56 protein-coding genes (2 of these 56 running past the window's edge) are annotated in these 57,671 nt (G+C 46.5%); 10 read left to right on the forward strand and 46 right to left on the reverse strand.

Annotation, left to right across the window (positions count from 1 at the left end; genetic code table 11):
• Positions 1-642, reverse strand: the beginning of a protein-coding gene (locus ACQCVH_RS13030; RefSeq protein ID WP_426836091.1) for a PAS domain S-box protein. 783 nt of this gene lie to the left of the window's left edge; 642 of the gene's 1,425 nt are visible here — the first part of the coding sequence; the start codon lies at positions 640-642; its stop codon lies beyond the left edge, outside the window.
• Between the two features lie 157 nt (positions 643-799).
• Here ACQCVH_RS13030 and ACQCVH_RS13035 point away from each other — a divergent pair, with 157 nt between their 5' ends.
• Entirely contained in the window at positions 800-1,849 is a 1,050-nt protein-coding gene (locus ACQCVH_RS13035; protein WP_426836092.1) for a M42 family metallopeptidase, read from the forward strand.
• A 38-nt stretch (positions 1,850-1,887) separates the two neighbouring features.
• On the opposite strand, the gene ACQCVH_RS13040 is transcribed toward ACQCVH_RS13035, so the two are convergent.
• Positions 1,888-2,382, reverse strand: a complete 495-nt coding sequence (locus tag ACQCVH_RS13040) for a M15 family metallopeptidase (RefSeq protein WP_426836162.1) — start codon at positions 2,380-2,382, stop codon at positions 1,888-1,890.
• Between the two features lie 240 nt (positions 2,383-2,622).
• Between ACQCVH_RS13040 and ACQCVH_RS13045 the strand changes: the two genes are divergently transcribed.
• A complete protein-coding gene (locus tag ACQCVH_RS13045; protein WP_426836093.1) occupies positions 2,623-4,605 on the forward strand; it encodes a hypothetical protein in 1,983 nt (660 codons plus the stop codon).
• A gap of 82 nt (positions 4,606-4,687) precedes the next feature.
• Here the strand turns inward: ACQCVH_RS13045 and ACQCVH_RS13050 are convergent, their stop codons facing one another.
• The 13 genes from ACQCVH_RS13050 to ACQCVH_RS13110 all read right to left on the reverse strand — a co-directional run bounded on the left by ACQCVH_RS13050 (position 4,688) and on the right by ACQCVH_RS13110 (position 18,511).
• Positions 4,688-5,770, reverse strand: a complete 1,083-nt coding sequence (locus ACQCVH_RS13050; protein WP_426836095.1) for a tetratricopeptide repeat-containing glycosyltransferase family 2 protein — start codon at positions 5,768-5,770, stop codon at positions 4,688-4,690.
• Positions 5,771-5,792: 22 nt separating this feature from the next.
• Positions 5,793-7,949 carry a collagen-like protein gene (locus ACQCVH_RS13055; RefSeq protein ID WP_426836096.1) on the reverse strand — a complete coding sequence of 719 codons (2,157 nt, stop codon included), beginning with the start codon at positions 7,947-7,949 and terminating at the stop codon, positions 5,793-5,795.
• A 169-nt stretch (positions 7,950-8,118) separates the two neighbouring features.
• Positions 8,119-8,877 carry an N-acetylmuramoyl-L-alanine amidase gene (locus ACQCVH_RS13060; RefSeq protein WP_426836097.1) on the reverse strand — a complete coding sequence of 253 codons (759 nt, stop codon included), beginning with the start codon at positions 8,875-8,877 and terminating at the stop codon, positions 8,119-8,121.
• A 164-nt stretch (positions 8,878-9,041) separates the two neighbouring features.
• Positions 9,042-9,638 carry an adenylyl-sulfate kinase gene (gene cysC, locus ACQCVH_RS13065; RefSeq protein ID WP_426836098.1) on the reverse strand — a complete coding sequence of 199 codons (597 nt, stop codon included), beginning with the start codon at positions 9,636-9,638 and terminating at the stop codon, positions 9,042-9,044.
• Between the two features lie 12 nt (positions 9,639-9,650).
• On the reverse strand, positions 9,651-11,423 hold the full coding sequence (locus tag ACQCVH_RS13070; protein ID WP_426836099.1) for a sodium:proton antiporter: 1,773 nt from the start codon (positions 11,421-11,423) through the stop codon (positions 9,651-9,653).
• Positions 11,423-12,571: a sulfate adenylyltransferase gene (gene sat, locus ACQCVH_RS13075; protein ID WP_426836100.1), complete on the reverse strand. Its 1,149-nt coding sequence runs from the start codon at positions 12,569-12,571 to the stop codon at positions 11,423-11,425. The genes ACQCVH_RS13070 and sat overlap by 1 nt, the downstream gene beginning before the upstream one ends.
• 16 nt (positions 12,572-12,587) lie before the next feature.
• A complete protein-coding gene (locus ACQCVH_RS13080; protein ID WP_426836101.1) occupies positions 12,588-13,325 on the reverse strand; it encodes a glycosyltransferase in 738 nt (245 codons plus the stop codon).
• On the reverse strand, positions 13,288-14,244 hold the full coding sequence (locus ACQCVH_RS13085; protein ID WP_426836102.1) for an NAD-dependent epimerase/dehydratase family protein: 957 nt from the start codon (positions 14,242-14,244) through the stop codon (positions 13,288-13,290). Before ACQCVH_RS13085 ends, ACQCVH_RS13080 begins: the two co-directional genes overlap by 38 nt.
• Entirely contained in the window at positions 14,237-15,067 is an 831-nt protein-coding gene (locus ACQCVH_RS13090) for a dTDP-4-dehydrorhamnose reductase family protein (RefSeq protein WP_426836103.1), read from the reverse strand. Before ACQCVH_RS13090 ends, ACQCVH_RS13085 begins: the two co-directional genes overlap by 8 nt.
• Positions 15,064-16,050, reverse strand: a complete 987-nt coding sequence (locus ACQCVH_RS13095) for a polysaccharide biosynthesis protein (protein ID WP_426836104.1) — start codon at positions 16,048-16,050, stop codon at positions 15,064-15,066. The genes ACQCVH_RS13090 and ACQCVH_RS13095 overlap by 4 nt, the downstream gene beginning before the upstream one ends.
• Positions 16,043-17,128, reverse strand: coding sequence for a non-hydrolyzing UDP-N-acetylglucosamine 2-epimerase (gene wecB, locus ACQCVH_RS13100; protein ID WP_426836105.1), 1,086 nt, complete (start codon positions 17,126-17,128; stop codon positions 16,043-16,045). The genes ACQCVH_RS13095 and wecB overlap by 8 nt, the downstream gene beginning before the upstream one ends.
• A gap of 168 nt (positions 17,129-17,296) precedes the next feature.
• A complete protein-coding gene (locus tag ACQCVH_RS13105) occupies positions 17,297-18,220 on the reverse strand; it encodes a glycosyltransferase family protein (RefSeq protein ID WP_426836106.1) in 924 nt (307 codons plus the stop codon).
• A gap of 60 nt (positions 18,221-18,280) precedes the next feature.
• Positions 18,281-18,511: a hypothetical protein gene (locus ACQCVH_RS13110; RefSeq protein WP_426836107.1), complete on the reverse strand. Its 231-nt coding sequence runs from the start codon at positions 18,509-18,511 to the stop codon at positions 18,281-18,283.
• A 228-nt stretch (positions 18,512-18,739) separates the two neighbouring features.
• Here ACQCVH_RS13110 and ACQCVH_RS13115 point away from each other — a divergent pair, with 228 nt between their 5' ends.
• Entirely contained in the window at positions 18,740-19,516 is a 777-nt protein-coding gene (locus tag ACQCVH_RS13115) for a sulfotransferase domain-containing protein (protein WP_426836108.1), read from the forward strand.
• Positions 19,517-19,561: 45 nt separating this feature from the next.
• Here the strand turns inward: ACQCVH_RS13115 and ACQCVH_RS13120 are convergent, their stop codons facing one another.
• A complete protein-coding gene (locus tag ACQCVH_RS13120) occupies positions 19,562-21,301 on the reverse strand; it encodes a glycosyltransferase (protein WP_426836109.1) in 1,740 nt (579 codons plus the stop codon).
• Positions 21,302-21,442: 141 nt separating this feature from the next.
• On the opposite strand from ACQCVH_RS13120, the gene ACQCVH_RS13125 reads away from it, so the two are divergent.
• The 3 genes from ACQCVH_RS13125 to ACQCVH_RS13135 all read left to right on the forward strand — a co-directional run bounded on the left by ACQCVH_RS13125 (position 21,443) and on the right by ACQCVH_RS13135 (position 23,999).
• Positions 21,443-22,519: a glycosyltransferase family 4 protein gene (locus tag ACQCVH_RS13125; RefSeq protein WP_426836110.1), complete on the forward strand. Its 1,077-nt coding sequence runs from the start codon at positions 21,443-21,445 to the stop codon at positions 22,517-22,519.
• Between the two features lie 238 nt (positions 22,520-22,757).
• Complete coding sequence (locus ACQCVH_RS13130; protein WP_426836111.1) at positions 22,758-23,300, forward strand: hypothetical protein; 543 nt, start codon at positions 22,758-22,760, stop codon at positions 23,298-23,300.
• 147 nt (positions 23,301-23,447) lie between these two features.
• Positions 23,448-23,999 carry a CotY/CotZ family spore coat protein gene (locus ACQCVH_RS13135; protein ID WP_426836112.1) on the forward strand — a complete coding sequence of 184 codons (552 nt, stop codon included), beginning with the start codon at positions 23,448-23,450 and terminating at the stop codon, positions 23,997-23,999.
• 63 nt (positions 24,000-24,062) lie between these two features.
• Here ACQCVH_RS13135 and ACQCVH_RS13140 read toward each other — a convergent pair whose 3' ends face one another.
• The 9 genes from ACQCVH_RS13140 to ACQCVH_RS13180 form a co-directional block, all read right to left on the reverse strand.
• Complete coding sequence (locus ACQCVH_RS13140; protein ID WP_426836113.1) at positions 24,063-24,761, reverse strand: CotO family spore coat protein; 699 nt, start codon at positions 24,759-24,761, stop codon at positions 24,063-24,065.
• Positions 24,762-24,943: 182 nt separating this feature from the next.
• A complete protein-coding gene (locus ACQCVH_RS13145) occupies positions 24,944-25,915 on the reverse strand; it encodes a C40 family peptidase (RefSeq protein ID WP_426836114.1) in 972 nt (323 codons plus the stop codon).
• Positions 25,916-26,204: 289 nt separating this feature from the next.
• Entirely contained in the window at positions 26,205-28,091 is a 1,887-nt protein-coding gene (gene selB / locus ACQCVH_RS13150; RefSeq protein ID WP_426836115.1) for a selenocysteine-specific translation elongation factor, read from the reverse strand.
• A gap of 45 nt (positions 28,092-28,136) precedes the next feature.
• Positions 28,137-28,610 (reverse strand): hypothetical protein, encoded by a 474-nt coding sequence (locus ACQCVH_RS13155; RefSeq protein ID WP_426836116.1) that lies wholly within the window; start codon positions 28,608-28,610, stop codon positions 28,137-28,139.
• A gap of 9 nt (positions 28,611-28,619) precedes the next feature.
• The gene (locus tag ACQCVH_RS13160) at positions 28,620-28,982 is read right to left on the reverse strand and encodes a hypothetical protein (RefSeq protein WP_426836117.1); all 363 of its coding nucleotides are present in this window, start codon (positions 28,980-28,982) and stop codon (positions 28,620-28,622) included.
• A 134-nt stretch (positions 28,983-29,116) separates the two neighbouring features.
• A complete protein-coding gene (locus ACQCVH_RS13165) occupies positions 29,117-29,338 on the reverse strand; it encodes a hypothetical protein (protein ID WP_426836118.1) in 222 nt (73 codons plus the stop codon).
• 94 nt (positions 29,339-29,432) lie between these two features.
• Positions 29,433-30,140 carry a YwaF family protein gene (locus ACQCVH_RS13170; protein ID WP_426836119.1) on the reverse strand — a complete coding sequence of 236 codons (708 nt, stop codon included), beginning with the start codon at positions 30,138-30,140 and terminating at the stop codon, positions 29,433-29,435.
• A gap of 22 nt (positions 30,141-30,162) precedes the next feature.
• A complete protein-coding gene (locus tag ACQCVH_RS13175) occupies positions 30,163-30,840 on the reverse strand; it encodes a Dph6-related ATP pyrophosphatase (protein WP_426836120.1) in 678 nt (225 codons plus the stop codon).
• A gap of 93 nt (positions 30,841-30,933) precedes the next feature.
• Positions 30,934-31,815 carry a TetR/AcrR family transcriptional regulator gene (locus ACQCVH_RS13180; protein ID WP_426836121.1) on the reverse strand — a complete coding sequence of 294 codons (882 nt, stop codon included), beginning with the start codon at positions 31,813-31,815 and terminating at the stop codon, positions 30,934-30,936.
• 174 nt (positions 31,816-31,989) lie between these two features.
• Between ACQCVH_RS13180 and ACQCVH_RS13185 the strand changes: the two genes are divergently transcribed.
• Positions 31,990-35,043, forward strand: a complete 3,054-nt coding sequence (locus tag ACQCVH_RS13185) for an efflux RND transporter permease subunit (protein ID WP_426836122.1) — start codon at positions 31,990-31,992, stop codon at positions 35,041-35,043.
• Positions 35,044-35,701: 658 nt separating this feature from the next.
• Here the strand turns inward: ACQCVH_RS13185 and ACQCVH_RS13190 are convergent.
• Positions 35,702-38,842, reverse strand: coding sequence for an AAA family ATPase (locus ACQCVH_RS13190; protein ID WP_426836123.1), 3,141 nt, complete (start codon positions 38,840-38,842; stop codon positions 35,702-35,704).
• Positions 38,839-39,984, reverse strand: a complete 1,146-nt coding sequence (locus ACQCVH_RS13195; RefSeq protein ID WP_426836124.1) for an exonuclease SbcCD subunit D — start codon at positions 39,982-39,984, stop codon at positions 38,839-38,841. The genes ACQCVH_RS13190 and ACQCVH_RS13195 overlap by 4 nt, the downstream gene beginning before the upstream one ends.
• Before the next feature lie 255 nt (positions 39,985-40,239).
• On the opposite strand from ACQCVH_RS13195, the gene ACQCVH_RS13200 reads away from it, so the two are divergent.
• Positions 40,240-40,395: a hypothetical protein gene (locus tag ACQCVH_RS13200; RefSeq protein ID WP_426836125.1), complete on the forward strand. Its 156-nt coding sequence runs from the start codon at positions 40,240-40,242 to the stop codon at positions 40,393-40,395.
• 69 nt (positions 40,396-40,464) lie between these two features.
• On the opposite strand, the gene ACQCVH_RS13205 is transcribed toward ACQCVH_RS13200, so the two are convergent.
• The 8 genes from ACQCVH_RS13205 to ACQCVH_RS13240 form a co-directional block, all read right to left on the reverse strand.
• On the reverse strand, positions 40,465-40,665 hold the full coding sequence (locus tag ACQCVH_RS13205; RefSeq protein ID WP_009791059.1) for a cold-shock protein: 201 nt from the start codon (positions 40,663-40,665) through the stop codon (positions 40,465-40,467).
• Positions 40,666-40,865: 200 nt separating this feature from the next.
• Positions 40,866-41,033: a YvrJ family protein gene (locus ACQCVH_RS13210; RefSeq protein ID WP_224896696.1), complete on the reverse strand. Its 168-nt coding sequence runs from the start codon at positions 41,031-41,033 to the stop codon at positions 40,866-40,868.
• A gap of 93 nt (positions 41,034-41,126) precedes the next feature.
• Positions 41,127-41,345 (reverse strand): DUF2922 domain-containing protein, encoded by a 219-nt coding sequence (locus tag ACQCVH_RS13215; protein WP_426836163.1) that lies wholly within the window; start codon positions 41,343-41,345, stop codon positions 41,127-41,129.
• 30 nt (positions 41,346-41,375) lie between these two features.
• On the reverse strand, positions 41,376-41,594 hold the full coding sequence (locus ACQCVH_RS13220) for a DUF1659 domain-containing protein (RefSeq protein ID WP_224896692.1): 219 nt from the start codon (positions 41,592-41,594) through the stop codon (positions 41,376-41,378).
• 515 nt (positions 41,595-42,109) lie between these two features.
• A complete protein-coding gene (locus tag ACQCVH_RS13225; RefSeq protein ID WP_022543779.1) occupies positions 42,110-42,403 on the reverse strand; it encodes a DUF3817 domain-containing protein in 294 nt (97 codons plus the stop codon).
• Positions 42,404-42,499: 96 nt separating this feature from the next.
• Entirely contained in the window at positions 42,500-43,453 is a 954-nt protein-coding gene (locus tag ACQCVH_RS13230; RefSeq protein ID WP_426836126.1) for an ArsA family ATPase, read from the reverse strand.
• A gap of 10 nt (positions 43,454-43,463) precedes the next feature.
• A complete protein-coding gene (locus tag ACQCVH_RS13235; RefSeq protein WP_257990801.1) occupies positions 43,464-43,727 on the reverse strand; it encodes a cory-CC-star protein in 264 nt (87 codons plus the stop codon).
• A gap of 55 nt (positions 43,728-43,782) precedes the next feature.
• Positions 43,783-45,528, reverse strand: coding sequence for a carbon starvation CstA family protein (locus ACQCVH_RS13240; protein WP_426836127.1), 1,746 nt, complete (start codon positions 45,526-45,528; stop codon positions 43,783-43,785).
• A gap of 204 nt (positions 45,529-45,732) precedes the next feature.
• Between ACQCVH_RS13240 and ACQCVH_RS13245 the strand changes: the two genes are divergently transcribed.
• Positions 45,733-46,026, forward strand: coding sequence for a phage holin family protein (locus ACQCVH_RS13245; protein WP_426836164.1), 294 nt, complete (start codon positions 45,733-45,735; stop codon positions 46,024-46,026).
• Between the two features lie 321 nt (positions 46,027-46,347).
• Positions 46,348-46,587 (forward strand): hypothetical protein, encoded by a 240-nt coding sequence (locus ACQCVH_RS13250; protein WP_426836129.1) that lies wholly within the window; start codon positions 46,348-46,350, stop codon positions 46,585-46,587.
• A gap of 50 nt (positions 46,588-46,637) precedes the next feature.
• Here ACQCVH_RS13250 and ACQCVH_RS13255 read toward each other — a convergent pair whose 3' ends face one another.
• From ACQCVH_RS13255 to uxaC, 11 genes are all read right to left on the reverse strand, one after another.
• A complete protein-coding gene (locus ACQCVH_RS13255) occupies positions 46,638-46,943 on the reverse strand; it encodes a DUF3219 family protein (RefSeq protein ID WP_426836130.1) in 306 nt (101 codons plus the stop codon).
• A 354-nt stretch (positions 46,944-47,297) separates the two neighbouring features.
• On the reverse strand, positions 47,298-48,308 hold the full coding sequence (locus ACQCVH_RS13260; protein WP_426836131.1) for a VanW family protein: 1,011 nt from the start codon (positions 48,306-48,308) through the stop codon (positions 47,298-47,300).
• Positions 48,309-48,540: 232 nt separating this feature from the next.
• The gene (locus ACQCVH_RS13265) at positions 48,541-49,395 is read right to left on the reverse strand and encodes a sugar phosphate isomerase/epimerase family protein (RefSeq protein WP_426836132.1); all 855 of its coding nucleotides are present in this window, start codon (positions 49,393-49,395) and stop codon (positions 48,541-48,543) included.
• Between the two features lie 265 nt (positions 49,396-49,660).
• The gene (gene kduD / locus ACQCVH_RS13270) at positions 49,661-50,443 is read right to left on the reverse strand and encodes a 2-dehydro-3-deoxy-D-gluconate 5-dehydrogenase KduD (protein ID WP_426836133.1); all 783 of its coding nucleotides are present in this window, start codon (positions 50,441-50,443) and stop codon (positions 49,661-49,663) included.
• 27 nt (positions 50,444-50,470) lie between these two features.
• Positions 50,471-51,301 (reverse strand): 5-dehydro-4-deoxy-D-glucuronate isomerase, encoded by an 831-nt coding sequence (gene kduI, locus ACQCVH_RS13275; RefSeq protein ID WP_426836134.1) that lies wholly within the window; start codon positions 51,299-51,301, stop codon positions 50,471-50,473.
• 28 nt (positions 51,302-51,329) lie between these two features.
• Complete coding sequence (locus ACQCVH_RS13280) at positions 51,330-52,340, reverse strand: PfkB family carbohydrate kinase (RefSeq protein WP_426836135.1); 1,011 nt, start codon at positions 52,338-52,340, stop codon at positions 51,330-51,332.
• Positions 52,340-52,996 carry a bifunctional 4-hydroxy-2-oxoglutarate aldolase/2-dehydro-3-deoxy-phosphogluconate aldolase gene (locus ACQCVH_RS13285; RefSeq protein WP_426836136.1) on the reverse strand — a complete coding sequence of 219 codons (657 nt, stop codon included), beginning with the start codon at positions 52,994-52,996 and terminating at the stop codon, positions 52,340-52,342. Before ACQCVH_RS13285 ends, ACQCVH_RS13280 begins: the two co-directional genes overlap by 1 nt.
• A gap of 38 nt (positions 52,997-53,034) precedes the next feature.
• Positions 53,035-54,528 (reverse strand): UxaA family hydrolase, encoded by a 1,494-nt coding sequence (locus ACQCVH_RS13290; RefSeq protein ID WP_426836137.1) that lies wholly within the window; start codon positions 54,526-54,528, stop codon positions 53,035-53,037.
• Positions 54,525-55,988: a tagaturonate reductase gene (locus ACQCVH_RS13295; protein WP_426836138.1), complete on the reverse strand. Its 1,464-nt coding sequence runs from the start codon at positions 55,986-55,988 to the stop codon at positions 54,525-54,527. Before ACQCVH_RS13295 ends, ACQCVH_RS13290 begins: the two co-directional genes overlap by 4 nt.
• 71 nt (positions 55,989-56,059) lie before the next feature.
• Positions 56,060-57,055 (reverse strand): LacI family DNA-binding transcriptional regulator, encoded by a 996-nt coding sequence (locus ACQCVH_RS13300; protein WP_426836139.1) that lies wholly within the window; start codon positions 57,053-57,055, stop codon positions 56,060-56,062.
• A 92-nt stretch (positions 57,056-57,147) separates the two neighbouring features.
• Positions 57,148-57,671: the end of a glucuronate isomerase gene (gene uxaC / locus ACQCVH_RS13305; protein WP_426836140.1), read on the reverse strand. The gene runs 913 nt beyond the window's last position; the window shows 524 of its 1,437 coding nt (coding positions 914-1,437); its start codon lies off the right edge, out of view — the gene reads right to left on this strand; its stop codon occupies positions 57,148-57,150.

Raw genomic sequence — 57,671 nt, forward strand, 5'->3', positions numbered from 1 at the left:
TCCATCTTTCTTTTTTATTCTATGCGTAACCAAAACAGGCTCGCCGAATTTTTGTATCTGCTGATGTTTTCTTTTCACTTCTTCAATATCTTCAGGGTGTATGAGCTGAAAAGCGTTCAGCTTCAGCATTTCCTCCGGCTCATATCCCAGGATCCGCTTAACCGATGGAGACGCATATAAATACGTAATATCCTCTTTGTGCAGGATAATCAAATCAGAGATATTGTCTGCCAAAAGCCTGTAATTCTGCTCGCTTTCTTCCCTTTTCATTTTCATCTGCTTTTGTTCGGTAATGTCGACGACCTGACCGAACATATATTTATCATCCTCACGATCTCCTTTGACAAGGGACAGATTCAGCAAGCCAATCTTTTGTGAGCCATCTCTGCAGATATACCGCTTTTCCAATTCATATTCCGTCCGTTTTCCATTCAATATTTCTTTGCTAAGCTCCAAAACTTTTTTATATTCGTCCGGGAGGCTTACATCCTCAATAGTGATGCCGGCCCATTCTTCCATTGAGTAGCCGAGGAATTTGCAGAAAGCCTCATTGGCGATTACGTGATCTATACTTCCAATCACCACAGTCTGCGGGATTCTTGATTGATAAAACAGCTGCATAAACATGTTTGAGTTCTTCATTTTGCCTCCGATAAAGCTGAAAACGTTAATTCCATCTTACTAGAGTTTTCCTTTTTAATGCAATAAATATTGGCATACTCAAAAAACACTGTGATTTAATATTCGATTTTTTCCTAGTATAATGAGTAGGAGACCAAACAAATTTAGGAGTGATCTTTTGACTGAAAGCAAAGTAAAGCACACGGTAGATTTGATCAAAAAACTTGTATCCATTCCCAGTCCCTCCGGAAATACAAGTACAGTTATTTCGTTCGTGCAGGACTATCTCGAGCAGGTTGGCGTACAAACATACCAAAACAGGAAAGGCGGCCTGATTGCCACTCTTCCAGGAAAAGACGACAAGCAGCATCGTATGCTTACCGCTCATGTCGACACACTTGGGGCAATTGTAAAGGAAATCAAACCGAATGGCAGACTGAGAATTGATCTGATCGGAGGATTTACATACAACTCGATTGAAGGCGAATATTGCGAAATTGAAACATCAGGCGGGGAAAAATATACCGGCACCATCCTGATGAAGCAGACCTCTGTCCATGTGTATAAGGATGCGGCAAAGGCAGAAAGAAACCAGCAGAACATGGAAGTACGGATAGACGAAAAGGTTCACAGCAAGGATCAAGTGCTGGCTCTTGGAATAGAAGTCGGAGATTTTGTTTCCTTTGACCCCCGTGTACAGGAGACAGCTTCGGGATATATTAAATCCCGCCATCTGGATGATAAAGCAAGCGTAGCAATCCTGCTTCAGCTGATCAGAACGCTGAAGGAAGAGAATATTGAGCTTCCATACACCACCCACTTCCTGATCTCCAACAATGAAGAAATCGGCTATGGCGGAAACTCGAATATCACTCCTGAAACAGTTGAATACCTGGCTGTCGACATGGGCGCCATGGGTGAAGGCCAGTCCACGGATGAATATACTGTCTCCATTTGCGTAAAGGACGCAAGCGGCCCATATCATTACGGACTGAGGAAAAACCTCGTTAAGATTGCCAAGGAAAATAATATTGAATACAGGCTCGACATCTATCCCTATTATGGATCGGATGCTTCTGCTGCGATCCGCTCAGGCCATGACATTGTCCACGGACTCATCGGTCCCGGGATTGATTCGTCCCATGCCTATGAGAGGACACATCAGGCATCCCTTGACAATACCGCGAAGCTATTGTTCCACTATGTACAGTCAGATTTAGCATTATAAAAATGCAAAAGGAGGATGCCATTGCCGCATCCTCCTTTCTATTTTTCTTCAGGCGGCCTTTTCCCTCTCTGAAGCTCCCATATGCTTAGCCCGAAGTCATACTGTAGATGGGGATAATCCTTGAAGCTGCGCCAATCACCGCCCCATTCAAATCCGAGTCCCTTCGCTATTTCAACTACTTCATCCCAATCCGGGCGGGAGTTTCCATTTCCGTCGTATTCCATGTCCCAAATCACAGCCCCGTCGATTGATAATAAGGCAAAATCTATTGCCAGTCCGAAATTGTGATACGATTCCCCTCCTTTAGCATTCGTCACAATTTCACCTTCAGATGATCTCCCCTTTGCATAAAGCTCATCCTGCTCCTCTACGCTCCGGAAATCCTGAGTGATCACGATTTGGATTCCCTGATCGGCAGCCAGGCTAATCAGCTGATCTTTTTTAGCACGTACAATGGGATGGAGCCGGTCTGGAAGAGGGGCATTCTCATCAAAGCCGCTGTCTAACAGCCCTCCTAAGTCAGGTGCATTTATGTGATTTATATGGGTATAAAGATATCCGGCTAAACAACACAGCAAAATGATAAATATCCATTTTTTAAAAGACTGCAAGGATTCTGCACTTCCTTTTCCTTTAAAGCATCATTACATGATAAAAAAATAATTGTATTATAGATTTGCCAAACAAGCAAAATATAAAACAGGGTAAAAATCCCACGGAATGAACACCATTTGCAGCTATTAGGCATAAATTGCAATATTGGAGGTGCATCAATGGGAAAAAGTGAGAGGATATCCAATCTGGAGCATGGATTTAAACATTTGAAGGAAGAAGGCAATAGTCAAAAGGAAGGCATTAAAACCTTGAATCGGATCTTGCAGGAATTTCAAACAAAGCTTAAAAGCATAGAAGAAATATCAGCTCCAAAAGAACTGAATAAACCGGCTGGAAAGTCCGAAGCAGGGCAGGATACACAGCAAAAGCTGGCGGAACAAGATCAGAAGCTGATGGCCCAGGAACAGAAAATTCTAAAGCTGGAGGCACAGCTTGATAAGCTTTTAGAGGTAAAGGAATCCAAACAGACTTTGGATTCAACCATAGCAGTAAAGCTTAAAGACGATATCAATCAAGTAATTGGCAGCATGAGTACTATTCAACGAACGCTTGACGGACAGGTGGAAAAAGTCAAAGCACTGGAAGACGCATTCAGCCGTTTGGATGGTTTAGAAAGCCGCTTTGAAGATCTTCCCAATAACAGTACTATCAAACATAACTTGGAAGAAAAGCTATCTGATCAGGCGCAATTGCTTAATGATCTTCAGGAACAGATTGCCCGGCTGTCAGACCAGGATTCAGTATTAAAGGCTGCCTTGGGATCATTGGATAACTTAGAGCTGATAGAGAATGATATTGCCGGACTCCAAAGGAATTTTGCGGAGCTGAATGCAAAACAGAGCAGCCTTTCTAAAAAAATTCAGCATGAGGAAGCAAAAGAAGATTCCCAGGATGAGAAGATTGCAGAACTCAGAGAAGAAATCTCCGGGATAGAAACCCATATCCGAGACACAAAGCATCAGCTCCATTCTATTCCTGAAAATATAAAGGGTAAACTGACTGAATTGAGCTCTTTCAACCATGATCTTAAAGAAAAACTTGAAAGTCATCATATGCTTTACAGTAAATTAGAAGAGCAGATCTACCAGCTGTCAGAGCAGGGCTCGGTTTTGGAGGCTAAGGTGGGATCCTTCGACAACCTGGAACAGCTGGCGAGCGATATTGCCGGACTCCAGAGGAATTTTGCGGAGCTGAATGAAAAACAGCGGAGCATCTCTGAGGTATTACAGAATGAACAAGCAAAAGAAGAGTTCCAGAAGGAAAAACTCGAGGCGCTTGCTGAAGAGCTTCAGCGAGTCGCCGAAATGGAAACAGATTACCTAGAAAAGCAGCGGGACTTCCAGTCTATTATTGAGAAAATAGAAAATAGATTAGCTGATGTCAGCTCGGATAACCATAAACTGGAATCTGAACTTAAGGAACAGATCTCCCAGTTAACAGAACGGGATTCAGCTATAGAAGCTCAGCTCGAAAAACTGGAGCAGCCTGGGATGCTGGCAAATGATGTTGAAGGTCTGCAAAAGGGGTTTGCGGAGCTTCGTCAACAGCAAAGCATACTTTCTGAGAGAATCCAGAAAGAAGGAGCAAAAGGAGATAAACTGGAGAAAAAAATAAATGATTTAGTAAAGATGCAAACCGCAATAAAAGAAGCGGAAAAATCAATAAGCCAGTTGGCTCACAAGCTGCAATTGCATTCTAAGGCTATAAAGGAATTAGACCCTATTTTAACCAGCCAGCAGGAAGAGTTCAGCAGCTATAAAAACATTCTCAATGAATTTAAAGAAGAGCTGGCTGGCCAGAAGCTCACTGTAACTAATTTGGCAAGGAACGAGCAGTCAATCATTGAGGACATGGAGGAATTAGAATCGAGTTTTTCAGAAAAATTCCATAGTCATGTTTTACTGATAGAAGAACTCCAGCATGTCATTGAACATCATTCCCTTTCCGAAAAGGATTTTCAGGAAGAAATGAAGGTCAGCACACAAAGCCTGGAGGAAAGCAGCCTGAAGATATTAGGCGATCTGCAAATGATTGAGAACGATTATAAAAAAGTGAATGAAGAACTGATGAAGAAGATTGAAGTAATGGAAAAGCAAATCCGCAAACATAGATATTCCCATTATAACAGCAGAACGAGATGAATATCATGAGTGATCATGGATAAATTATCAGTACAAAAGCCAGCCGATTTCTACCGGCTGGCTTAATCTCAATGCATGCATTTTACTGCGTTTCTTTGAAGACAGATTTTAAATAACTCTTATTATGCAGGACGAGCGGATTCTCCGGTATATAGGCGGATGCTTGTTCAATGTGCTGCTGTGCCTTCTGAAAGTTTCCTTGCATGGCAAAGCACACACACAGCTGAAGATGCGGAAGCCATGTCCTGCAGGCATGGTTGACGATCCCTGGCGGCTCCGGCCTTCCAGCAGCCTTAAGGGCTTCTGAGTACCAGTAAACAGCCGCTTCGAGTCTGCCCTGCTGCAGAAAATCATAACCGAGCCTGCAGCAGAACTCCTCTCTTGGAATGCCATACTCAAATGATTTGAATATCCATTTCCTCATTTTCTCCAGATCATTCAAATAGTGATAACAGTCTGCCAGCTTGCTGCAGGCAGCAATATGATCCTCGATCCAGCCCTCCCCTCCTGCCAGGAAAGCTTCATAGTTCAGGATGGCCTTTTCGTACATGCCGTGGTCAAAGCATTCATTTGCATAATAAAACTGATCCCTTGGAGAGAGGTGTTTATCCTCTTTGATCATTTTTTCATAGATGTCGAGATTGCGATAGGATTTCTCTTGTTTGGCAGATTTATGGGTAACTGATATTTCACTGTGTAATATATGGCCGGATACCTCCAGATACTCATGGACCGCCCCATGCCACTTGAAACCCCTCTCCCTTTTCACTAACCGGTGTCTAGTAAGGGTATAGGCGGGATTTCCGTCAGCATCCTCTGCTAAAAGATAATTCATGGATACAGCATCCACAGCTTTGCTAAGGCTTTCCTTCAAAAGCAGGAACTTTTTCCTGTCATCTTCTTTTATTACATCATCAGCATCCAGCCAGAGTATATACTCTTTTGCGGCTTTGCTGAAAGAATAGTTGCGTGCTCTGGCAAAATGGTCCTCCCAAGGGTAATCAAAGATTTTGTCAGTATATTGGCCGGCGATTTGCTTTGTTTTGTCTTTGGACCCTGTATCGACAATAACGATTTCATCCGCTATCCCGCTGACCGAATCCAGGCAGCGCTCCAAAACTTTTTCTTCATCTTTGACAATCAAGCATAAGCTTATTGAAACCAAGAAGTCACCTCCCATTATGACCTTACACAGGCAGCCTTGCATGCAAGGCCCTTGATGAAGCAGAAGCTGAGGCAATGCTGCTTATTGAGGTTATTTGGATGGTAACTGTGTAGGTATAAGTGCCTGCCCCCGGAGCATCTGCCCAGATCGTCACAGGATTCAATCCCGCAGTGATTATGGTGGCGCCCGGTTTAGATGCTCCACCCGCCAATCTTAGTTCATTTAACAAGGTCCCGTTCCGGCGGAGTCTCTGCACTGCCTCATAGGCGTATTGAGCGCTTCCCGGGGAAGTAAGAATGCTTAAGTTGGTGAAAGCCTCAAGCTGGATGGTCTGTGCAGCAGCTGCAGAGAGGGTTAGCGTGTTCACTGTCGTTTCCGTTTCCAAAGGAATGGCCAGCGTTGTTTGAAGCAGGTTCACTGCCAATGCCGTACCTGGCCCTGCAGGTCCGGCCGGTCCTGTTGGACCAGCCGGGCCCTGTAACCCCTGCGGCCCTTGAATTCCTTGCGGGCCTGTTGCCCCGGTTGGACCGGTTTGACCGGCTGGCCCAGTACTTCCCTGAGGCCCCTGCAATCCCTGCGGCCCTTGGATTCCCTGCGGGCCGGTCGCGCCGGTCGGGCCAACGCTGCCTTGCTGGCCCTGTATTCCCTGTGGGCCTGTCGGGCCTGTTGGTCCCGCTATCCCTTGCGGTCCTTGCACACCAGCAGGACCTTGGATTCCCTGGGAGCCGGTCGGGCCTGTCGGACCTCCTGGACCAGTAGGGCCTGTCACTCCTTGCAGACCTTGAGGCCCCTGGATTCCCTGCGGACCTGTACCGCCGGTCGGACCCTGGATCCCTTGTGGCCCCTGAAGGCCTTGCGGGCCCGTCGGACCGCCAGCGCCTGTCGGTCCTGTCGGACCCTGCACTCCCTGAGGTCCTTGTTCACCCTGCGGTCCGGCCGCCCCGGTTGCCCCAGCAGGGCCTTGCGGGCCGGTTATTCCTTGCAGGCCAGTCGGTCCTGTTGCCCCCTGTGGCCCTTGAGGTCCCTGGAGCCCTTGAGTTCCTTGTGGCCCGGTCGGCCCCTGGAGCCCTTGTGGCCCGGTCGGCCCCTGGAGCCCTTGTGGCCCTTGAGGTCCTTCCTCTCCTTGCGGGCCGGTCGGACCTATATCCCCCCGGATTCCCTGGGGGCCCTGAACTCCTTGGGGACCTTGTTGACCTTGGGCTCCTGTAGACCCGGTAGGGCCTTGAATCCCTTGGGGTCCTTGGATGCCCTGGGGGCCCAGGTTGCCGGTAGGTCCCAGGGGCCCTGCCGGACCCTGGATCCCCTGGAGGCCCTGGGGCCCGGTTGGCCCGGCTGGTCCCTGGGGACCCGGAACACCCTGGACGCCCTGAGGCCCGGTGGCACCTGCCGGACCCTGAGAACCTTGAGGCCCCTGGATTCCCTGGAGGCCTGTTGCGCCTGTCGCCCCCTGCGGTCCTTGCAAACCCTGGGTCCCCTGTGGCCCTGTATTGCCTGTCGGTCCCTGTAATCCCTGAGGGCCGGCAGGTCCTTGAATGCCTTGTGGCCCTGCTCCCCCTTGAGGTCCAGGAGGACCAGCAGGTCCAATTTCTCCCTGGACACCCTGTAACCCTGGATTTCCTTGCGGACCTGGAGGTCCCGCCGGCCCTTGAATCCCCTGGATTCCCTGGGGGCCCTGCGGACCAGCAGGACCAGTGGACCCTGTCCCCGGAGGGCCTTGAGGCCCTGTCGCACCTGTTGCCCCTGCCGGCCCCCTTGGACCAGGGATACCTTGGTCTCCTGCCAGTACTTTACCAGTAAAACTGACCGGGCCGATGACTCTTGCAGCGCCGCCCGGAGCAGTGCCCGGGACAATTTCCACATTCATGGTATAGCCGTAATAGCCTGTTGGAACATTTGGATCAACTGATTGAAAGCTGATAGTCTGGTAGGTTCCTGCCGAAATATCAAATTCTACTTTCGTGGTGTAGATTAAGGCTGTGTCCCTGAAAATCGAAAACAACATATCAGGATTGCCTGCTGTAATTTGAAAGCCGACTGTAGCAATCAACTGGACAGGAAGGGGGGATGGTACATACTGTCCAAAACCAGCGAGCCTGATGCGTGAAGGCGAATTAGGTACTGGTCTGTTCAGTGACTCGCTGAAATTAGTCGGAATACTAAAGCTGAAAAAACGATCCATTTATCACACTCCCTTTTCGTTATGAAAGTAAAGGCAATCCTTCGGTTTGTTTCTTAGTGTCGTTGATAAAGTGGATTCGTTCGAGAAAAAGTTTTATAGATGACAGGAGCCTTGGAAGGGAAAAGAACAGGGAAAACTATTCCACTGTTTTTTCTGAAGAAGGATACTTTTAAAGCTTTTGAACATACTGGGGATTTGCCGTTATATAGTTCCCGCTTTTTAATTTGTACATCCTTGAACCATTGACCAGGATGGTTTCAACTACAGTAAACACCTCACCGGCCTTTACAATCCCTGCCCTGGCATTCCAATCAGGCCTGTCATAATACCAGAGTTCTGCAGCCTTCACCTTTATCAGAAAGGTATCTGGTGGAGGAGGTCCAGTGCTTTTCCTTTTAAAACCGAAAGCAGAAGCCAGGCCTTCTGCATGGCCCCGGGCTATCTTTTCAATCGAGGCCGCCTGCTTTAATTTAGCTGCATCGCCCGCATGATCGATAAAGCCGTTTTCCGTCAATAAGGCAGGCATAGCAGATTCTCTCAGTACATGAAAATCCGCCTGTTTTTTGCCGCGGCTGCTGAAAATGCCCTGCTTGATCACCTGATCATGAATGATATTCTGATAGTTTACAGTAGCCTGTCCTGCTCCTGGATAGATATAGGTTTCAAAGCCCGTACCGCCGCCTGCATTAATATGCACTGATAAATAAAAGTCAGCTCCCCAGGCATTGGCGGAGTCTGTTCTTTGCTTCAAAGAAACCGTCTGATCGGAAGCCCTGCTCATCCTGATTTCTGCTCCGGTATATTCATCTAATAGGATACTCCTTATGCGTGCTGCAATTTGAAGAGTCAGTTTTTTTTCTTGAAGGCCATTTCCGGACGCACCTGCGTCTGTTCCTCCATGACCAGGGTCTATAAAGATTTTTGTCACCTTTCATCACCTCTATATAATTTATGTTTTTTTTAACCCAAAGCTTGTACATTTGACAAGGGAGAAACGCCTCTTTATTGAGGTGAAGCGCCCACTCTTTACAGGTTACTCTCTTTAATGAAAGCCGCTTTAAACTGACGTTTAAAACGGCTTCACAAAATTTCCTATAAGTTGCTCTTCTCCTTCAGATAGCACAGTATCTTTTGAACAGATTCATTAATCCCCTCCAAGTCGGAGCGAATAATGATTTCTGGTGCATCCGGCGGTTCATAGGGCGCCGTTATCCCGGTAAAGGAGTGGATGGCGCCTTTTTTTGCTTTCTGGTACAATCCTTTGGGGTCTCTTGCTTCACACACTTCCAGCGGACAATCGACATACACTTCGATGAATTCACCTTCTTCTGCCAGGCTTCTGACAAGACTGCGGTCCGCTTTGTACGGGGAGATGAAGCTTGCCAGAACAATCAGGCCTGCATGAGCCATAAGGCGGCAAACCTCCCCGATCCTGCGGATGTTCTCCTTCCGGTCCTTTTCTGAGAATCCCAGGTCCTTGTTAAGTCCAAATCTGGTATTATCTCCGTCCAATAGAAAAGTAGAATACCCTTCTTTATGAAGCCTGGCTTCAAGGGCATTGGCAATGGTTGACTTTCCTGATCCCGATAAGCCCGTAAACCAGAGGATCATACTTTTATGCCCATGGAGGGCCTGGCGGTCTTTCTTCGTCACCTGGAAATCATGCCAGTATATTTCTTTCACCTGCACACCTCCCTTCTATCAAGGTTTCATTGTGAGATCCCAAAACAACGGAATCAGAAGCACGGCTGCAAACATAATAATCAGATTGAGCGGAATCCCGGCCCTCAGAAAATCCTTAAAGGTGTATCCGCCTGAGCTGTATACAATGAGATGGGTCTGATAGCCGACAGGTGTAGCGAAAGCTGCCGAGGCGGCAATGGCAACAGCCATAGCATATGGCTCCGGATTCAGGGACATGCTATCAGCAATCGAAAACACGATTGGGAGAACAGTGATGGCAGCCGCACTGTTGGTTATCATTTCCGTGACTATATTGGTCAGCATATAAATGCCGATCAGTATGACAAAAGGGCCCAGATGACTAAATTGAGCAATGAATCCAGCCATGAGCCCCGGAAGGCCCGAATTCTCGATCCCCTCTGCGATGCCAAATGCAGCACCGATCATAATGATCAGCTTCCAATCAATCGCTTGTATAGCCTTTTCAATTGTCATGCATCGCAGAAGCAGCAACAAAACAACAGCGGCCAGCGAGGCTGTCAGCATCGTAGTTATATTGCACAGTACAAGCAGGAACATTGTGGTTAATACGGCAGGAGGAACCCATGGCCTGATCCTGCCCAGCCGTTCGTCTGATGAAGGAAGGAGAAAGAAGTCCGCTGAACCTTCCCCGATCCTTCTAAAGTGGCTTCCAGCCAAAACCATCAGGATATCTCCAGGCTTTAATTTGATTTCACCAATTTTCTCATCCAGCATCATGCCGCTGCGGTAAACACCAATCACCACAGCCACATATCTGCCCCGGAAATTCTCCTTTTTAAGCGTCTTCCCGGAAAATGAAGAATTCCTTGCGATGACTGCCTCCACTACTTCCAGCCGGCCGTTTTTCAGTTCTCCAAGCTTTACCCGTTCATGCTCTGCAGCACCTTTATCGGCTAATGCCAAGATTTCAGCGGGTCCAGGCTCTTTACCTGTGAATATCAACAAATCATCTGCTTTTAGAGTTTCTCCTCCTGACACAGGAAAAATCTTTTCGCCATTGCGGATAATGGCTATCAGATACATGCCCGTCAGATTCCTCAGCTTCGCTTCGCTCACAGTGGCATTGATGATTTTTGCGGCGGGAGAAATTTTAAATGAGACCATCATTTTTTTATCAGGATGAAGATAGTCTTCTATATTCTCAATTCTGGCCGGGAGAAGCTTATCCCCCCATATCGCCAGGTAGCCCAGTCCTATGAACAGACATGGAAGACCTACCAGTGAAAATTCGAACAAGGAAAAGCCTGGCTGTCCTTTTTGGATGAGATAACCGTTTACGATAAGATTGGTGGAGGTACCAACAAGTGTACAAAACCCTCCTAAAATGGCTGCATATGAGAGAGGAATCAGATATTTGGAAGGCGCTTTTCCTGCTTTGACGGCCCATTGTTTAATGATTGGGGTAAAAAGGAGGACGAGAGGTGTATTGTTGACAAAAGAGGACAGGAGGCCGATCGGGAGCATGATTTTCCAAATGGTTTTCCGGTACGTGAGCTGCCTGCGCGAAAGAAACTGCTCCAGCAAGGCTGCCAGGCTGTTTTTCTGTATAGCAGAAACGGCAGCGAATAAAGCCGCTATCGTAATCAGTCCTTCGTTGGAAAAGCCGGCCAGCGCTTCAGCCGGTGAAATGATGCCAAATATCAGGAATACGAGCATTGCGGTAAAAATAATAACAGCCGGCTCCTGCCACTCGAATACCAGGGCTGCAAACATGATACCCATTATGAAAAGGGATAAGACCAGGAACATCACATGCCCTCATCCGGATCAATGCCACTCATCCCTTTAATAAGCACCTCAATAACCTCAGGCCGGCTGAATTCCTTTGGCGGCCTTTCACCATTTCTCAGCATTTCGCGTACCCTTGTCCCTGAAAGATGGGTCCTGTCCTCTTTCTTGTGAGGGCAGGTTTTGCCGGTAGCCATCCCCTCGCACCTCCGGCAATAAAAACTGTGCTCAAATTTCAGCGGGATGATGCCAAGCTCATCTAATTCAAATTGATCAAATAAGAGCTGTGCATCATAAGTGCCATAATAGTCACCGACTCCTGCATGATCCCGTCCGACAATGAAATGAGTGCATCCATAGTTTTTCCTGACTATGGCATGGAACAGGGCTTCCCTGGGCCCGGCATACCGCATGGACGCCGGGAAGGCGCTCAACACGACTCTTTCCCTCCGGTAATAGTGATCAAGCAGAACTTCATAGCTCTCCAGCCTGATCTTTGCTGAAATGTCATCGGCCTTCGTTTCTCCGATCAGCGGGTGCAGGAATAAGCCATCAACAATTTCAAGAGCCGACTTCTGGATATATTCATGGGCGCGGTGGATCGGATTCCTCGTTTGGAAGCCAACAGCCGTTTTCCAGCCCCTTTTTTTAAAAATCTCCCTTGTTTCATGGGGCGATTTCTGATATTGCTCATAATCGTTCTTTTCCGGAAGCCTTGTCATATAGATTGGACCGGCCAGATACACAGTTCCCCGGCTGAATAATTTTTTAACGCCCGGATGCTCCCGATCGTCGGTGCCAAATACGCTCCACGCTTCCTTAGCTTTATCTGGCCTGTAAATTTCAGTTATATGCATCATTCCGTATTTGGCATGCTGGCGGACCAGATTAATTTTGTCTCCTGGCTTCAAGCCTTCCGCTGTTCCTTCATCAACTGGCAGCGTTATGGGGATGCTCCAGACCAGCCCGTTTTTCAGCCTCATCCTTTCTAAAACCGAATGATATTCCCTTGAATCCATAAAACCAGTTAATGGACTGAAAGCCCCTGTTGCGATGCATTCAAGATCTGTCAGTGCCATCTCATCGATTTCAATATTTCGGCCTGCCTGCCAGCCGCAATGCGGCTGAAGGCGGTCAACCAGCTTTCCCCCATGGGGTATGCTTTTCATTTGTCCGCTCCTTCCATCAAGAGTCACTCAATGCTTCTAATCTCAAAAGCTCTGTTTTAATCAGCTGATTCATACTGTCGCGATGTTTTTGCCGGACGGTCCTGAATTCCCTTCGTATGTCCCCTGCATGTTTCCTGGTGCCCATTTCATCGTGCATCCGATAATACAGCAGGGGCCTCGTATAATAGTGAAAATCATAATGTTTTACCAGCCGGAGCCAGAAATCATAATCCTGTGTATAAAGAAGACTTTCATCAAAATAGCCGATTTTTTTGAAAATCTCCATATGGAGCATGACGGTGCAGCCATTGACAGGGCAATTACCCCTCAGCCTTTTATACAGAGCCAGCCGGTCAGGGATATCGAGAATGATAGGCCCATCCAGTATCTGTTCGTTGGCATCCACCATATAAAAAGACGAGAAAGAAGCCAATGATTCTTTCTCTCTCATGAACTGCAGCTGATTGGCAAGTTTTTCCGGGGTAAAATAATCATCCGAGCTCAGCCAGCAAAAGTACTTCCCTTTCGCTGCCTTTATCCCGGCGTTCAAGGCAGAAGCTGTTCCGCCATTTTCTTTCTCGATTAACCGGATCCTGTCTAAAAACGGATTCAGCTTATCGGCATAAAGACTTGACCCATCATTGACGACAATGATTTCAAAGTCCTTATGAGTCTGTTCCAAAACACTAGTGATGGCTTTATCTACATAGGAGCAATTATAGAATGGAATGATTATGGAAACTTCCGGTTCCATGTTCCTTCTCCTTTACAAGTAATTCACGATGATATTGCAGTATATCGCTGACAGATTGGGAAAACGCAAAGGAAGGCTCCCATCCAAGTTCTTGCTGCCAATCGGGCAGCCCGGTTTTTCCCCTCCTGCTGTCTGCAGAGGGTTGTTGACCAAGATCCTCGATTTCAAAAGCAGTATGTGAGTGTTTCCTGAGCTCCTTACAGACTTCAAGCAGTGTGTGGGGTACACCCGACCCCAATTCATATGCTGCCCCCGGCATGCCCTGCTCCAGAATCAGTCTATAGGCTTTTACAGCATCCCTCACATCCAGGAAATCCCTGGATTCTTGGCTATTGCTGATTTGAAGACCTCCTTCTGCCATCCCGGCTTCAATCCTCGCAACCTTCGAGGCTAATACCGAGAGAACACCGCGGGAAGGGCCAGGGCCGATCAGATTTGCAGGCTGTACCAACATGGTGTTCTGTTCAAAAAGGCTTTGCCATGCTTTGGCGGTCATTGTCTGCAACGCTTTGGATAGACCGTAAGGATGGGCAGGACCTCCGCCGGATGCGGCCGTTTCCAATGAAGAACCTGTGATAAGGGTCCGGCAGGCTGGATTGGTCCGCTGGACGCTTGCCAATAAATTGGCTGTTCCTATGACATTAGCTTTCAGATAGCCTGCAGGATCCTTCCAGGAGTCTGGTACGGAATTTCTGCCTGCCAAATGCAGGACAAGATCGGGCTTCACAAGGCTGATCATCTGGTCGGTTTGTTCAACATCGGTCAAGTCGCACTCGACCAGTTCCCATCCTGCAGAAGCGGCAGTCTTTTTCCGTACTGTGCCTGCCACTTCATACCCTGATTCCAGCAGATGATGGCAGGCATGCCAACCGGTAAAGCCGGCAGCACCTGTAACAAGGACTTTTTTTCTGCTATCCATTCTTATTCATCCAAGCATGCATCTCAGAAAGCATCTTTGAGTAGCCTGGGAAATCATACCGAAAATCCGTCCTTGTATTTCTTAAGGTCCTGTCAAGCTTATTTTCACTATCCGGCACAATCGAGATATCCTCTTTATTGAATTCTGCCTGGATCATCTTAAGCAGCTCAAATTTGGAGACAGTCTCTGAGGATGTTAGATGATAAAGACCCGTCACTCCTTCCTCGATGCAGGCCTGGGTGAATTTTGCAAGCTCAAGAGTTGTGACCCCATTCCATAACACATTTCGAAAGCCCTTCACCACCCCGGTTTGTTCCATGAACCATTTAAAAAGACCTATCCCCTCAGATCGCTTCTCAGGCCCAATGATCGAAGTCCGGATTGTCAGATGTCTTGAATCCCTTACTTCCCCAAGGGCTTTGGTTAGTGCATAAACAGACTGGCCATCTGTATGGTCGTCTTCGGTATAGCTGCCTTTATCCCCGGAAAATACACAATCCGTGCTGATATGGATGAGCTTTGCCCCGGAATAATCAGCAAGCTTCGCCAGTAAATGCGGCAGGACCCCGTTCACTTTGATGGCATCCTGATACTGCTCTTCGGCCTTCTGATTGAGCAGTCCCGTACAGTTGATGATCACCTGTGGCTTTTCCTCATTCACCAATGATTCAACTGCTGTGAAATCAGTGGCATCAAGAAAAATACTCCCTGGGAAATCTTTATCTCTTGTTGTAAAAATGACTTCGTATCCCGGCTGCTGCCGGAAGTAATCCACCATCACACTGCCAGCCATTCCATTGCCGCCGATGATGAGAAGCTTCAATTTAGAAAACCTCCGTTTCTCAGCAGCTCCTTGATTTCCTCTTTGTTCATCAAATCTTCATTAGAATTATAGTTTGTGAGGTTGACAGGCGCCAGGCCGGCATAATGCTCAGCGAGCCCATCTACTTCTATGGCTGGTAAAATGACATAATAGTTGTCGTCATAGCATAAGGTCTTCTGGCTTTCAAATTCTGACAGCAGGATCTCATGCAGTTTTTCGCCCGGACGGATTCCAAGCTCTGTAATTCCAACATTAGTCTTGCCAGAATCCTCAATAAGGACCATAGCCAGGTCAAGGATCTTGCAGGTCGGCATCTTCATGACGAATATTTCGCCGCCCACGCTTTCATAGCTTGCCTTGAAGAGCAATTTGATGGCATCCTCAATGGTAAGGAAGAACCTTGTCATATCTTTATGGGTGATCCCGATCTGATTTTTTGTCCTGATTTGATGCTTGAACACATGGATGACGCTTCCATTTGTGCCCAGTACATTGCCAGCCCTCACACAGACAAATTTCGTTTTTGTCTCTAGTGTATTGGCATGGATGATCAGCCTTTCCCCCATTGCCTTCGTCAAGCCGTAGAAGTTCGAAGGGTTTGCGGCTTTATCGGTTGAGATATAAATGACCTTCTTCACGCGATTATCAATGGCCGCATCAATGACATTCTGTGTGCCATGGACATTCGTTTTCAATGCTTCGAGCGGCTGGTCCTCACAAACCGGTACATGCTTGAGGGCAGCAAGGTGAAAAATGTAGTCTGTCCCCTCACAAGCCTTAACGAGGCTGTCCTTTTCTTTTATATCACCAATGATGAATTTGAGCCTTTTATCCATAAATAATCTTTGCATGCTGACCTGGCTTGATTCGTTCCTTGAAAAAATCCGGATTTCCTTCGGATTTTTATCCAGCAGCTGTTTTACGAGCTCATGCCCCCATGATCCAGTTGCTCCTGTCACCAATATCGTCTGATTCTTAAACAATCCCATAGCCTCCCAATAGATATTTGACAACCTTCTCAGATACATTAGGCTCTTCATAGCCCTCCGGCAGCTCCCACTCTGCAGGACGCTGAACCATGATGTTGACTGCATTCAGGATATTTTCCGCTTTAACTCCTGAAACAATATTACTGCCGCATTCCAGCGTTTCCGGCCGTTCTGTACAATTGCGGATCGTTACGGCAGGAATGCGGAGGATGCAGCTTTCTTCCTGGACCGTTCCGCTGTCAGTCAGCACGCAGAATGCATGCTTTTGCAGGTGTATGAAATCAAACAGCCCAAAAGGCTCATAAAATTCGACAAGCTCATTCAAATGGCTTTTATCTTTCATTTTTGAAGCAGTTCTCGGGTGTAAGCTGCATATGATCCTTTTTCCATAAGTGAGGGCCACCTTATTTAATCCCGAAGTGATTTCGGCCAGGGCATCCTCAAAGTCGACATTTTCTGCCCGATGGAAGGTGACGAGGAAGTAATCCTCTTTATCCAGATTCAATTTTGATAGGATGGAACTCTTGTCTATATTTGCCTGATAATGCTGCAGCACTTCAAAAATGGGGTTTCCTGACAGGAAAATCCGATTGGCAGGGAAACCCTCCCTTAGCAGATTTTCACGGCTTTTTTCTGTATAAGGCAGGTTGAAGCTCGAAACCGCATCAATCACCCGCCGATTTTTCTCCTCGGGAACCCGCAGGTCAAAACAGCGGTTCCCTGCTTCCATATGGTAGACTGGAATGCCCATCCGCTCGATCAAAACGCTGCTGAGCGCGCTGTTGGTGTCCCCGAGCAACAGCACTTTATCAGGAGCTTCCGACCGAATGATATCCTCCAGCCCCTTATACATGGATGCGAGCTGATTGCCCAGTGATGGAGCGGCAGGCTTCAAATGGTAATCAGGCTTTCGCACACCCATTTCCTTGAAAAAGACGTCGCTCAGTGAAGCCGTAAAGTTCTGGCCAGTATGGACAAGGATATGCTTGTCGGCAAATTGATCCAGTTTCCTGATGATGATACTGAGCCGTATAATTTCTGGCCTTGTTCCCAAGACCGTCAATACTTTCATGATTCTCCTCCTCCCGGCACCGATAGTCTTTACACGATATGTCGATAGATTGAAAGAGATTGGACAGGGTGCCCTCATCCCATAAAAATAAGCAATTTGTCATGCGGCAGCTGCTCATTCCGAGGGTTGGCGCTAAGCAAGATGAAAACCCGCCAGCTGGCGGGTTTTTCAAATTGCTTTCCCTATGATTCTCTCTATCTTTTCAAGCAGTTCCTTCGCCCTTGCCGCTGTAGAATGACGGCTTCTGACCATTTCATAGCCTCTCTGGGAAATAGCCAGCCGCTCCTTCTCGTGATAGAGATAATGATAGGCTTTTTCCTTTATGTTTTCCTGATTGACCGCCACAAAGGTTTCACCATCTATGAATCCCAGATCTTCCAGCTCTTTAGAGGGAGTTGCCAGCAGAAGCGTATTGCAGGCCAGCACCTCATAATATTTCATAAGCGGAAAATGATCATTTGAATCACAGGTGATAAACATCTTTGCCCGGTTGATTTCCATAGCGTATTTTTCCCCGACAAGGTAATTTTGCCTATCCAGCTCACCGTAGCCTGGATGAGGATAGGATACAAAACCTGGTTCATCCTTCATAATTTCATGCATAGCGGCTCTCACTGGATATAGGTGCTTGAACCTGGCTCCGGCCATCAGCCAATTAATGGATTTTTCAAGCTGGTAATCTCTGAAGACATCAAGGGGGACATGGTGGGGAAACCAGTGGATTCTGTCCTTGTATTCCGGAAAGTAAGTATCGCTTGCATCCCGATAGATGGAAAAGATATGGCGGATGTTTTCCCGTTCAATATATCTCTTTCTAGCCGGCTTTTTATAATGGAGGTCATGCAGAATGGCACCGTAAGGAATATCGCAGGATCCCAAACCATATACCCTTGGGCAGTAATCCGGTTTCATGTCATTCAGGAGAATAAAATCCGGTTTCGCTCCTATATGTGTAATAATTTCAGAAATACTGCCATCCTGATCCCATACCATTACTTCTGTATGTTTTTTTAGTTCCTCTAATAAATAGAAAGAGCTTTTTTCCATTCGGTTTGTAAAGTCCCTTGTCAAATAAAGCAGCCTAAATGTCAAATCAATCACCCCCCGCAAAGAAAAGAAAGGGCCTAAGAATGATAAGCCCTTTCTTCTAGATTAATATTCGAAGCTGACGATATTTTCCCTGAGTACAACCGTTACGCCTGCACCAGGGGAGGCCACTTGGCCGAAAGAGACAAAATCGATGCCGACCTCAAGGATCCTGACACCTTCAAGGATTGGTGCATCTTCTGGACTATTCGTTTCCCTGATATGGACTATATCAATGATTATGTTGCTGTCCCTCAGATCTCTTAACAATTCAAAGGTAGTTCTTTCACGAGCCATCTGGATATCTCCTTTCTTTGTTTCCAAATTTGTAAGTCTTTATTTTATATGTTCAAATTTAATGCTTGTCTGGACTAATGGTATAATTTACAAAATCCCTTTAAAAGATAGAGAAAATGCCTCTGATTAAAGTATCTATTTCATACTTATTGGCATTTTGTCCATCACGGTCTTTCCACTTTTCCATAAAGTATATAGAAATATTGATGAAGGTTAGGAGAGATTATTTTGTCCAAAAAATCCATCTTGCTGCCGCCTTTTCTGATGTCCTCTGTCCCTAAAAGCGGCACTTTCTTTTTGCATCAGATTTTGACCGGAATTCCGGGATTGTCATCAGATCATGTCGCCCAGAAGCGTTTTTTCTCGGAGCTCTATCCTTTCGAATATTACCGGGATGACCATATGAAGCGCCTTAAGCTTCTGAAAGAAAATGAATTTGGTGTCGGCCATGTGAATTATTCAAAAGAATACAGCGCTTTGCTGGCAGACCTGGGATTCAAACATATCTTTATTTATCGTGATCCCAGAGATGTCCTCGTGTCTTTGGCATATTTTATCCGGGATAAATGGATAGAGCATCCGCTGCACGAGGATTTCAATCATCTCTATTTAACATCAAGAGATCGCATCCTGGCACTGCTTACCCCGATTGAAGGAAAATGGCTTGGATTTTATAAATTCTTTCAGCCTTATTACGACTGGCTTGGAGATAAGAGTACGTTCCACATTTCCTATGAATCTCTGACTGGTTCTGAGGAAGAAAAAAGAAGGGTCCTGGGCAGCCTGGCAGAATATTTATTCCACCCTCAGGAACTTCCCATACCGAAAGAAGAACTGGTAAACAGGATGCTGCAGAATATCAGGCCAACAGAGGCGCGAACATTCCGCAAAGGAACCCAGGGTGAGTGGCGGAATGAGTTCGATGAGGAAATTAAAGCAAAATTTAAAAGCCATGCAGGCCACATGCTCATCAATCTGGGATACGAAAAGGATGATAATTGGTAGAAAGCATAAACAAAGCTTGAATTCTTAGAATTCAAGCTTTGTTTATTAATTGATTGAGTAGATGATTTTTTCGAATTCGTCTACACTCCTGCTCCATGTCCAGGCGGCAGAATCCAGCTCCCCCTGAAGGGCAAGCCTTGTTCTTAAATCTGTATCATTAATTAACCTGGCAAGGTCATGATAAAGATTATTCTCATAACGGTAGGAAAGCAGGCAGTTGATTCCGTCCTTGCAGTACTCTGTATTTCCGCCGGCATAAACCGCCGCCAGGGCAGCTCCGCATTTCATTGCCTCCAATCCCGGCAAAGGCGCCGCTTCAAAAACAGAGGAAGTGACAAATATATCAGCCTCATTATAATAGCGGATCAGGCTGGCATCGCTCTCGGGGGTAACGAAACGGAACTCCCCTGACTCTGCCAGTGCTTTTAACTGGGAGGAAGCCTTGAATTCATTTGGCGGGCAGATCAGGTTGATGGATACCTTCGGGTAATCGAGTTTAATCCTGCGAAGCACCTCAATCAGATAATCCTGTCCCCTTTGCCAGGAAAAGCCGCCTTCCGGGAGCCTGACAATACTGCTGATATTAAGTTTTTCGTTATTTCCTCTCAAATGTAAGTTTGTAAAGCCGGGACTGACCCCAATCGGGATGATATGGCCTTTTATGCCGTGGTTCAATTCAATGAGCTTTTGCTGATATTGCGACAAAACAACCAAATGTTTTGTTTGATGGTAAGTTTGGAAGGACAAGTGCTGCTCCGGAAGAAACATTGGCTCATAACAAAGGCTGAATCGGATATGGATACCCTTTTTTGCTTCACTTGCCTTCTGTGCAGAATCCACCGTAGTATGGAAATTTGATATGATATAATCACTCTCCGGATAATCGGACGCACTAAGGACCGCTTCCTTTGAGCGGATGATTTTAGCAGCCACCTCGTACTCAACCACCCCTTGCGGCGGCATTAAAATAATTACTTCATGGCCTTTACGCACTAATCCATTGGCTATTTCCGCCAGCATCCTCTGGGCCCCGCCCTTGCAAAGAGTTAAGATGGGAAAAGTGAGGCGCAGCTGTTTTTTTTGCTTTCTTTTTAATAGTTCCAATTTGTCTCCGTACTGCTCCTTAATCATATTGATTTCCGCAAGCTGCTGGGCTGAATGTATTTTTGATCCCATATTTCTATGGACCCTGTAGGAAACGAGCGGATCATTTAAATATATAAATGAATATTTTTCCATCACCCTCAGCCAGTAATCATAATCCTGTGTATATTTCTTTTGCTCATTAAAAAGGCCGACAGAGTCAAAAACCTCTTTTTTCATCATGACGGTACAGCCGTTTATATGGTTGCCATACTTCATGCGTTCATAGAATACTTGGGGATCGGAATAATGAAGGCCTGCGTTCGCAACCGTCACTTCTCCTTGTTCATTAATGAGCGAATAATCGCAATAGCTGATCTTGCTATTGGTTTCCTTCATGAATACAAGCTGCCTGCTTATCCTACTTTCCTTCATCAGGTCGTCCGAACTTAACCAGGTAATATAGTCGCCGGTGGCAAGGCGGAATCCGGCATTAAGGGCAGACGCCGTCCCGCCATTGCCTTTCCCGTAAAAACGGATCCTGCCTAGGTAAGGTTCTATTTTTTCTTTATGCACGGTTGAACCATCGTTAACCACGATGATTTCGACATTTTTATATGTCTGATTCAGCACACTCTCAATTGCCTGATCAATATAAGGGCAATTATAAAAGGGGATGACGACTGAGACTTTTGATTCCATCCTGGATCTCTCCTTACGTTCTCACTTATTGACAAAATATGAAACTGTATAAAATGAGTGAGTCCATTTTTGGAAAAATCCAGGAATGTAATTGAACAAGCTTCATATGATACGTTATCAAGCTCTGAAAGGAGAAATATTGTGCTTAAAATTTTATTTGCCTATTATTATCCAAGCGGAGGCGTTGAAACCTTGGCCCGCCAGCGGACGTCTGCGTTGAAGCCCTATGGCGTATCCTTCGATTACCTTTATTATGCCAATGGCCCGGGCCTTCAGAATATTGAAAATGAAACCATCTTTGTGGCAAGCTCCGACAAAGAAATTAAAGCGATTATAACCCAGGGCCAATACGATGCTATTATCGTCTGTTCCGACCATTTGTTTCTTGAGAGAGCGCGCAGATTGAATTATGAAGGAGTGTTGATATATGAGGTCCAGGGCCTAGGAGATTATGCTGCTGCTGACTACTGGCTAAGAGATGCAAAGGAAATCGTGCATGCCCATGCCAATGCCATACTATATCCCCACACACCGCATCTTATTTCCTTAATTAATCAATACTATCCGTCCAAAAACAAATATTGCTTTCACAACTGCCTGGATATCACCCAATTTTCTTACAGAAAGACCGGAGGCACTTATCCTCCAATTGCAGGATGGGTAGGCCGGCTGGAGGAAAATAAGAATTGGCGCGACTTTCTGAAAATAGGCGCTTCCCTCATTAAAACGCATCCCCAGCTGAAGCTATGGATATTTGAGGATAATACGCTTGCCGCAGCAAAAGAAAAGCTTGATTTTGAGGAGCTGATTAAAGAGCTTAAAATCGAATCACACATTGAAGTCTTCAATAATGTCCCGCATAAAGAAATGGCAGGGTATTATTCAAAGATCGGAGATTCAGGCGGCTTTTTGTGCACTACTTCCAAAGTAGAGGGCTTCGGCTATTCAGTATTGGAGGCGATGAGCTGCCGCTGCCCTGTCCTCGCCTCTAATTCTGATGGCATACTGAGCTTCATACATCATAACCACACCGGCATGCTTTTTCAGCAGGGTGATCTGCGGGCTGCAGTCAAACAGGGCAATGAGCTTCTCCTCAACCGACACTTGCGGGCCAATATCATCAACGCTGCTTCCCTCCATATCCAAATGCATTTCACACCTGAACTTTATGCTGAAAATTTTATCAGCATGCTTCGTGAACTTCAGCTGATGTCATGAAATAAATAACGGCTGCCCATAAGGCAGCCGTTATTTATATAAAGGAGTCTGACACAATGGTTTGTTTCCAGTTCTTCTTGAACTGTAGTCATATTATATGCAGAGAGACAAGCTCGATGCTGGTTGAATCCATTATTTTTGACAGCCGGCTTGGCCCGACTTTTGCCTTCCCTAAAAAGTGCCAAATCTCAGGAAACATAATACACTAATGTTAAAAAGCTTTTAATGAGGTGAATTTATGTATGTTTATAAACTGCAGCTGTCTATAGCTCAGCCTTCAGATCTGGCACCAACGAACTTTTCAAAAAGGAAAAATGAAATCCTGGCTGCTGCCAAAAAATTCAATGATCAATTCAAAGGACAGAAAACAATTGATATTAAAGAATTAAACGAAAATATCGTTCTTCATCTATTGACTGCCCATCCAGCCAGCAGCCCAATGAAAGAGCTGACACTCTTCAGCCAGATACTCAGGCATGAGTATCAATGGTTCAGGTACTCTTTGGTAGAATACCGCTTATTTAATATACTGCTGCTGGAGGAGACGGTTCAGGAAGATAAGCCATTTATTGAGGAAGAACAAGTTCAAGATGTAAAAAATCCAGATGACAGTCATATTAATCTGAGGGATGAAAGCGGAAATATAGAATATATTTTAAGTTTAAAGGATACAGCCAAGCTCAAAGCATTGACTGAACATCTTGCCCTGCTTCTCGAATTGTCTGAAGCAAAACTTACCCTTCTTTATGGGAAATCGCTACTTAAAAAAGAGTCTAGGTAATTTCTATTATATTTACTCCTAAATCATCAGCGGATAAAAAAGGCTTCTTTTCTTCTAAAATTAGGTTATCTACCCGAACCAATATATGCATTCCTCATATGATGGTATGGATACAAGTTATACTACATTTTTTAAGGAGGAAACACAATGGTTTGTGGAGATCACTTCGATACAGGCAGCTGCGTCTGTGATGTTTTAGCCGAAATCGCTGATGCCCAGCAGGATGTTCATGGTTGTCTAGGCAGCTGTTCAGAATCTGTTCGTGAATTAATAGGGGGGTTGGCACCAACTAATTTCAACACCGTGCCGGTTCAGCTAATTTGTAATTCACAAAACTCAAATACTGGAGCTGGAGGACCACCAACAGTTACTGGCGGATTCTGCGGCAATGTGTTCATTGCACAAGGCTTCAGAAGGCCTACAACTGGTGCAGGCACTACTGCTCTTGTCTATGCAACCTCTACCTTCTTCAGGGTTACATCTGTTGATACAGACAAATGCTGTGCTGTACTGGAGCTGCTTTGTGCACCTGCTGACGTACCGCCTGGCCCATCGCCTGCTGATTTAACAGATGCATGCTTGGAGACTATTCCAGCTGCAACATTCACACGGACTGGCATTTGCATCAATGTCGACTTAAACTGCTTCTGTGGCGTATCTTGCCTGCCTGCAGTTAATGCTGTTCCAGCAGGAATTTAAAACAAACGTCCCTTTGTGCACATTTATGCACAAAGGGCGCTTGTTTTTTCTCAATCTGCTAGATTATAAGCCTATTATTTTAATATTGATTACCTCATCAATTTCAATGCTATAATACTTGAATGTATTCATATTAGCTAGAGTTATGGAACTTTCGTCAATTGAATAGGAACGCACATACCCAATATACAAGCGATCTTTAGTATTAATTTCCACAAACATTCTCCTTAAATAATAGGGAGGGGAGGTTAAGTATTCCAGCTTTTCAATCAAGGACATTTTACTAAAGGGCTTTATCTTTTTTGAAGTATCTTTTTCAGTAACAGTACACGCTTTATCCTCTTGCAGTTCACTTGAGGGAATCTTCGCCTCGCTTGCTTTTGGTGAATTTACATATTGTTGACCTTCGGTTTTTCTTTGGTCTTTTTCCTCTGGTATGTGATCAGACTTATCTATGCCTATTTCGGCTTCTTCTGCCTTCTCTTCATCTTTCGGAATAACCTTCTCAGTACTAATTCCATTGGGCTCTTCTCGCCACTTTCCTGCAGGATTATAAAAACTTTGCGGCAAGCTGGAATACTCATCAGCCACTGATTGATCAGATGAAATTCTAGTGGGCACCCCATCCGCATCCATAAAAATATCCTGTTCTGTAAAAACTGAAAGCCTATTGCCTGCCGTATTTTCCTTCTCCTCATTATTCTCATCAGCAAAATGCTGCGACTGTTCAGTGGGGTTTCCTTTATTCTTTCCTGAATTCACCTTAACGCCACCTTTTACTTTTTTTATTATGTATACGCCAGGATTATGGATTCTTGTTACTTAATAGGTGGTTTGTTAAATCATGGTGGACGATTTGCTGTCAGGATCCTGCATAACAGGCTGTGTTACGATTAAAAGAAATACAAAAAAGCAGACCATATAAAATGGCCTGCTTGTTAATGTTAGTGCAAACTCTTTGCTCCCAAATACCTCGTCTTCCAATAATTCAAGGACATATCGCTGATCGTCACTCCTGTAGAGGAGCCGGAATGGATGAATTGATTGCCGCCAAGATAGATCCCTGCATGTGAAGGGCCTGTCCCGGTTTCAAAGAAGACAATGTCTCCCGGTGACGGCGAGGAAACCGGCTTTCCTGCAGACCAGATGGTCGCAACGGTTCTCGGGATAGATATCCCCGCCTTCTTGAATACATAATTGATATAGCCGCTGCAGTCAAAGCCTGCTGTTGTGCTTCCTCCCCATTTATATGGCACGCCGATATACTTTTTCGCTTCGTTGATGATTACATCTGCCTTAGAAGAAACAGGTGCCGGTGCGGGAGGCTTGGCAGCTGCAGCTGTTCCTTTTAGGATCAGGGTCTGTCCAGCATAAATCTGGTCCCCTGAAAGGTTATTAAGGGCCTTAAGCTGAAGGACGGAAGTTCCGTTTCTGCTGGCAATTGCCCATAGGGAATCCCCTTTTTGCACGGTATAGCTTGATGCGCTTTGCACGGGTGCTGAGCTCCCGGCAGTTTGCGCAGCCGCTTTAATTGAAAGGGACTGCCCCTTGTAGATGGTATCACCTGAAAGGCCGTTCCACTCCTTAAGGGCTGCTGCACTGACATTATACTTGAGGCTGATTCCCCATAAGGTGTCCCCCGGCTGAACAATATGCACAGAAGAGGTTGATGAAGATCCGGAATTATGACTGTGTGGAGCGATGACTGAAAGCTCCTGGCCCTGGTATATGACTGAACTGCTGAGCTTATTCCAGCTTTGAAGCTCACTGACAGCGATTTGGTATTGCCTGGAGATGTTCCAAAGCGTGTCTCCTGATGCTACTTTATGTGTTTGTTCATGTGCGCTCGCAGTATCCTGAAAAGGAGTCAGCATAATGCCTGCTGCGGCTGCCACTGTTAAAAGTTGTTTTTTCATGGTGTACACTCCTTTAATTACTATCACACCCTAATTCTAGTAATTAGCCCAGGTGAAGGATATGTGAAATATATGGAGTGGCTGGAACTTCTTTTACGATAAGGATAATTAAGGATATAAAACTTTAATTTTCCACAGGCAAATAGGTTTTTTACCTCATGTTTCCTTCGCAAGGGACTTTATATAAAAAAATGCTACGTACCTAAGACCCAAAAAATATGTCAATTCAAAAAAGGAAATGGATGGATGACAAAAAGCACCCGCTGCCTGAACGGGTGCTTTATTGATCTTATTGCTGCTTCCAGATTCTGTTGTTTCCTTCGCGCCCTGTCAGCTGCATCTGATCCAGCTTCTCAAGGAACGGAATGATGTACTTCCTTGTCAATCCGAGGATATCCTTCGCTTCCCCCACTTCAAAGCTGCCGCCGGTTTTTTCCCGAAGCTTTTTGACGGCTGCACCGAAGACCTCTGAATGGTAAAAGAAGTGGCCATCAATCGGCTGGATCAGATTTTCATCCGTCATATAATGGATCATGTCAGTCTTCAGCTCTGCCGGTATGCCTGATCTGGCAAAATAATCATTCAGATGCTGCACCTGCAGCTGGTCGCCCTTCAGCTCTGCAAGCAGGTTTTCTGCCCGCTTCCTCCAGTTCTTCGGTATCTCACGCACAAAACTGCTGGAACGGATCCACTGCTCATCCTTTTTCCATTTCCCTTCCTGAATTCCGTTCTCAACCGAATATTCCGCTAGAACCCTGCCGTACTCCCCGGCGATGGATTGGACCAGCTCCGCTTTATTAAGACCTTTTTTCATCGGAAAAGAGAGGTGGAAATCTTGAAGCTTTGCCTCTATATCTGACTCGGCTTCCTCCACCGTCTCACTATATGCGTATTCAGTTTGGCTGATCTTGAGGAAATCATCCTCAGCCAGTATATCCAAGACCGTTTCCTCATCAGCCGAAATCGTCCTTGCCAAGTCCCCAGGCTTCATGCCGGGATTCAGCCTGAGCGCTTCCGCGACTCTTTCATATGGAGTTCCCTCCATTTTCCTGCTGAGCAGTGAAACCGTCTCCTCGCCAAATTTGTATTTTTGGCCAAGGGGATCAATAACCCATCCTCCCCCAATGGTTTCAGCCGGACTTGGTCTCCTTAGGATAAAACGATCTCCCCTCTTGGTGACCACCTCTTCGTCCAATCTGATCTGGCAAAGGATTTCGTCTTTCTCCTCCTTTAATTCATTGCGGTCAAAGAAAACAATTCTGCCCATCACTTCAGCCGTCCCGATATGGCATTTCACCGGCATTCTCTGCTTGATGATATAGTCGAGATGATCAGCAGTACGGATGCTGGCATCAAAGACATTTGTTACCGTATAGGCATCCGCTGAGACAAGAACCTGCCCGCGTCTGATCTCTTCCTTGGCAACACCGGTCAGATTAATGGCTGTCCTTTGGCCGGCAAAAGCCCTGTCAGCCTGCCTGCGGTGCACCTGGATCTGCCTTGCCCTTGTCTCCAGTCCGGATGGCATGATCTTCAGCGGCTGCCCTTCTTCTACAGCTCCCTCGAATACTGTCCCTCTTATGACAGTTCCTTGCCCTTTCACCGTGAAAACCTGATCAATCGGCAGCCTGAAGGCTCCTGAACTGCTTCGCGGCCTTACTTCCTTCAGATCATTCAGGATTAAGCCTTTCAGTACTTCAATTCCCTTGTGGGAGAGGCTGTCTACAAGAATGGAGGCTGATCCCTCAAAGACTGTTCCCTCCAGTTCTGAAAGGATATCCTCCTCTACGAGGCTGATAAATTCCTCATCGACACGGTCAATTTTGGTAATGGCGACGATCCCTTTTTCCACGCCAAGAAAATCAAGGATCTGCAAATGCTCCTTCGTCTGCGGCATGACACCCTCATCAGCCGCCACCACAAGAATAACCAGGTCGATTCCCGCCACACCGGCAATCATCTGTCTGATAAATCGCTCATGTCCGGGGACATCGACGACCGAAATTTCCATTTCTTCATCTTCATACAAAGGGGCAAAACCAGGCTCAATCGAGATTTGCCTCTCTTTTTCCTCTTTCAGCCGATCAGTATCAACATTCGTCAGCGCTTTCGTCAACGATGTTTTGCCATGATCAATATGGCCCGCCATGCCGATTGTAAAATATCTCTTTCCCACAAATGCACCTACTTTATCTTTTCAAAAATTGATTTTCTGTTCTGTTTATATGGATAAATATGCTCCCAACGCCCCGCTGAACTCACCATTAGCCAGGAAGCCGGCGTCCAGTCCGATCATTCCGCAGTACTTCATAAGGCCCTGCTTCAGAGAAACATTTCCCGTCAGAGTATTCCCGATAAAGTAAACCTTCTCGGAATGATTCAGCTTGGCAGCCTGTGCAGTCAACAGAACAGCTGATTCAGCGATCATATTGGAGAGCGCTGCCATCTTATCCGCCTTGGAGGGAGTCTCCCGGCGATTGGCAAAATTGGCGGCCGTCAGTTTGCTGTCTAACGGTACATCCACACCGGCATTGATATGATGATGTTTACCTGTTTGATCGCTATCAGGAAGCCAGCTTAAATCTCCATAAATGTCGCCGACGAGCAGGTCTGCCTTCTCTCTGCTCCCGTCAGCTGCCAGCTCTGCAAGGCGGCGGAAGTCAGCTTCTCCTGTCAGCAGTTTTCCAAGTCCCACAAATGTGCCTCAACCGATTCCGCTGCCCAATACTCGTTCAAAGCTTCCATCTTCAAGCTTATACCAGGAGATACCTGTTCCCATATTGACCAGCAGGATTTTCCTGCTTGAACAGCCTGCTTCCTTGAGCAAATGGGCAGCCCCATTACATGTGGCGGTAAATTCGGGGATAACCGCAGCGTCTGGAAAGAACGCTTCTTTTAAAATGGCTGCTTTTCCGCCTGTCAGAGCAAGTCTTGCAGCAGGAGCCATCATCTTCAGCCAGGAAAGCGCCTGATCTGCCGCATCATACTCATACTTCTTATGATGGAACCCATTTTCTTCATAAACCGCTTTTATAAGAGTCCCTCCTGCATCTATGCCGATTTTCACCCGGAAAACCCTCCATTTATTATGTTTACACTCATTATAAGCAATCCATGGTGAAGCATGCCATCATTAAGCACAGGAAGACAATAGATCCTCAACAAAGCGGCCCTCCCCATATATAAGGGAGGGCCGCTCATTTATTCGAGCATTTCGCCTGTCTGATAATCTTTCATGAAGCTTTCGACTGTTTCTTCAATCATACCGCTCTGCTCAGGAAACTGTACAATCACTTCATTCCTTCTCGGAACAGAGGTCACGCTCACATTCTGATACCTGTTGACTACGAGCTGGACGCGAAGATCTTCTGCAATCTGATCCGCTTTCGTCCCATCTTTTAATAAAAACCGCAGATTTTTCATGGTTTTCTCCTTCCCGATGCACTATACAGCTTATTATAGACAGGAAGGAACACAATATGCACAGCCCTTCAGCTTCATCGAAGAAGGCTCTTATTCATTTCCTATTCCAAATGGCAAAAGGGAGAAGCAAGAGATAAAATATGATCAGCGCTATCCCTTCAAGCGCAGCAATATAGTAAGGATAAGGACCAAGAAAATCAATCAGCGAACCGTTTGATGGCTTATAGGCCAGAAACATATAATTTCCGCCTGTCCATTTATTGGCGAGATACGCGATCCCTGCTGATATGTTCAGAAACAGGAAGCTCAGCCACATCCCCTTATGAGTCGGTGCATATTTTTTGACAAAAACAAAGTAAAGGCAGTTCCAGATAATGAGAATATGAGTGATAAAAAACTGAAAATATCGGAAGTGGGGAAAGCCAAAAAATAATTCAGGCGTCAGCACGGCCATCAAAGCACCCGCGATTCCGATAAAGTAAACGATTTGAAATATAAGTCTTGATCCTGATGCAAGAAGGATCAAGCAGAGAATCAGGCTGATGGAGCATAGCTGCAATGGCAGGGTAAAGGAAACATCCCATACTCCTGCCTTATACAGCCAGTAATGATACAGCGACTCCAATACAAGCAAGCCTGAAAAAAATATCCCTCTCACGGCTTTCTCATGAGTACCTAAGTACGCTCGAAAAGCGTATAGGGCGAAAGAGCCTGCGGCAAAGACAGCCAGCATGGTCCAATGCGCCAGGGAAAATGCCGCAAAAGGATAGAGAACTGAATGGTGCCCGAAAAGCTGTGCCACAGTCATCCTCCTCTGTTATGTATTAGTCTTTATCTTTGAGGGCAAAGTCCTCCAGCTCCAAACGCCTGGTCGTCTCCATCTGAATGATTTCCCCTATATGAAATCCGATTTCTTTGCAGAAAAGAGGCCCATTGTAAACAAACGTATGATATTCGCCCGCTTCCCCCATTGGGCAGCTTGCGGTATGCTGAATGTCCCTGGCAAAGGACTCGTCCACCTCCCGGCCAAGCCACCCATCACCCAGGACATCTTCCCGGACCCTGATCACCTTTGCTTTATATCCTGAATCCACAAACGCTTCCAGCGCAGCCAGTGCTTCATCTTCCTTCATCCATAACGGGTAGGATGCTTCCAGAGCTGCAGCCGCTGCCGCTTTTTCTCCCCACTCCCGGTGTTCGTCCAGGTAGAGATCCCCAAAAGCGATACTGTTGAGGCCATACTCTTCTTTTACCACCTTTAATGCCGAGATAAAAGAATCAGTATACCCTTCAAACGTGCATTCAATAAAGCGGACGGGAATGTCGAGTGCTTCTCCCTGCAGAAGGATCAGTTCACGCTTTTCACCGTGGCCGAAGGTCCTGCCCATTTCCTTTGGCACTGTCGTCAGCAGACATTCAACCTTCACCCCTTCTTTTACCAGTTTATCGAGGGCCATGCACCCATCTTTGCCTCCGCTCCATGAAAGTGCTGCTCTTTTCATCTTTCCAGCTCCCTATTAATTGAATCTTCTGTACTCATTTTATCATGAACGCTATTTGAACTGCATACTTGAAAGCTGTCTCTCACCCACCGGTCAGCCATTCAGGATTTCCACTTCCAGTTCCTTGGATTCCCTTTCAATATCCGGATCCTGCTTCAGCAGAGCAAACAGTCCCTCCAGAATGATTTCTTCAGGATGTGATTTTTTTGTTTCCTCTGAAATCCTGTTTGCTATTTCCTTTAACCAGGAGGATTTTGCCGGTTCCATTACATTCAGCTTTTTGTACAGATCCTTCCATGCCTGTTCCCTTTTTTCAAATGAAACAAAAGCGCCTTCCTTATCCATATGAACGACAAAATGCTTCATCATTTCATCCGTAAGAACCGGATTTCCGCCCTTTTCAAGAAAATCATTCGCCACCGCATCAAGCTGCCGGACTAAATGGACGCCGATCTCATCCGGTTCGATCTTAGCCTGGTCAGACACCATCAGCATCATATATGTCCGATAGATCGATTGAATCATGAACAGCAGATCCCATTGATATGTCCTGATTCTTTCCCCATACAGCTCAATCAGGCTTTTCTGGAGCCAGGAAAACAATCTTCCCCTCATCCTGTGCTCCATCCCTGCAATCTTTTCGCTGTTAACAGCCGTCTCTCCGCGCATCTGCATCTTCATATACGCTTTATATTCAAGTATCCCTTCAAACTGGGCACTGAACTGCTTTTCCAGCTTCAGCTTAGGATCCAGATCCGTATCCAGTCCGATGACAAGGACCCTTTCAAAGACCAGCTGCTGGTAATGCTCATAAATGGAAATGATCAGATCTTCCTTTGATGAAAAAAAAGAATACAGTGATCCTTTTGCAATCCCTACACCGTCCGCAATTTCCTGCATGGAAGTCTGGCTGTATCCTTTTTCAGCGAAAAGCTCAACAGCCGTTTCTAAAATCGCTTCGCGTTTGTTCATCATCACACCTCATATCTTAATGCCTGCACATTCTATAAACACATTCATTCTTGACTAGTTTAACTAAGTCATGCAAAAATGACCATGTAGTCAAGAGTTAACCCCTTGATAATATTAGATTTTATTTTACACTCAACAAAATTTGACCGACCAGTCAAACCTCAGGAGGAATGCACTATGCTTGAATGGATACTAAAGAGATCCAAGATCTTTATCATTTTGTTCTTATTATTTATTATCATTGGCGTATTCACTTTCCTTCAGCTTCCGCAAAGGGAAATACCCGAGACTTCCATTAATATCGGAACGGTCAGCACCGTCTATCCTGGAGCAACGGTCGACAGTGTTGAAAGAAATATTACCAATCCGATAGAAACAAAGCTGCAGTCCATTGAGGGTATCGAGGAAACAAGCTCATCCTCAAGCGCAGGCTTTTCTTCTATTATCGTAACGGTTGCTGACGGAGAAGACAAAAAAGAAGTCTTCAGTAATGTGCGCCAGGCTATCTCTGACCTTACAGCTTCTTTCCCGGAAGAAGCCTTTGAACCAGAAGTCAGTGAAGCAAATGTCAAAATGCCGATTGTGTCTTACCACTTAACGGGAAATGACACGGAAAGCCTTTTTGCTCTTCAGGACGAACTTTCGCGCTGGAAAGAAGAAGTTGAATCTGTACCTGGCATTTCAGGGACCAGCATTAAAGGCCTGCCAGAAGAGAAAATTTCTATTGAGCTGGACCCGGAGCTGCTCAAGGAAAAAGGCATCCTACTGCCAGACGTAATCAGCAGCATTAATGAAGAATTCTATCCTGCACCATTAGGAAAGCAGGAAATGGATCAGGAAATGGTGCAGCTTACATTAGAGCATTACGGCTCTGTTGAGGATATGGAAAAATTATTCGTCGGCAAATCGCCGCAGGGTGAATCCGTCTTGCTTGGCGACATCGGAAAAGCTGAAGTCGTGCAGAAAGAAACGGAGGATATTGTCACCATCGACGGAAAGCCTTCTATTTCATTTACTGCCTTTGTCGAAGCAGGACAGGATATCCCTTCAGTCGATGAAGCAGTCAGCAGCCTGGTCGAAGATCTGGGAAAAGGGCTGCCGGACGATATTGACCTTCAGCCATATTATTCACAGGCCAATCAGGTAGCCGATATTTTTGACGGCCTCTATCTGTCTCTTGCCATCTCGGTAGCTGCAGTCATCCTGACTACGGCTCTTGGACTGACCGTCTCAGGGGCATTCGTCGTTGCACTTGCTGTCCCGATTTCCGTATTGATGGGGCTGATCCCCCTTCCATTCGCCGATGTTGACTTGAACCAGATTTCTGTCATCGGTGCGATCATCGCTCTCGGTATCCTTGTTGATGACAGCATCGTCGTCAACGATAATATCCAAAGGCGCTATAAAATGGGTGAAGGCGCGATGGTAGGAGCTGTCAATGGAACGAAGGAAATTTGGGTTTCCATCGTCACATCATCGCTCGCAATTGTTTTCACCTTCCTTCCGCTCGTCTTTCTTTCCGGGGGGAACGGAGCTTTCATAAGGGCCTTGCCGACCGTTTTGATTACGACTATTTTGGCGTCAACACTCGTCGCATTAATATTTGTGCCGATGATGCGCTATATGCTTCACCGGAAAACGAGCAAAAAAGTTTCTGACGCTCCCGGGCTGCTCGGAAGGCCGCTCAATCTTATGGCAGATATTTATGCAGACAAAATCCTTAAGCCATTCTCCAACAGGCCGAAGCTCGTTGGTTTTCTTGGCTTAATTTTTACAACGGCGATCTTCGGGCTCGCTCTACTGACTCCCTTTGAATTCTTCCCAGCCGCCGACCGTGAAGAGGTGACGATTGATGTCACACTGCCAATTGGTGTGACGCTCGAGGACACAGCCGGCCAGCTCAGGGGTATCGAAGAAATGCTTCTGACCGACCCTGGTGTCAAGGAAACAAGCGTATTCGCCGGAACCGGCCTGCCTAATCTTTTCAACAGCTCCCTGCAGGCATCCGGGGAGAATACGGGGCAGATTGTCGCAAGGGTTGATCGGAAGAACCAGACTGCCCAAGGGCTTATCGACGACTGGTCTTCTGTTCTGAGGGAAGAATATCCTGATGCTGAAATATTCATGGAAACCATCCAGCAGGGCCCTCCTGCAGGCGCCCCTGTCACAGTCACGGTAAAGGGGCCTGAAATAGAAAGGCTCCTTGAGCTCAGGGATACACTGTCCGGGAAAATAGAAGACACTGGGGCAGACTTTGTAGTCGACAATATCGGAACTCCAGAGCCGGCTGTAAAATATGTCCCTGACCGTGCCAAATTAGAAGAATACGGCATTACTATCAATCAGATCAGCGAGCAGATCGGCCTGGCAACTGAAGGCATTCCGCTGCAGACATTTGATAATGGTGTATCTAAGCGTGATATGAATATCATTCTTGGGGACCCTGAAGAACCCCTGAACCTTGAAGAACTCGAGATTCCGGCTGCCGGCAGTACACAGGCCGGGCCGCCGGTACTTGTTCCTGTCTCAGAGCTAGTGGATGAGGAAAGGACCGAAGAAATTCAGCGCATCCCCCACCAGGATGGAGACCGGGCGATCACCATAAGGGCCTTCCCTAAAGAGGAGGAAAACTTCAAGGAGAATGTCCAGAAAATCGTTGAGGATGAGCGGGAAGCACTCGACAGCAATGATTACAGCATCCTGTTAGGCGGAGAGAATCAGGCGCAAAATGACTTCTTTGCCGAAATTACCATACTGTTCATCATTGTCATCTTCCTGGTGTACCTGCTGATCGCCTTCCAATTCAATTCACTGGGCCTTCCTTTCCTGGTACTGACAGCCGTTTACCTGGCACTCGCCGGCAGCATCCTCGGCCTGTTCGTAACACAGACGCCGATCTCTTTCCTCGCTGTCATGGGAATGGTTTCACTGACGGGAATCGTTGTCCGTAACTCTGTCGTCCTGATTGAATTCATGGAACAGGGGCTGCGTGAAGGAATGGCCATTAAGGATGCCGTAGTGGAAGCCGGCCGTGTGAGACTGAGGCCGATCCTCCTGACTGCACTGACATCCATCGTAGCACTGATACCAGTCGCAGTCAGCGGGGATGCCCTCTTTACACCGCTGGCCATCACCATCATTTCCGGGATCCTGTTCTCAGTTATCCTTACCGTCATCATCGTGCCGATGCTTTATCTTGGATTTAAGAAAGTGCCGGATGAAAGCAAGTAGAATAGGAAAAACATCCTGCGGCGTGTGCTGCAGGATGTTTTTTGATGGGGATTTCCTAACGGTATTGGTGAATTGATTTTGTTTTGTTCTATGTATGACTTGGCTCTTTTCAGGGTGCTCATGCATTGATTGTACTCTATTCTATGCATGACTCGGCTCTTTTCAGAGCACTCATGCATTGATTGTGCTCTATTCTATGCATGGCTCGGCTCTTTTTACTGCACTCATGCATTGATTGTGCTCTATTCTATGCATGACTTGGCTCTTTTTACTGCACTCATGCATTGATTGTGCTCTATTCTATGCATGGCTCGGCTCTTTTTACTGCACTCATGCATCGATTATGCTCTATTCTATACATGATGGAGCTTTTCTCCCGGTTCTCATGCATTGATTACTCTCTTTTCTATGCATGACTCTGCTCTCTCCATTGCATTCATGCATCGATTACTCTCTATTCTATACATGCCGCAGCTTTTCTCACGGGTCTCATGCATCGATTACTTTCTATTCTATACATGGCTCGCCTCTTTCCCCTTACACTCCTGCATCAATTACACTTTCTTATATAAAACACCACTCTCGCCCCCCATGCTCCTATCACCAAACATCCCACCCAAAACAAATAGGGCAGGAATTCAATCCCTACCCCGTGTATTCATCCGTTTAAAAAGTGGAATTCGGTCCTGCTTCCCAACTGGGTTGCTGTCACTTCAAGCCTGACATCGATGCGCTCCTTCAGTTCAGGCACATGGGAGATGATGCCCACTAGCCTTCCTGTGCTCTGGATATCGATCAGCGCTTCTATAGCCTGGTCAAGTGATTCAGGATCAAGGGTCCCGAAGCCTTCGTCGATGAACATCGTTTCAAGCGAGACGCCGCCCGCATATTGCTGTACGACTTCTGCAAGGCCGAGCGCAAGCGACAATGCCGCCTTGAAGCTCTCCCCGCCAGACAGTGTCTTAACATGGCGCTCCTGTCCTGTGTACTGATCAAAAATGAGCAGCTCCAGCCCGCTTTGAACATTTCCTTTGGAACGGTCCGTCTTCCTTAAAAGCCGGTATCTTCCGCTGGTCATTTTGGCCAGCCTGCCATTTGCCTCGCGCAGGATGTCATCAAGGAAAGCTGCAAGTACATAGCGCTCAAATGTTATCCTGAATGTGTTCTGGCCCTTGGAAATCTCAAACAGATGGCCAAGGAGGTGATACTGCTCTTCTAGCTGTTTGATATCTTCGTTGATCTCTGAAACCTTTTTGTGGATTTCCCCGTTTTCCCGCTTTTTCACAAGCAGGCCGGTATACTGCTCCTGCAGTGCTGCAAGCAGCTTGTCCACTTCCCCGAATTGCTCCTTCAGGGACTGGATATCAGGCTCCTTAACATCCATCAGCAATTCTGTAAGCTCATGGTACCTGTCGGCAGCGGAACGGAGTTCTTCCCGATAGCTTCTGAGCTCTGCCTGCAGGCCCTCAAGCTCCCTTTCATTCCTTTTGGCATGATGATAGTCCTGGTATACAGTAAAGCCCTGCCCGACCATCCTGTCCCGGAACAGCTCCCGCTCGGCGGAAAGCTTTTCGCCAGTCTGCTTTAGCTGGTTTTCCGCGACCTCAAGGCGAGTCTTCTCATTAGAATGCTTTTCCCTTGTATCTGTATAGGCAGCCTGTGCCTCCTCCAGCAGCTGAGTGAGCTTTTGCTGGTGCTTTTGGGCCGCCTGCAGCTCTTCCTCATATGCCTGGCGGGAGCGGAGGTTTTCAGGAACAGTTTCCATCATTCTGGAAAGCACTGTATTTTTCTCCGCAAACAGAATGCCTGCTTCCTGATTGTCCGCTGCGGCCTGGCGAAGCTCATCAGCTTGCCTGCTTTTTTCACTTTCAGCTCTTTTGATTTCCTGCTCAAGCCTGTCAGCCTGAGATGCTTTTCTGCGGAACCCTGCAAGCTCACTTTCCATCCTGCTTCTTTCCGAGAGGAGCTCCTGTTTATAGGACGTGATGCTATCCTCTGAAAGCCCCGGTTTTTGTTCTGCCACTCTGGCAGCAAGTTCAGCAATCGACTCTTTCAGGCTGGCGGCTGCCGACTGGATTTCATAATAGCGGGACTCTGCCTTGGAGCGGTCTTCTTCGCAAGAAAGCTGCTGTTTCTTGGCTGCCTCTATATCCTTTTCGTCCGGAAAATCCGGGCCGCCGGATACGGCAGGCAAAGGATGCTCCATGGATCCGCATACAGGGCATGCTTCTCCATCCTGAAGCTTGCCGGCAAGAATTGCCGCCTGGCCATGCAGCCATTTCTGCTCAAGCTCTGCCACCAGCTGCCTTGCATCATCAGCACGGGCCTGCTGCTTTTCCAGCAGCTGTTTTTGCTGTTCCAATTTTTTAAGTGAATCGGACACCTTTTGTTCCTGGATCTCATATTTATTGATATTTTCAAGAAGAGATTGGGAGCCTTCAAGCTTCCTCTCCATTTCCACGGCTTGCAGGAGGCTTCCATCGGCCTCTTTTTTCTCAGCATTGAGTCTTTTTAATGTTTCCTCCCACTGCTTCTGGCCTGCTTCGAGATTCTCTATTGTTTGCTTGGAGGAATCGAGCCTCTTTTTCAGTATTTCAGCCTCTGATTTAGTTTTGGACAGGGCAAGGACATCTTCTTTCATAGCCTGCAGCCTTGAAACAGCTTCCGCTGACTCTTTCCGTTCAGCTTCCCTGTTCTTTTCATTCTGATATGCTGCTTCTTTTTGCTGGAGAAGCTGATATAATGCCTCCGTATTTTTCTCAAGCCGTTCAAATTCATCTTTGCATGAGTCCAAATCACTCTTCAGCTTATGGCATAGCTCTTCCTGCTGCTCAAGGATTGCGGCCTTTTGAGCGAGGATGATTTCCTGCTCTTTTGCTTCCGACCATTCCTTCCGGCTTTCCAGCTCTTCTTTTTTGGCCTTGAGCTCCTCTTTTTGAGCCAGCTGTTTCAGGACTGCTTCTGCTTCATAGATTTTTTGCTGGAGAGAATCCCTTTCCTCCTGCTTCTTACGGCCCTCCTGAACAAGCTTATCCATTTCCTCGTTTAAAAGCTCGATCTCTTTTTCAAGCAGCCGGAGGATTCTGCTGTCATTCAGCGGATCTTCTTCCAAAGCTTCGAGCAAGTCTTCCTGATAGGAGGCATGGATCCCATGCAGAAGATGGTTTCTCCTGTCTGCCTGCTTTTCGACACTCTTCTTCAGCTCTGTCGCTTCAGTCCTGAGCTTTTCTTCGATTTTTTTATAGATCTCCGTATGGAACAGCCTTTGGAGGATAACCTCTTTTTCTTTGCTGTCAGAAGTGAGCAGCTTGCGGAATTCCCCCTGGGGAATCATTAGGATTTGCCGGAATTGGCTGCTGTCGATGAGCATGATCTCCTTTATTTTCTCATCCACATCCCTGACATTGGCAGCGAGCAGCACTTTCTCATTTTTTTCATCATACATATAAAGCTCGGCCCTGGCGCCGATTGTCGTGAAGCCTTCGCCCCGCTCCTTCTTTTTTTCCTGCTGCGGAGAACGTGTGATATAGTAAGTCCGGTCGCGCAGCGAAAATTGAAGCGATACCTCTGTCAGCAGATTATTTTCAGCAAATTGACTTCTAAGCTCGGGGCCATTTCTGTCTTCCCCGCTTGCTTTTCCATAAATGGCATAGCTGATTCCGTCAAAGATCGTGGTTTTGCCCGCTCCGGTCTTGCCTGAAATCACAAACATGGTTTTGCTGCCGAGCGAGGAAAAATCGATCTCTTCGGTTCCTGCATAAGGCCCGAATGCCTGCATTGCCAGCTTCAAAGGCTTCATTTCAATCCCTCCTCCTTCAGCACAGACTGGATGATATCCGCCATCGCTGACTTTTTATCTGCAGTGAATTCAGCTTCTGTCATTTCTTTATAAAATTGCTCAAAAAGATCCAGTTCGGATTTTTTCTCTTCTTTTACAGCCTGGAAGGCCATTTTCCTTTTCAGGTCGGTCTGTTCGATTTTTCTGTCCAGATGGAGGACGTTCGGATATAACTGCCGCAGTTTGCCCATCGGATCAATGAGGCTGCCGTCATCCAGCAGGGTGATTTTCAGGTAATCCAAATGATTCTGCCCTTCTGCAAACGATGGGTCGAGAAGCTCCTCCAGATAGCCCTCCACCTCGCGCATATCCTGCTTGGGAGCAAGAGAATGCTCGCGGATGTCAAAAGAGCCGTTATCGTTCATTTCAATGATGGAAACCGACTTCTTCTGCTTGCTTTCAGAAAAAGAATATTTCAGCAGTGAGCCGGCATACCGGACCGTATCATGCTTGATGGCATCCGGGCTGTGGAGATGGCCGAGCGCCGTATAAGAGAAAGGCGCAAACAGATCCGCAGTGACACATCCTGATCCGCCGACAGATAAAGTCCTTTCAGAATCGCTGGTCTGTCCTCCCAGCACGAAAGCATGGCCCACCAGCACATTCGGCTCATTGGGATTGATTGTTTCCTCCATTTTTCCGATAAGGCTCTTCATGGCATCCTGATGGGAGTGAATGGAATCATCCCCCAAAAGCTGCCTGACAGTACCAGGTTCTGCATAAGGCACCAGGTAGAAGTTGACGCCATTTATATGTACAGGCCGAAAGCTGGCTTCGATATTGCCATTCAGATAAAATTGGCTGTGCTGATACCACGAGCTGCCGAATGACAGGCGTTCGGCACTGTCATGGTTGCCGGAAATCGCCACGATCGGCGTTTTGAGATCAATATTCAGCTTAAACAGGGTTTCGTCCAGCAGGCGGACAGCATCTGTAGGCGGAACGGAACGGTCATAAAGGTCGCCTGCTATAACAATGGCGTCCGGCTTTTCTTCCTCCACCAGTCTGACAAACTGCTGCAGCACCTCCCGCTGATCTTCCGTCATATACACACCATGTACAAGCTTGCCCAGATGCCAGTCTGCCGTATGAATAAACTTCATGATTCTCCCCCTCTTTTAACCTTATTGCTTCTCTTTCAGAATCCTATCATTATATCAAAAAGAGCATAGCGAAAGTTTCTGAAAAAATAGGAAGCCTTCCCATCCAGAATGTTTGTTCTCTTATTTTAACAGAAAAAACAGGTTGTTACTGAGAAAAAATTTCCTGAAAAGACTGATTTATCTTTGATAGGTTTCAAATGCCTTGTTATGGGTATAAAGGAGTAGTAACAAAAGACTAAATAAGAGGCAGTGAACATGATGACAGAACAAATGATTTTTTTGAATGAATTGAAAGAGTTATTGAACGAATATTTCCGCTGCAATGTAAAGCCGGTCAAAAAGGCCATCTATAAAGATATTCTTCTGATCTGCAGGGCATTTGCCAATATGGATGAAGGCCGCGCCGCCTGAGTCCTTTTTTTTTATAAAAAAAAAACAGTCCAGCCGAGAAGGCTGAACTGCGATATATGGTATTTCTAATTATAGTTTAGTAACGTTAGCCGCTTGAGGTCCGCGAGCTCCTTCAACAACTTCGAAAGAAACTTCTTGGCCTTCTTCCAGGGATTTGAAACCTTCTGATTGGATAGCAGAATAGTGAACGAATACATCGTTTCCGTCTTCAGCTTCGATGAAACCGAAACCTTTTTCTGCGTTAAACCATTTTACTTTACCGTTTTTCATAAGAAAAATCCTCCTAATGGCCAGCTTCAGCCATGTGTAAATTCACCATTTACAGCGTATATAGCTTTTACGAATCTTCACTTCTCCAAACAAGTATTCAACGCTGGAACAAGCAGCTTTGCAAATCTATCACGATGCAGAACGGTTAATATTAATTTAGCATTATTCCAAATTACTGTCAAGGATTGGCACCTGTTACATTATAGGCCGGAAGCACTGTCATTCCAGGCTTTTTCCTTTAAATTCCCGGGCAGGCTCTGTATGGATTGCACCACTGAATCCAGCTTCGCTTCAATCCTGTGAAGCAGATACAAGGTTACAACTATAGGAAAGCCTACATCGCTGATTAACGGGATCAATTGGTCCATATGCTCCTCCTTCATTAGACTTTCTATCATCATATAGCCACTTCCTGAACAGAAAGAGGCCGGCCCAAACCGTGAGCCGGCCCTCTCATTCTATTAGACTAGCTCATATTCAGTTACGTTGCGGTCAATCACCCTTGCCCCTTTGACAGAAACCAGCCTACCGCTTGGCCCCGCAAAAATGTCAGCTGCAATCAGCTCCTCCATCGCCTGCTTCACGGCGGCCGTATCGATTGGTTCTTTTGGTGAATCTACTGTCAGGGATGCGGTTTTGCCATTTTCGGTGAGAAATTGGATCTCCAGTGTCTTAGCCATCATCTCACCTCCTCTCCTGATTCATTTTTATTAGGCGATTACATCAAAGCTGTCGTTTCTCTGAACTGAGTTGACAGGATGTTCGCTAAGGGCTCCGAACGCCTGGGCTGCCTGGTGAAGCTGGTCAGCGGTAGCTGAGTTTTTGACATTGGACAATGTCTTGGATTTGTAAATCGGATCGCCTTTTTCGTTCATTCCTGTTTCGAAGTAGATTCGAAGGCTTGTAGCTGTTGCGACTGTTTGTGCCATCTTGCATCACCTCCTTTCACCTTCTATATATAGATTTCCTGGCAGAAAGGACATGGGTGATGAAATTTTTTAAAAATGAAGTCTATCTTATGGGGCGTGTGAAATAGTGTTTCAGACGCTTAAAATAATAAAATGGTCGGAATACAGATAGAGGCAGGCGTAATGGCCGGGGAAGCCGCCGAAGAAAATGAATTTGTCTGCGAGTCTAAAAAAATATAAGATATGTGAGATCGCTATCGAATTCTAGAAGCCCTGATGATTGGAGTGGAAGGCACGTAGACTCCTGCGGGATTGCAGCGGCAAAGCTGAGACCCCGCAGGAGGTACGACGAGGAGGCTCAGCGCCGCCCCGCGGAAAGCGAAGTGCCTGGAACGCAAATCAGCAGCCCCCTTTAATGAATATAACCCATTGCTATTTTGCACCTAAGCTGCTGGACGTTGATCAAGGATTGATCATTATACAAAAGACTTACAATTTATAAATTTTAAAACAAAAAAAGCCGGGAAACCGGCTTTTTAGGCAAATCTCGATTTTCTCAGCCTAGAATCCAAAACGAAATTGCCGAATGGGATAAAAGCTACAGCCAATGCACTTGCGACCCATATAAAGGACCAGCGGACCTTAAAGGTCACATAGGCGATGATGAACAGGTATGTAACAAACAAAAATCCATGCAGGGAACCTACTACAGTAACCGCTTCCGGAAATCCGGCAAAATACTTCAGAGGCATCGCGATAAATAGCAGGACCAGCAGCGAGCCTCCCTCAAGAAACCCCATGATGCGAAAGCGTCCTATCGGTGTGTTCATGGTCAATCTTCCCCTTTCCAATCAAGGTCAAAGCCCTTTCATTGCTATCATATAGGCTTGCTTACAAAAAATCCAGTGGCTCTTGAACCACTCCTGTTATTCCATGCTTTTCACCAGTTCGGAGCTTAAATGCCTGGCAAACACGCCTAGATGAGCAGGCTCTGATATATCATGATGAAACAGGGGAATATGAATATTCTTCATAGCAGAGAACACCTTGCTGATCTCATTAAGATGCTGATTTTCATTTTCTCTTCTCATCTTCATAAAACGGCCGTCTGCTTCTTCGGGTATCACTTTATTGACAATGACTGCCTCCGTATGAAGTCCATGGCCAGCCAGGACCTTGACCGCTTTTTCTGTTTCGAGGATTGGAAGGCGCTCGGCATTCAGCACAAACAGGCAGGCTGCCGACTGGCTGTCCAAGAGAATGTCCCGCACTTTGGCAAACTTATTTTTGCGGCTGAGAAGTTTTTCATATATGGGATCCTCAACTGGTTCACCGTCATTCATCCATTGGGCGAAGTTATCGTTATTTTTCTTTCTTCTTTGAAGCAGCCCGTCTATCCAGGCACTCATCAGCTCAGGAAGTGTCAGCAGCCGGATTGTATGTCCTGTCGGGGCTGTATCAAACACAATGGTATCATAGGCGGCCATTTCATCAAGCAGCAGGGAAGTGATCCGGTCGAATACCGCCGCCTCATCGGCGCCGGGCGAAGATGCAGCCAAATCGATCTGGCGGTATACTTCGTCAGCCATAGAGGCTTTCACCAAGCCTTTGAGATTGCCTTTTACCTCTTCAATATATCTTTTAGCTTCTCTCTCAGAATTAATTTCAAGAATATCGAGGTTCCGGCTGACATTCATGATTCCCTGACCCGGCTTAAGATGGAACAGGTCCCCAGTATTATGGGCAGGATCCGTTGAAACGAGCAGAACCTTTTTTCCTTTTTCTGAAAGCAGCAGGGCAAGCGCCGCAGAACAGGTGCTTTTCCCTACTCCCCCTTTTCCTCCGACAAAATAAACCTTTTTATCCAGTATCAGTTTCATAGCCTCCTTTTCAGCAGCAGCGGATTCCGTCGAGAGGGGATTTCTCCATCCCCATCCGCAGATGCCACTGATGAAATTTCTCGATGATATGCGGATAAAGCTCCAGCGTGTAATAAAAAGCCGGATTGGGCAGCCCTGCCATTTCCGAGAAGCATAGGAGAATGAATAAATCCTCTTCATCCCTTAGCTCCCTCGCGATTTCAGCCCGATGCGGGAGCTTAAGCACCTCATCATAAAAGGCAGCAGCCTTTTTCAGCTGTGACAGCAAGTCCATCACTTTCGCCTCCTCTCAGTCAGAAAAAGCAATGGCCGGCAATGCCGGCCAGGCTTTAGAAATGATGAGTTGTGTCTGCAGGCGGCGCATCCCTTTTAAAGGCTGCAAATGCTTCCAGGATGATCCAGAAGACAAATACAAGGATCAGCCCTCCCAAAATAAACAGAAGCATATTGGCGTCCGCAGTGCCTAATCCTGACCAGTCAAACACAACCTGCTTGATCATCGCCCAAAGAGTCATGATGAATACAAAAACCATCGGTATGAAAGTTACGAGGAAATTCCTGCCCTGGCGCTTCAGCCAAAGGCTGATCAACAGAAGGCTGACTCCTGCGAGAAGCTGATTGCTTGTGCCAAAGAGCGGCCATAACAGATACCCACCAGAGCCAAAGCCATTCGGCCCCTTAGGAAGCAGGACCAATGCTGCACTTGCAACAACGGCTGCCGATGTGGCGACATGGGCTTTTGTGAGCGGCTTGAAATTGTATTCTTCGCCTATTTCAGCAATGATATAGCGCATCAGCCGGACTGATGTATCTAGCGTTGTCGCAGCAAAGCTGACGACGATGACAGAAACAATCGTTTTCGCAATATCAGCAGGGATCCAGACGCCGGTTGCCAGCTGGGCCGCTCCATTGATGAATGACCCGAGCCCTCCTGAGCTTGCAGCGGCAAAGCTGCTGTAAGCAGCCGTGAAGTCACCCTGTGAGGCGAATAAGGTAATGACAGCGATGATGGAGATTAAGGCAAGTGCCCCTTCCCCTACTGCCCCAAGGTAGCCGACAAACCTGGCATCCGTTTCTTTATCAAGCTGCTTGGAAGAAGTACCGGAGGAAACAAGCCCGTGAAAGCCTGAAATCGCACCGCAGGCAATCGTTATGAATAATAGCGGCAGCCATGAAGGATCCGCGGCGCTCGCATTTACTGCTGGCGCTGTCACCTTCGGCTGCAGGAATACAAGTCCGGCATACATGATGACAAGACCGACGACAAGCTGATGGGAATTGATATAGTCCCTTGGCTGCAGAAGCTTCCATACCGGAAGAATTGATGCAATATAGCAGTAAATCATCAAAATGACGATCCAGATAAAGAACGACATCGCCACGCCGTCAAGCCCAAAAAGCACTTCAGTCTCTGCTCCGCCTAAGTATTTCGGCAAATCGATCTGCAGGGCAGGCACCAGGCTTGCGAGCACGGCAGTTCCGTACATGACCACAAGGGCGATGATGGAAGGGATGAGCATTCCTTTTTTCCGTTTGTACACGGCATACCCGATCCAGATGGCCAGCGGTATTTCAATGAACACCGGCAGGACGCTGGCGGGAAACTGAATGAATAGATTGGAAATGACCCAAGCAAAGACGGCATTCACCATAAGAACCAGAATTAAAATAATGAATAAGAACATCATTTTTGCTCTTTTGCCTATTAATTTGCTTGTAATAGTTCCTATCGATTGCCCTTTATTCCTGACAGACAGCACGAGCGTGCCAAAGTCATGAACTCCGGCTGCAAACACAGTCCCGAGAATGACCCACAAAAAGGCAGGCAGCCACCCCCAATATACTGCAATAGCTGGTCCCACAATCGGTGCAGCTCCTGCAACCGATGTAAAATGATGCCCCCAAAGGACAAATTTATTGGTGGGCACAAAGTCAACCCCATCCTGGTATTGATGAGCAGGAGTGACATAGTTGGGGTCAAGCCTGTAAATCTTTTCTGCCACCCATTTTGAGTAATACCTGTAGCCTGCCGCAAAAACAAGCATGCCGATAACCGCCAGCCAAATTGAATTCAATTCTGTAACCTCCTTTTATCACCTGGTATTAAATACATCATAATGAAAGCGTCTTCTTATAGTCAATATATTCCGAATATTTTTATAGATTCACTCATTATTGATGCTTCCGTCATACGGCATTAAAACAGGCAAAAGATCACAGCAGGCATAGGATGTACCATTAGCAGCATATCTTACCGGCATTCGCATACCATGAAGGAGGTGGCTATTTTGGACTTGCTTCAGTTTCTGAACCAGAAATATATCATGCTTGTGCCGGCGCTATGGGTCATTGGATTGGCTCTGAAGCATACACCCTGGGTTCCTGACTGGACCATCATCTGGATTCTTTTGCTGCTGTCGGTCGGCTTTGGGGCGTTTGCCTTCGGCTTTTCCATCAACGGAATCCTGAACGGCGTTATTGCTGCAGGGGTCGCTGTGCTTGGACATCAAATGTACAAGCAGTCATTTCTCAGCAAACCTGCAAACAGAAAAAAAAACAAGCATAAAGACTAGGGGAGGCTTGCTGTTTTTTAGATATGATCAGTGAATACCCGGAGATATGCTGCTCTTTTGATTTCAAAAAAAAACACCATAAAAGCACTCGGCTTTCATGGTGCCCGTCTATAAAGACGGCAGCTCAGCACCTGCAGCAGCAGATACTGAATATACGGAGGAGATCTTCCCTATCAATATATTTCATTCCTCCAGAAAAAGTGTGGACAAAACATCTGAGCGTTTTCATTAATTTTCAGCTGATACTTAACAAAACGGCTTATAATTAGAGAAATGAGGGTAAAAATGGAACAGCACCGTAGAGACATAAGAGGTGATGCTATGGAATGGAGAGGTTTATTCATCAATAACCCGGACAGGCAGATAGAAATATCCATATACCCTGCAGGAAACACGAAGGATGGAGAAGAAGGGTATGTTGCCATGGCCAAGGAACAGATCCGGCAAATTACCGTGCAGGAGTTCTCAAAAAGCCGGCTGAAGGCTGTAAGGATGGCATTATCCCTTCTTGAGGATGAAATCCTGCTGCATTTGGAATACGACCAGGACAATACACCCTAATAAACAGAAGAAGGAAACAGCTGCACCGCTCTGTTCCCTTCTTCTTGCCTTCAGTCTTCTTTGCCATCTGTTTCTATCAGCTCTAAATGAAATTCCCCGACAGCATCCTCCTCGTAAAGATTCGTTAACGAGGTATAATAATTATCAATCATTCCACGGAACTCTAATTCATCCTCAGGCACCGACACATCAAAATATAGATCATATAACAGTGTGGTGATGTCATGATATTCCTGATGGCTCACTTTGAAGTCAAAGGAGAGATGAATTGCCTGTCCTCCTTTTTCAGCCAGTGTTTCCTCTTTATAGTTGTACACATCAATCCGGTTCCCATTCAGGATTACCTGTTTGGCCATGAATGAATTCCTCCCTTTTCTTATTCATCTTGAAGCGGACAAGATTGGCTTATTTTATGTAAGAATTCTTGGTTAAATGAATCGTACACCTTTCTTTTTGGGATTTCAAACATCTTGATTCTATAAAAATGAAAAGAAAAAAGAGCTTCGCAGGGGAAGCTCTTCCTCATTCGTCTTCTTCAGATGTATTCAGATGCTCTTCTTCGTCTATCAGGTAAGTCCAGTCGCTTTTTATCATATTGTCCCAAAGTTTCTCAATAATCTTCATGGATGAATCCCTCTCTTCGATGTACTGTTAATCCATCTTTACCCTTTTTTCGAAGGAGATAACATCCAATTTATAGAAAAAAATAATCATATTTTCTTCTTAATGATATTAGCGTACTGCTTGGAGGTCCTCACCTCAACTGTCAGTTTTCCGTTTGCCATGACAGTTTTCAGAAGGAACGGGGCTCCTGCTTTATTCTGGAACCGGAAATCCTTGCCTCCGTAGGAAACAGTGGCATCCCTGCCGACAGGCACATAACCCACCGTCACAGAATGATGGTGCTTTTCAACATAGTCTACCCCGATCTGATCGACTGCATTGAAGAGGGTCGAAGATGTCTGGCAAATTCCGCCGCCGATACCCATAACCAGCTTTCCATTAATAGCCTCCTGTGCGGGCTGATAGCCATGTGCCTCATCGCTTGGCCCTACTGTTGTATTAAAGGAGAAATAATCGTCGACGCCCACAATCACATTTTGAATCGCCTGGGCCGACAGCTCGATATTTTTTGTTCTTCCTGCTACAGAGCTATTAAACTTGGTTGTATATGAGGCAACCACCACTTCGCTCAAATGTGCAGCGTCCTCCGGCTTATAGCCGCTTTCGGAAACGACGAGCGGAAGTTCAACATTTCCTCCCTCAGCAGAAGCTTCAATCACCTTTGCCGTAAGCTCGGATTCTTCAAGAATCGTCCTGGGATTGCCTTTCACAATCCCGCCGTTCGCAGCAATCCTATCCGGTACCATCCTTTTGTCATAGCCAGCGTTTGCGTCCGTCCCTCTAGCCAGATTCTTCGCCCATTGGCTGATTTGCTGCTTATACTTTTCAATATCTTTTTCATAGCCCATTTCCTCCGGTTTAAAGGTCTTAATGATTGCTTTGGTATTCGGATCAATAATCTGGACCACAACTGGTTCTTTTGCTTCTTCAGCCTGTTTTTCCTGTTCCTGCTTCTCTTTTTCCTTTTGAAGCTGGCTTTCAAGCTCATTCACTTTCTCCTCCAGCTTCTCCTCCTTGGATGCCTGGTCCGCACATCCGCCCAAAACTGCCAAACTGCCAATCAACAAAGCTGCAATCCACCGTCTGCTTTTCTCCATGAGTCCCCCAACCCTGTTTTTTATTTCCAGAATACACAAACTTCTATCCTAAAAACGCTTCCGCTTATCATCTTATTCTTCAATTTTGAAGGTATTCCCAGCAAAGCTAGGAACTATCTACTATTTTACATTAAAATGGATTCTTTATAAAGAATTAGGGGGTTTGGGAATGAAAGGAAAAAGAATGTTCCACGAATAAAGACACTCCCCGAAGGAAGTGTCCATTCTTACCTTAAACCCCATTGCCAATGCTACTGCTGCTGAATTTCATTCTTAAATAGTCAGCACATCGGTCAATATCCGGTTCTTTTGTCCCTTCCATAAGAACTTGGATGTACGGCTTCCGATCTTTAAGCAGCTTTGAGATAAGGCTATAGTTTAACAGGCCCTGTCCTGCGGGGACGATCTTTACCTGATCTTCTTCGATAACAAAGTCTTTTGCATGGAAAATGGCGATCTTTTCCCCAAGAAGGTCAATAGCTTCTGCTAACAGCTCATCCTGCCTATGATAGTTTTCAACCGTAATGAGGTTGGCGGGATCAAATATGACCTGGACATTATTTGAGTCTACCAGATCCAGGAGGCGTTTGAGTCTATCAGCTGAGTGGACTGGATGATTAACCCCTGCCTCTACACCGACCATTACACCGAATTTTTCAGCTTCCTGTGCGATCTCTGCAACACTTTCCACTGCTTCTAAAAACGGCTTTTCCTCAAAATTTCTTTCACTGTAGCCCATTTCAAAAAGCACACTTCCAGTCTCGGTACCGACGATGCTGCAGCCAAAATCCCTTGCATACCGAATATGCTCTTTAAACTTCTCCAGTCCCTTCCGCCTCTCTGACAGATCCGGATGAATGAGATTAACATAACAGCCAAGGACAGCTATTTGGACGCCGGCACTTCCGAATGTCTTCCCAATGTATTGTGCCAGCCCCGGTGACAGGCTGCCTGGTGAGGGATAAAGAGAAGCTAGTGATTTTCCCAGAGCAAGCTGGATGCAAGAAAAACCTTTCCGGCCAATTTCTTTTGCCAGCTCCTCCAGTGAATCTTTTTCAATATCGTGGGCTCTGATTCCAAGGTTCATTTTAATTCCCTCCTAATGAGAAAAGCGCAAGCGCCTTGGGTCCCCTTAAGGAACGCCGACTAAGAACGCCACGTCCTGTGGCAACGTCCCATGACACCCATCCAGGGGCCTCAAGCCAATCCTCCCGGAAAGGCATTCTTTGCCTTTTCAGGAGGATTGGCTTGTGACCTCGGCGCAGCTGCTGGACAGTAATCATAGTAGTAAAAATATACTTTCTTATTTTCAAGAAAGCCGCACTCTCGTACGGCTTCACTCACATATTCTCTTATCGTACGAGCCAGCCTCCATCTACTGCTAAAAGGTGTCCATTCATATAGCTGGAAGCATCGCTTGCCAGGAACACAACGGCCCCCATCAGGTCGGCAGCCTGCCCCCATTTCCCTGCAGGAATCCGTGAAAGAATTTCTGCATTCCTCTTTTCATCAGACCTGATTGCAGCTGTATTATCTGTCGCAATATAGCCAGGTGCAATCGCGTTTACCTGGATATTGGATTCTGCCAGCTCATTTGCAAACGCCTTTGTCAGACCTGCCACTGCATGCTTGCTTGCCGTATAGGAAGGGACGAATTTTCCTCCCTGGAAAGACAGCATGCTCGCGATATTAATGATTTTCCCGGATTTCTGTTCAGCCATTACTTTTGCTGCCTCCTGGCTGAGCAGATAAAGGGAATTCAAATTAACTTCCAATACAGCATCCCAGTCTTCTTCTTTATACTCAAGAAGAGGTGCACGGCGAATCGTACCTGCATTATTGACTAGGATATCAATTTTTCCGTATTCATTCAGGCAGGCGCCTACTGCTTCCTTAATCTTTGTCCGATCGCTAAGGTCTGCCTGGAAGAATACCGCCTTCTGCCCTGTTTCTTCTATTAATCTTTCAGTTTCCTGCCAATCGCCGCTTCTGGAAATGACAAACAGGTCGGCCCCTGCCTTGGCAAGCGCTGCCGCATATGCCTGGCCAAGGCCTTTATTTCCACCTGTTATGATTGCAGTCTTGCCGGCAAGGCTGAACATATCCATTGAAAAAGAACTCAGTGCCTCTGTCATACGAAATCCTCCGTTTCTATCAGTCTCTTATCGCAATTCTTCCATTTTGACATGGTCCATATCGGTATAAGTGATATTCTCTCCGCACATTCCCCAGATGAAGGTATAATTGCTTGTTGCCGTTCCGGTATGGATGGACCAGCTCGGGGAGATGGCAGCCTGTTCATTCTTCATAACAAGATGCCTTGTTTCATCAGGCCTTCCCATGAAGTGGAACACACGGGTATCTTCCTCCATATCGAAATAGAGATAAACCTCCATTCTCCGCTCATGTGTATGGCACGGCATCGTATTCCAGACGCTTCCCGGCGACAGCATCGTTAAGCCCATCTGCAGCTGGCAGCTCTCACAGACATTCGGATGGACATACTGGTAGATTTTCCGCTCATTCAAGGTTCCCGGCTCTCCCATTTCCAGCGGCTTGATTTCATTGATATCAATTTTGACCGTCGGATACTGGTGATGGGCAGGGGTGGAGTTGATATAGAATTTGGCTGGCTGTGCGGCATTTTTGGAACGGAAAAGCACTTCCCTGGTCCCTTTTCCAACATATAATCCGTCCCTGGCCCGCATATCATATTCTGTGCCATCAAGGATGACCGTGCCGTCCCCGCCAATATTGATGATGCCGAGCTCACGCCGCTCCAGGAAATAATCGACGCCCAATTCCTTGTCAAGCTTGATGGTCAGTTCATTCTCGGAAGGTGTAACACCGCCAAAGATCATCCGGTCATTATGTGTATATGTCAGGCGGACCTGCCCTGATTCAAACAGTGTTTCCACCAGGAACTCTCTTCTTAAATCATCGGTCGTATACTTTTTCATATCCTCGGGATGAATCGCATAGCGTGTTTCCATTGTGCATTCTCCTTTTCCATCATTATTTTCAGCGGAGTATTTTTCCTGGTTCACTTCCCGCCAAAGCTAAAACTTCTTCCGTTGTAAATGAATTGCTGTCTCCATGGACTGTGTGTTTAAGAGCTGAAGCCGCTGTTGCGAAATCTGCCGTCATCTGAGGATCCCACCCTTCCAGCACACCAGCAAGAATCCCGGCCATAAAGGCATCTCCTCCGCCAACCCTGTCCACGATAGGCTCTATATGGTGGACTTTAGACTGAAAAAGCCGGCTTCCAGTGTACAGATTACCCTGAAGCGTATTGCTTGTGGCTGATTTGATTTTCCGGAAGGTAGAGCAGATATACCGGATGCCGGGATATGAAGCAGCCAGTTCACGATAATAGGTTTGTACCCTTTCCGTTTGTGAAAGAGAGCTATCTGCAGGCTCCATCCCCAAGAGATGGATGCTGTCCAATTCCCCGCATGAACAGATGTCTGCATATGGAAGCAGTTTCTTTAAGGCTTCCCCGGCTTCTGACTGGCTCCAGAGCTTTCCGCGGTAATTGAAGTCAAGGCTTGTCAGCACTCCATATTCCTTAGCTTTCTTGAAAGCGAGGAGTGCAAGCTCCCTGAGCTCAGGAGATAGGGCAAGTGTGATTCCGCTTACATGAAAAAGTGTAGCTTCGCGCAGCATGCCGTCCAAGTCTACTTCTTCAGGCACCAGTTCTGAGAAGCTCGAATGCTTGCGGTCATAGGTGACCTTGGCGCTTCGTTCCCCTGTCCCTGATTCCAAATAGTAGGTGCCGAGGCGGTCTCCGCCTTTTAAAAGGAAGTCTGTCCGGACGCCATTTGCTTTTAAATGCCTTTCTGCCCCTTGGCCTAGAGGATTGTCAGGCACCTTGCCTGCAAAAAATGATTCATAGCCAAAGTTGGCCATAGAGACGGCCACATTGGCTTCTGCACCGCCATAGTGGACGGTAAGACCTGCTGCCTGGGAAAGCCTTACGCCACCTTCTGTTGAAAATCGCAGCATAATCTCTCCCAGCGTAACAATCTTCATTATTGCAGCCCCTCTTTCCTTGCTTCTTTGACAATTTTTATATATTCTGCAGACATTTCGGTAATTTTTTCATAGTTTCCTGTTTTGGCAGGCGCCGCCAGGTTCCCGCCAACCCCTACTGCCACACAGCCGTTTCTGATCCATTCCCCGGCATTTTCCAGGCTGACTCCACCTGTCGGCATGATATTAGCCTGCGGAAGCGGTGCCTTGACCGCTTTAATGAAGTCCGGTCCAAAGGAATTGCCAGGGAATAGCTTGATAATATCTGCCCCGTATTCCAGCGCTTCCTTCATTTCTGTGATCGTCATGCAGCCGGGCATATAGGGCACCTGATAAAGGTTGCACAGTTTAGCAGTCTCTCTGTCAAAGGCAGGACTGACGATGAATTCAGCGCCGGCGAGAATGGCAATCCTCGCTGTCGCCGCATCCAGTACAGTTCCGGCCCCCAGAACGGCACGCGAGTCATCTGCAAAATATCCCGACAATTCCTTTAACACAGCTTCAGCTCCATCAATGGTAAAGGTGATTTCAATCCCGGCAATTCCTCCCTTTGCACAGGCTTCAGAGATTTTCACAGCCTCTTCCTTTGAGTCGGCCCTCACCACCGCCACCACTCCGGATTCTGTCAATCGGTTCAATATGTTCAGCTTTTTCATAATTGCCTCCCCGGCAGAAAATGATCTGCATTTCCCGTCTATAAAGTGACTCCGCTCTTAAAAATCGAAATTTCCCTGAAATCGTTTTTCTCGTTATTGACCAATTCCCCGCTTGCCACACTGATGATATAGTCCGTGAACTGCTGCAGTACCTCATCTGCGGAAATTTCTTCTTCAAGGAGTGTGCCTGCATTGAAATCGATCCAATGTGGCTTTGTTTCATAAAGCTGGGTATTGGTCGAGATTTTCATCGTTGGTACAAAAGTTCCGAACGGGGTTCCTCTGCCTGTGGTGAACAGGACGATATGGCAGCCAGCTGCGGCGAGCGCAGTGGAAGCAATCAGATCATTACCAGGCGCGCTGAGAAGGTTGAGCCCTTTTTTCTTGAGGGTACCGCCGTATGGCAGGACATCAACCACCATGGAGGTGCCGGCTTTCTGGGTGCAGCCAAGCGACTTATCCTCAAGCGTTGTGATCCCTCCCGCTTTATTGCCTGGTGATGGATTCTCATACACTGGCTGTTTATGTTCAAGGAAATAGCCTTTAAAATCATTGATCAGGCTGACAACCTTTTCAAAAACCTCTTCGTTTTCCGCTCTTTCCATAAGGATGGTCTCTGCACCGAACATTTCCGGCACTTCAGTCAATACGGTCGTCCCGCCCTGGGCGATCAGATAATCAGAGAAACGGCCGAGCAAAGGGTTGGCCGTTATGCCCGAGAACCCGTCAGATCCCCCGCACTTCAGGCCGATGTTCAATTCAGAGAGCGGAATATCCTCCCTTTTATCATCCTTGGCTGCTTCATAGATTTCTTTCACAAGGTGAAATCCAGCTTCAATCTCATCTGAAACTTCCTGGGATACGAGGAATTTAACCCGGCTTTCATCAACTGTTCCCAGAGCTTTCCTGAATTCCTCCATCTCATTGTTCTCACAGCCAAGCCCTAAAACGAGCACGCCGCCTGCATTGGGGTGATGGACCGCATCAAGAAGGATTTGCTTCGTATTTTCATGATCATCCCCCAGCTGGGAGCAGCCATAGCTGTGCTTTAGAACCAAGGCCTGGTCAAATGGATTTTGGTCACCGGCATGCTTTTCAAAGCGGCTGATGATTTTCTCAGCAATTCCATTCACACAGCCGACCGTCGGGACAATCCACAATTCATTGCGGATTCCGGCTTTGCCGTTCTTGCGCCGATAGCCCTTAAAGGTTCTTTGCTCATCACGGAAAGGACTGTCTGTAAAAGCCGGGGAGTAGCTGTATTCCTCCTGGCCGGAAAGATTTGTTTTCGTATTATGGGTATGGACCAGCTCTCCCTGGCCGATCGCTGCTGTTGCATGCCCGATTGGATAGCCGTACTTTACGATATTTTCATTCTCATTAATCCTGCCTGCTGCAATTTTATGCCCGCGGCGGATATCCTCGCGCAATAGGATGGATTGGCCATCCACTGTTAATTCGGCGCCTGCTTTCAGGTCTTTCAGTGCGAGAATAATATTGTCTGCCGGATTGATTTTTAGAAAATCTCTCATTCTAGTTCCCCCCTAGCTAAGACAGTGCCGTCGATTACGCGCTGAAGCGCTTTCTCAATGCCTGTTTCTTCTATTTCCCTGAGATATTCAGCCACTGCTTCCTTAAGGCCTGCAACCTCGGTGAGATCCCTGCCCCAAAGCTTCTGTTCTTTCAAAAGGTTAGCGGACAGCTGCTCAATTCCAATCTGCTTTTTCTCAAAGCTTCGCCATTCCGATTGAAGGATTTCGAGTACCGTACGGCTGTCTTCCACATCCATTTCCTTGTATAGATACAATAGGCAGCATAAGGAAAAGACGATTTTTGCAGGCAGTTTCCCTTCTTGTTTTATATAATCCAGCAGGGTCGGCAGGTTTCTGGCAGAAAATTTCGACACTGAGTTCAATGAAATGCTCTTTAGGTAATGCTTGATATAAGGGTTGGCAAAACGGTTCATTACCTCCTCTGCATACTGCTCCAGCTCTTTTCTGTCCCCATCAAGTGCCGGAAGGATTTCCTCTTCTATCAGCTTTTTTATAAAAAGCCCCACCTCTGGATGTGTGACAGATTCTTCAACTGTTTCAACCCCGGATAGGAGTGCCAGGGGCGTCATTGCCGTATGAGCACCGTTTAATATCCTTACTTTCCTTGTACGAAATGGAGTGATGTCCTCCGTGATGACAAGATTCAGACCAGTCCCTTCAGCAGGCAGCTCATCCTTCAGCCAGGACGGCCCCTCTATTGCCCAGAGATGATAATGCTCCCCTGTAACAAGAAGTTCGTCCTCATAACCCAGCTCTATTGTTTTCTCTTCCAGGGTATCCTTCGGGAAACCCGGGACAATCCGGTCGACCAATGTCGAGCAGAATACATTGGATTTTTCAATCCAATTTTTGAAATCAGCCCCGAGATTCCATGAATCTGCATATTGGAGCATGATTTCCTTCAATTTCCCGCCATTATCTTCAACCAGTTCACACGGAAGGATGATGCATCCATATTTTTCTTCGCCCTTAAAGGCCAGGTAACGATGGTATAAAAAACCTGCAAGCTTTCCGGTAAACCCCTTCTGCGGACGGTCCTCCAGCATGTCATCGGGATCAAAGACCATTCCAGCCTCGGTTGCGTTGCTGATGATGTATCTGAGCTCCTTCTGTGCGGCTAGCCTGATAAATTCATCATACTCCCTTTGAAGATTGATTCCCCTGCTGATTGAATCGATTACCATATGTTCCTTTACAGGGACCCCTTCCTTCAGCCCTTCAAGATAAAGGGTGTACAGCCCATCCTGCCGGTTAAGCCGTTCAATTTTGCTGGACCCGCGGGGCTGTACGACAACCGCACTTCCATTGAACCCTTTTTTCTCATTTAAAATTTGAATCTGCCAGTCTGCGAAACCCCTTAAAAAGTTCCCTTCGCCAAATTGAAGGATTTTTTCAGGGAATATCCTTTTGGCATGTGTTTTACTGCTTAGGCGCTCCATATCCTTCCTCCCTTATATTTAATATTGCACACGTTAACATTTTGCCGGGAGCCCGCTGGCTTCGGGCTATGCTAGCTAATCCTTTTCACAGAGCTTCTAATGACGAGCTCTGTGTTTACAAATATTTTTTCCGTCTCAAGCCCTCCCTGTACAAGAGAGAGCATTTTTTCCGCGCCCAGGAGGCTGATTTGCTCTACAGGCCTCTTCACGGTGGAAAGCGGCGGAGTCGTGTATTGTGAATAACCGATATCATCAAAGCCGATAACAGATAGATCATCGGGCACTCTCAGACCTTTTTCGAATGCACAGTTCATGGCACCGATCGCCATATCATCATTAGAGCAGAAAACGGCAGTCGGCGGTTCCTTAAGGGATAAAAGCTGTTCCATGGCCAGAAAGCCGCTTTCCATATCATAATTGCCTTTCACTGCATAACTGCTTTTGACAGGGATGCCCTTCTCAATCAATGCCTGCATATAACCGTCCTTGCGCATCTGAGATGATTTAAAGCTTGAAGTCCCTTCAATGATCGCAATATCCCTATGGCCGTTATTGATCAGAAATTCCACTGCCTGTTTCGAGCCTTCAGCATCGTTTGAGCATATATTGTATACACTTTCTTCTTCTATCTCCCTGTTCAGGACAATTAGGGGAATCTCCTTTTGCATGACATGGTAGATAAAGGCGTTGTCGCGTACGCTTTGGCTCATAAGAATGATTCCGTCAAACCGCTGCCTGTTGATGCTGGAGAAATCCTGATAATCATCGATTCCGCGTATGAACAGATTATAATCCTGAGAAATGGCCCCGTTAACTCCCTTGATTGTATCCGCAAGGAAGCTTGCAGATGTTCCATTTGCGATGCTTGTCAGGAACAAGCCGATTGTATGTGATTTCTGCATAACCAGGCTCTTGGCATTCACATTCGGCGAATAGTTCAGCTGGGAGGCAATTTCAAGGATTTTCCGTTTTGTCGGCTCTTTGATCAGAGGACTGTTATTCAATGCACGCGATACAGTTGTATGCGATACATTGGCCATTCTTGCAATATCTTTAATAGTTACCATATATAAACCTTCCTTTTAACCAATCAATGCTATTCATCCTTTTATTATAACCTTCCCTGCCCGCAGGCTCCAAGCCGTGACCCGGTCTCGGCTTATTTAATAGCAGCTGCATGCTGTTTTTCGGCTTCCTGGAATTGGAAATATTCTTCCGCGTTATAATAGGAAATCCCTTTGATAATCCTGCTTAGCAGTTCCTTGTCATTTGGAACTTCCCCATTTTCGACCCATTCACCGATCAGGCTGCAGACAATCCTGCGGAAATATTCATGCCTGGTGTATGACAGGAAGCTTCTTGAATCGGTAAGCATCCCGATGAATCGGCTGAAGAGCCCCATATTTGCCAAGGCTTTCATCTGATCTAGCATCCCATCCCTCGTATCATTGAACCACCAGGCAGTCCCGAATTGGATTTTTCCAGGTATGCTGCCGTCCTGGAAGCTGTTGATGATGCTGGCAAGAGTATGATTGTCACCCGGATTCAATGAATACAGGATCGTTTTAGGCAGCCCTCCTGCCTGAGCTAAAGAATCAAGCAGCCGGACGAGCGGCTTTGCAATTTTGTCATCATTGATAGAGTCATAGCCAGTATCAGGGCCGAGGGTTTGGAACATCTTCG

The organism is Bacillus infantis (assembly GCF_050107595.1).
Taxonomy (GTDB): domain Bacteria; phylum Bacillota; class Bacilli; order Bacillales; family Cytobacillaceae; genus Bacillus_AB; species Bacillus_AB infantis_C.

Coding starts and splice junctions, on each gene's coding strand:
- ACQCVH_RS13130 (WP_426836111.1), top strand. CDS start 22,758: ATGTATGTTTATAAACTGCAGCTGTCTATAGCTCAGCCTTCAGATCTG.
- ACQCVH_RS13185 (WP_426836122.1), top strand. CDS start 31,990: ATGCTTGAATGGATACTAAAGAGATCCAAGATCTTTATCATTTTGTTC.
- ACQCVH_RS13055 (WP_426836096.1), bottom strand. CDS start 7,949: ATGGATCGTTTTTTCAGCTTTAGTATTCCGACTAATTTCAGCGAGTCA.
- ACQCVH_RS13210 (WP_224896696.1), bottom strand. CDS start 41,033: ATGGACCAATTGATCCCGTTAATCAGCGATGTAGGCTTTCCTATAGTT.
- ACQCVH_RS13290 (WP_426836137.1), bottom strand. CDS start 54,528: ATGAGAGATTTTCTAAAAATCAATCCGGCAGACAATATTATTCTCGCA.
- ACQCVH_RS13205 (WP_009791059.1), bottom strand. CDS start 40,665: ATGAAAAACGGTAAAGTAAAATGGTTTAACGCAGAAAAAGGTTTCGGT.
- ACQCVH_RS13285 (WP_426836136.1), bottom strand. CDS start 52,996: ATGAAAAAGCTGAACATATTGAACCGATTGACAGAATCCGGAGTGGTG.
- ACQCVH_RS13215 (WP_426836163.1), bottom strand. CDS start 41,345: ATGGCTAAGACACTGGAGATCCAATTTCTCACCGAAAATGGCAAAACC.
- ACQCVH_RS13235 (WP_257990801.1), bottom strand. CDS start 43,727: ATGGACTTGCTGTCACAGCTGAAAAAGGCTGCTGCCTTTTATGATGAG.
- ACQCVH_RS13265 (WP_426836132.1), bottom strand. CDS start 49,395: ATGAACCTTGGAATCAGAGCCCACGATATTGAAAAAGATTCACTGGAG.
- ACQCVH_RS13250 (WP_426836129.1), top strand. CDS start 46,348: ATGGAATGGAGAGGTTTATTCATCAATAACCCGGACAGGCAGATAGAA.
- ACQCVH_RS13085 (WP_426836102.1), bottom strand. CDS start 14,244: ATGGATAGCAGAAAAAAAGTCCTTGTTACAGGTGCTGCCGGCTTTACC.
- ACQCVH_RS13070 (WP_426836099.1), bottom strand. CDS start 11,423: ATGTTCCTGGTCTTATCCCTTTTCATAATGGGTATCATGTTTGCAGCC.
- ACQCVH_RS13045 (WP_426836093.1), top strand. CDS start 2,623: ATGGGAAAAAGTGAGAGGATATCCAATCTGGAGCATGGATTTAAACAT.
- ACQCVH_RS13230 (WP_426836126.1), bottom strand. CDS start 43,453: ATGAAACTGATACTGGATAAAAAGGTTTATTTTGTCGGAGGAAAAGGG.
- ACQCVH_RS13300 (WP_426836139.1), bottom strand. CDS start 57,055: ATGGTAACTATTAAAGATATTGCAAGAATGGCCAATGTATCGCATACA.
- ACQCVH_RS13220 (WP_224896692.1), bottom strand. CDS start 41,594: ATGGCACAAACAGTCGCAACAGCTACAAGCCTTCGAATCTACTTCGAA.
- kduD (WP_426836133.1), bottom strand. CDS start 50,443: ATGACAGAGGCACTGAGTTCTTTTTCAATGGATATGTTCAGCCTTGCC.
- ACQCVH_RS13110 (WP_426836107.1), bottom strand. CDS start 18,511: ATGGCTCGTGAAAGAACTACCTTTGAATTGTTAAGAGATCTGAGGGAC.
- ACQCVH_RS13165 (WP_426836118.1), bottom strand. CDS start 29,338: ATGAAAAATCTGCGGTTTTTATTAAAAGATGGGACGAAAGCGGATCAG.
- ACQCVH_RS13145 (WP_426836114.1), bottom strand. CDS start 25,915: ATGAAAAAACAACTTTTAACAGTGGCAGCCGCAGCAGGCATTATGCTG.
- ACQCVH_RS13080 (WP_426836101.1), bottom strand. CDS start 13,325: ATGGAACCGGAAGTTTCCATAATCATTCCATTCTATAATTGCTCCTAT.
- ACQCVH_RS13295 (WP_426836138.1), bottom strand. CDS start 55,988: ATGGAGCGCCTAAGCAGTAAAACACATGCCAAAAGGATATTCCCTGAA.
- ACQCVH_RS13195 (WP_426836124.1), bottom strand. CDS start 39,984: ATGAAGTTTATTCATACGGCAGACTGGCATCTGGGCAAGCTTGTACAT.
- ACQCVH_RS13120 (WP_426836109.1), bottom strand. CDS start 21,301: ATGGAATCAAAAGTCTCAGTCGTCATCCCCTTTTATAATTGCCCTTAT.
- ACQCVH_RS13255 (WP_426836130.1), bottom strand. CDS start 46,943: ATGGCCAAACAGGTAATCCTGAATGGGAACCGGATTGATGTGTACAAC.
- ACQCVH_RS13260 (WP_426836131.1), bottom strand. CDS start 48,308: ATGGAGAAAAGCAGACGGTGGATTGCAGCTTTGTTGATTGGCAGTTTG.
- wecB (WP_426836105.1), bottom strand. CDS start 17,128: ATGAAAGTATTGACGGTCTTGGGAACAAGGCCAGAAATTATACGGCTC.
- ACQCVH_RS13175 (WP_426836120.1), bottom strand. CDS start 30,840: ATGAAAAGAGCAGCACTTTCATGGAGCGGAGGCAAAGATGGGTGCATG.
- kduI (WP_426836134.1), bottom strand. CDS start 51,301: ATGGAAACACGCTATGCGATTCATCCCGAGGATATGAAAAAGTATACG.
- ACQCVH_RS13225 (WP_022543779.1), bottom strand. CDS start 42,403: ATGAACACACCGATAGGACGCTTTCGCATCATGGGGTTTCTTGAGGGA.
- ACQCVH_RS13180 (WP_426836121.1), bottom strand. CDS start 31,815: ATGATGAACAAACGCGAAGCGATTTTAGAAACGGCTGTTGAGCTTTTC.
- sat (WP_426836100.1), bottom strand. CDS start 12,571: ATGAAAAGCATACCCCATGGGGGAAAGCTGGTTGACCGCCTTCAGCCG.
- ACQCVH_RS13280 (WP_426836135.1), bottom strand. CDS start 52,340: ATGAAGATTGTTACGCTGGGAGAGATTATGCTGCGATTTTCAACAGAA.
- ACQCVH_RS13200 (WP_426836125.1), top strand. CDS start 40,240: ATGATGACAGAACAAATGATTTTTTTGAATGAATTGAAAGAGTTATTG.
- ACQCVH_RS13190 (WP_426836123.1), bottom strand. CDS start 38,842: ATGAAGCCTTTGAAGCTGGCAATGCAGGCATTCGGGCCTTATGCAGGA.
- ACQCVH_RS13135 (WP_426836112.1), top strand. CDS start 23,448: ATGGTTTGTGGAGATCACTTCGATACAGGCAGCTGCGTCTGTGATGTT.